At 59.6% G+C, this 51,534-nt stretch carries 56 protein-coding genes and 2 tRNA genes (1 of these 58 only partly in view); 37 read left to right on the top strand and 21 right to left on the bottom strand.

Annotated elements, in window-relative coordinates:
• Window positions 1–291, top strand: a 291-nt coding sequence (locus HMPREF3044_RS06545; RefSeq protein ID WP_141759650.1) for an excalibur calcium-binding domain-containing protein, incomplete at its 5' end; no start/stop codon positions are given.
• A 64-nt stretch (window positions 292–355) separates the two neighbouring features.
• Here the strand turns inward: HMPREF3044_RS06545 and HMPREF3044_RS06540 are convergent.
• Together HMPREF3044_RS06540 and HMPREF3044_RS06535 are read right to left on the bottom strand one after the other, a co-directional pair.
• On the bottom strand, window positions 356–1,144 hold the full coding sequence (locus HMPREF3044_RS06540; protein WP_070740167.1) for a DUF5067 domain-containing protein: 789 nt from the start codon (window positions 1,142–1,144) through the stop codon (window positions 356–358).
• Window positions 1,145–1,451: 307 nt separating this feature from the next.
• Window positions 1,452–1,673: an IS3 family transposase gene (locus HMPREF3044_RS06535; RefSeq protein WP_371326116.1), complete on the bottom strand. Its 222-nt coding sequence runs from the start codon at window positions 1,671–1,673 to the stop codon at window positions 1,452–1,454.
• 63 nt (window positions 1,674–1,736) lie between these two features.
• Between HMPREF3044_RS06535 and HMPREF3044_RS06530 the strand changes: the two genes are divergently transcribed.
• The gene (locus tag HMPREF3044_RS06530) at window positions 1,737–3,080 is read left to right on the top strand and encodes an IS256 family transposase (protein WP_070740164.1); all 1,344 of its coding nucleotides are present in this window, start codon (window positions 1,737–1,739) and stop codon (window positions 3,078–3,080) included.
• On the opposite strand, the gene HMPREF3044_RS12910 is transcribed toward HMPREF3044_RS06530, so the two are convergent.
• From HMPREF3044_RS12910 to HMPREF3044_RS13630, 3 genes are all read right to left on the bottom strand, one after another.
• Window positions 3,050–3,484, bottom strand: a complete 435-nt coding sequence (locus HMPREF3044_RS12910; protein WP_141759649.1) for a DDE-type integrase/transposase/recombinase — start codon at window positions 3,482–3,484, stop codon at window positions 3,050–3,052. The genes HMPREF3044_RS06530 and HMPREF3044_RS12910 overlap by 31 nt on opposite strands.
• A gap of 37 nt (window positions 3,485–3,521) precedes the next feature.
• Complete coding sequence (locus HMPREF3044_RS12600) at window positions 3,522–3,767, bottom strand: IS3 family transposase (protein ID WP_005389138.1); 246 nt, start codon at window positions 3,765–3,767, stop codon at window positions 3,522–3,524.
• Between the two features lie 122 nt (window positions 3,768–3,889).
• Window positions 3,890–4,093, bottom strand: coding sequence for a transposase (locus tag HMPREF3044_RS13630; protein ID WP_371326118.1), 204 nt, complete (start codon window positions 4,091–4,093; stop codon window positions 3,890–3,892).
• Window positions 4,094–4,897: 804 nt separating this feature from the next.
• Between HMPREF3044_RS13630 and HMPREF3044_RS06515 the strand changes: the two genes are divergently transcribed.
• Together HMPREF3044_RS06515 and HMPREF3044_RS06510 are read left to right on the top strand one after the other, a co-directional pair.
• Window positions 4,898–5,452, top strand: coding sequence for a nucleotidyltransferase family protein (locus HMPREF3044_RS06515; protein WP_005389144.1), 555 nt, complete (start codon window positions 4,898–4,900; stop codon window positions 5,450–5,452).
• A gap of 4 nt (window positions 5,453–5,456) precedes the next feature.
• Window positions 5,457–5,714, top strand: coding sequence for a hypothetical protein (locus tag HMPREF3044_RS06510; RefSeq protein WP_005389145.1), 258 nt, complete (start codon window positions 5,457–5,459; stop codon window positions 5,712–5,714).
• A 6-nt stretch (window positions 5,715–5,720) separates the two neighbouring features.
• On the opposite strand, the gene HMPREF3044_RS06505 is transcribed toward HMPREF3044_RS06510, so the two are convergent.
• Window positions 5,721–7,397 carry an SWIM zinc finger family protein gene (locus HMPREF3044_RS06505; RefSeq protein ID WP_246820930.1) on the bottom strand — a complete coding sequence of 559 codons (1,677 nt, stop codon included), beginning with the start codon at window positions 7,395–7,397 and terminating at the stop codon, window positions 5,721–5,723.
• A gap of 72 nt (window positions 7,398–7,469) precedes the next feature.
• Between HMPREF3044_RS06505 and HMPREF3044_RS06500 the strand changes: the two genes are divergently transcribed.
• On the top strand, window positions 7,470–8,399 hold the full coding sequence (locus tag HMPREF3044_RS06500; RefSeq protein WP_070740158.1) for a mechanosensitive ion channel family protein: 930 nt from the start codon (window positions 7,470–7,472) through the stop codon (window positions 8,397–8,399).
• Here the strand turns inward: HMPREF3044_RS06500 and HMPREF3044_RS06495 are convergent.
• The 3 genes from HMPREF3044_RS06495 to HMPREF3044_RS06485 all read right to left on the bottom strand — a co-directional run bounded on the left by HMPREF3044_RS06495 (window position 8,396) and on the right by HMPREF3044_RS06485 (window position 11,055).
• Window positions 8,396–8,980: a hypothetical protein gene (locus HMPREF3044_RS06495; protein ID WP_070740155.1), complete on the bottom strand. Its 585-nt coding sequence runs from the start codon at window positions 8,978–8,980 to the stop codon at window positions 8,396–8,398. The genes HMPREF3044_RS06500 and HMPREF3044_RS06495 overlap by 4 nt on opposite strands.
• A 10-nt stretch (window positions 8,981–8,990) precedes the next feature.
• Window positions 8,991–9,761 (bottom strand): HAD family hydrolase, encoded by a 771-nt coding sequence (locus HMPREF3044_RS06490; RefSeq protein ID WP_246820928.1) that lies wholly within the window; start codon window positions 9,759–9,761, stop codon window positions 8,991–8,993.
• A gap of 61 nt (window positions 9,762–9,822) precedes the next feature.
• Window positions 9,823–11,055, bottom strand: a complete 1,233-nt coding sequence (locus HMPREF3044_RS06485) for a lipase family protein (RefSeq protein ID WP_005389150.1) — start codon at window positions 11,053–11,055, stop codon at window positions 9,823–9,825.
• Between the two features lie 70 nt (window positions 11,056–11,125).
• Here HMPREF3044_RS06485 and HMPREF3044_RS06480 point away from each other — a divergent pair, with 70 nt between their 5' ends.
• Both HMPREF3044_RS06480 and HMPREF3044_RS06475 read left to right on the top strand, forming a co-directional pair.
• Window positions 11,126–11,749 carry a DUF4230 domain-containing protein gene (locus HMPREF3044_RS06480; RefSeq protein ID WP_070740144.1) on the top strand — a complete coding sequence of 208 codons (624 nt, stop codon included), beginning with the start codon at window positions 11,126–11,128 and terminating at the stop codon, window positions 11,747–11,749.
• Between the two features lie 82 nt (window positions 11,750–11,831).
• Complete coding sequence (locus HMPREF3044_RS06475) at window positions 11,832–12,455, top strand: mycothiol-dependent nitroreductase Rv2466c family protein (protein ID WP_005389152.1); 624 nt, start codon at window positions 11,832–11,834, stop codon at window positions 12,453–12,455.
• 54 nt (window positions 12,456–12,509) lie between these two features.
• On the opposite strand, the gene HMPREF3044_RS06470 is transcribed toward HMPREF3044_RS06475, so the two are convergent.
• Window positions 12,510–13,751, bottom strand: coding sequence for a TIGR04053 family radical SAM/SPASM domain-containing protein (locus HMPREF3044_RS06470; RefSeq protein WP_070740140.1), 1,242 nt, complete (start codon window positions 13,749–13,751; stop codon window positions 12,510–12,512).
• 24 nt (window positions 13,752–13,775) lie between these two features.
• On the opposite strand from HMPREF3044_RS06470, the gene HMPREF3044_RS06465 reads away from it, so the two are divergent.
• Window positions 13,776–14,243 (top strand): ribose-5-phosphate isomerase, encoded by a 468-nt coding sequence (locus tag HMPREF3044_RS06465; protein ID WP_070740137.1) that lies wholly within the window; start codon window positions 13,776–13,778, stop codon window positions 14,241–14,243.
• A 79-nt stretch (window positions 14,244–14,322) separates the two neighbouring features.
• Here HMPREF3044_RS06465 and HMPREF3044_RS06460 read toward each other — a convergent pair whose 3' ends face one another.
• The gene (locus HMPREF3044_RS06460; RefSeq protein WP_070740134.1) at window positions 14,323–15,126 is read right to left on the bottom strand and encodes a hypothetical protein; all 804 of its coding nucleotides are present in this window, start codon (window positions 15,124–15,126) and stop codon (window positions 14,323–14,325) included.
• 147 nt (window positions 15,127–15,273) lie between these two features.
• The gene (locus tag HMPREF3044_RS06455; RefSeq protein WP_005389174.1) at window positions 15,274–15,498 is read right to left on the bottom strand and encodes a hypothetical protein; all 225 of its coding nucleotides are present in this window, start codon (window positions 15,496–15,498) and stop codon (window positions 15,274–15,276) included.
• A gap of 411 nt (window positions 15,499–15,909) precedes the next feature.
• On the opposite strand from HMPREF3044_RS06455, the gene HMPREF3044_RS06450 reads away from it, so the two are divergent.
• The 5 genes from HMPREF3044_RS06450 to HMPREF3044_RS06430 all read left to right on the top strand — a co-directional run bounded on the left by HMPREF3044_RS06450 (window position 15,910) and on the right by HMPREF3044_RS06430 (window position 19,106).
• A tRNA-Gly gene (locus HMPREF3044_RS06450) sits at window positions 15,910–15,981 on the top strand.
• Between the two features lie 287 nt (window positions 15,982–16,268).
• A tRNA-Pro gene (locus HMPREF3044_RS06445) sits at window positions 16,269–16,342 on the top strand.
• Between the two features lie 66 nt (window positions 16,343–16,408).
• Entirely contained in the window at window positions 16,409–17,749 is a 1,341-nt protein-coding gene (gene tig, locus HMPREF3044_RS06440; RefSeq protein ID WP_005389176.1) for a trigger factor, read from the top strand.
• Window positions 17,750–17,886: 137 nt separating this feature from the next.
• Entirely contained in the window at window positions 17,887–18,471 is a 585-nt protein-coding gene (locus HMPREF3044_RS06435) for an ATP-dependent Clp protease proteolytic subunit (protein WP_034989413.1), read from the top strand.
• A gap of 11 nt (window positions 18,472–18,482) precedes the next feature.
• Complete coding sequence (locus HMPREF3044_RS06430; RefSeq protein ID WP_005389178.1) at window positions 18,483–19,106, top strand: ATP-dependent Clp protease proteolytic subunit; 624 nt, start codon at window positions 18,483–18,485, stop codon at window positions 19,104–19,106.
• Between the two features lie 49 nt (window positions 19,107–19,155).
• On the opposite strand, the gene HMPREF3044_RS06425 is transcribed toward HMPREF3044_RS06430, so the two are convergent.
• Window positions 19,156–20,007, bottom strand: coding sequence for an alpha/beta fold hydrolase (locus tag HMPREF3044_RS06425; RefSeq protein ID WP_070740131.1), 852 nt, complete (start codon window positions 20,005–20,007; stop codon window positions 19,156–19,158).
• A gap of 190 nt (window positions 20,008–20,197) precedes the next feature.
• Here HMPREF3044_RS06425 and clpX point away from each other — a divergent pair, with 190 nt between their 5' ends.
• On the top strand, window positions 20,198–21,454 hold the full coding sequence (clpX, locus tag HMPREF3044_RS06420; RefSeq protein ID WP_005389183.1) for an ATP-dependent Clp protease ATP-binding subunit ClpX: 1,257 nt from the start codon (window positions 20,198–20,200) through the stop codon (window positions 21,452–21,454).
• Between the two features lie 69 nt (window positions 21,455–21,523).
• On the opposite strand, the gene HMPREF3044_RS06415 is transcribed toward clpX, so the two are convergent.
• Complete coding sequence (locus HMPREF3044_RS06415) at window positions 21,524–22,273, bottom strand: TetR/AcrR family transcriptional regulator (RefSeq protein ID WP_070740128.1); 750 nt, start codon at window positions 22,271–22,273, stop codon at window positions 21,524–21,526.
• A gap of 435 nt (window positions 22,274–22,708) precedes the next feature.
• On the opposite strand from HMPREF3044_RS06415, the gene HMPREF3044_RS06410 reads away from it, so the two are divergent.
• Window positions 22,709–23,698 (top strand): malate dehydrogenase, encoded by a 990-nt coding sequence (locus HMPREF3044_RS06410; protein WP_070740125.1) that lies wholly within the window; start codon window positions 22,709–22,711, stop codon window positions 23,696–23,698.
• 86 nt (window positions 23,699–23,784) lie between these two features.
• Here HMPREF3044_RS06410 and HMPREF3044_RS06405 read toward each other — a convergent pair whose 3' ends face one another.
• Both HMPREF3044_RS06405 and HMPREF3044_RS06400 read right to left on the bottom strand, forming a co-directional pair.
• Window positions 23,785–24,144: a hypothetical protein gene (locus tag HMPREF3044_RS06405; RefSeq protein ID WP_246820926.1), complete on the bottom strand. Its 360-nt coding sequence runs from the start codon at window positions 24,142–24,144 to the stop codon at window positions 23,785–23,787.
• A 223-nt stretch (window positions 24,145–24,367) separates the two neighbouring features.
• Complete coding sequence (locus HMPREF3044_RS06400) at window positions 24,368–26,581, bottom strand: fibronectin type III domain-containing protein (RefSeq protein WP_070740118.1); 2,214 nt, start codon at window positions 26,579–26,581, stop codon at window positions 24,368–24,370.
• Between the two features lie 246 nt (window positions 26,582–26,827).
• Here HMPREF3044_RS06400 and HMPREF3044_RS06395 point away from each other — a divergent pair, with 246 nt between their 5' ends.
• From HMPREF3044_RS06395 to ndk, 6 genes are all read left to right on the top strand, one after another.
• Window positions 26,828–29,488: a valine--tRNA ligase gene (locus HMPREF3044_RS06395; protein ID WP_070740193.1), complete on the top strand. Its 2,661-nt coding sequence runs from the start codon at window positions 26,828–26,830 to the stop codon at window positions 29,486–29,488.
• Window positions 29,485–30,945, top strand: a complete 1,461-nt coding sequence (locus HMPREF3044_RS06390) for a bifunctional tetrahydrofolate synthase/dihydrofolate synthase (RefSeq protein ID WP_070740115.1) — start codon at window positions 29,485–29,487, stop codon at window positions 30,943–30,945. The genes HMPREF3044_RS06395 and HMPREF3044_RS06390 overlap by 4 nt, the downstream gene beginning before the upstream one ends.
• Entirely contained in the window at window positions 30,942–31,352 is a 411-nt protein-coding gene (locus HMPREF3044_RS06385) for a DUF4233 domain-containing protein (protein WP_005389195.1), read from the top strand. Before HMPREF3044_RS06390 ends, HMPREF3044_RS06385 begins: the two co-directional genes overlap by 4 nt.
• The gene (locus HMPREF3044_RS06380; RefSeq protein WP_005389196.1) at window positions 31,352–31,672 is read left to right on the top strand and encodes a hypothetical protein; all 321 of its coding nucleotides are present in this window, start codon (window positions 31,352–31,354) and stop codon (window positions 31,670–31,672) included. The genes HMPREF3044_RS06385 and HMPREF3044_RS06380 overlap by 1 nt, the downstream gene beginning before the upstream one ends.
• A gap of 527 nt (window positions 31,673–32,199) precedes the next feature.
• Entirely contained in the window at window positions 32,200–32,595 is a 396-nt protein-coding gene (locus HMPREF3044_RS06370) for a hypothetical protein (protein ID WP_070740109.1), read from the top strand.
• Window positions 32,596–32,609: 14 nt separating this feature from the next.
• Complete coding sequence (gene ndk, locus HMPREF3044_RS06365) at window positions 32,610–33,020, top strand: nucleoside-diphosphate kinase (RefSeq protein WP_005389202.1); 411 nt, start codon at window positions 32,610–32,612, stop codon at window positions 33,018–33,020.
• Window positions 33,021–33,092: 72 nt separating this feature from the next.
• Here ndk and HMPREF3044_RS06360 read toward each other — a convergent pair whose 3' ends face one another.
• A complete protein-coding gene (locus HMPREF3044_RS06360) occupies window positions 33,093–33,848 on the bottom strand; it encodes a hypothetical protein (protein ID WP_070740106.1) in 756 nt (251 codons plus the stop codon).
• 174 nt (window positions 33,849–34,022) lie between these two features.
• Between HMPREF3044_RS06360 and HMPREF3044_RS06355 the strand changes: the two genes are divergently transcribed.
• The 4 genes from HMPREF3044_RS06355 (at window position 34,023) to HMPREF3044_RS06340 (ending at window position 38,445) form a co-directional block, all read left to right on the top strand.
• Window positions 34,023–36,716 carry a translation initiation factor IF-2 N-terminal domain-containing protein gene (locus HMPREF3044_RS06355; RefSeq protein ID WP_371326115.1) on the top strand — a complete coding sequence of 898 codons (2,694 nt, stop codon included), beginning with the start codon at window positions 34,023–34,025 and terminating at the stop codon, window positions 36,714–36,716.
• A gap of 155 nt (window positions 36,717–36,871) precedes the next feature.
• On the top strand, window positions 36,872–37,177 hold the full coding sequence (gene rplU / locus HMPREF3044_RS06350) for a 50S ribosomal protein L21 (RefSeq protein ID WP_005389206.1): 306 nt from the start codon (window positions 36,872–36,874) through the stop codon (window positions 37,175–37,177).
• Window positions 37,178–37,194: 17 nt separating this feature from the next.
• A complete protein-coding gene (gene rpmA, locus HMPREF3044_RS06345) occupies window positions 37,195–37,461 on the top strand; it encodes a 50S ribosomal protein L27 (RefSeq protein ID WP_005395302.1) in 267 nt (88 codons plus the stop codon).
• A gap of 60 nt (window positions 37,462–37,521) precedes the next feature.
• A complete protein-coding gene (locus tag HMPREF3044_RS06340; protein WP_070740104.1) occupies window positions 37,522–38,445 on the top strand; it encodes a D-isomer specific 2-hydroxyacid dehydrogenase family protein in 924 nt (307 codons plus the stop codon).
• On the opposite strand, the gene HMPREF3044_RS06335 is transcribed toward HMPREF3044_RS06340, so the two are convergent.
• Window positions 38,439–38,645, bottom strand: a complete 207-nt coding sequence (locus HMPREF3044_RS06335) for a hypothetical protein (RefSeq protein WP_005389209.1) — start codon at window positions 38,643–38,645, stop codon at window positions 38,439–38,441. The two genes, HMPREF3044_RS06340 and HMPREF3044_RS06335, sit on opposite strands and share 7 nt — an antisense overlap.
• Before the next feature lie 71 nt (window positions 38,646–38,716).
• Between HMPREF3044_RS06335 and obgE the strand changes: the two genes are divergently transcribed.
• The 3 genes from obgE to HMPREF3044_RS06320 are packed head-to-tail and all read left to right on the top strand — an operon-like array spanning window position 38,717 to window position 42,488.
• Window positions 38,717–40,192, top strand: a complete 1,476-nt coding sequence (gene obgE / locus HMPREF3044_RS06330) for a GTPase ObgE (RefSeq protein ID WP_040428854.1) — start codon at window positions 38,717–38,719, stop codon at window positions 40,190–40,192.
• Window positions 40,192–41,280 (top strand): glutamate 5-kinase, encoded by a 1,089-nt coding sequence (gene proB, locus HMPREF3044_RS06325; RefSeq protein WP_005389211.1) that lies wholly within the window; start codon window positions 40,192–40,194, stop codon window positions 41,278–41,280. Before obgE ends, proB begins: the two co-directional genes overlap by 1 nt.
• Window positions 41,277–42,488 (top strand): glutamate-5-semialdehyde dehydrogenase, encoded by a 1,212-nt coding sequence (locus HMPREF3044_RS06320; protein ID WP_070740100.1) that lies wholly within the window; start codon window positions 41,277–41,279, stop codon window positions 42,486–42,488. The genes proB and HMPREF3044_RS06320 overlap by 4 nt, the downstream gene beginning before the upstream one ends.
• Here the strand turns inward: HMPREF3044_RS06320 and HMPREF3044_RS06315 are convergent.
• A complete protein-coding gene (locus tag HMPREF3044_RS06315) occupies window positions 42,485–43,648 on the bottom strand; it encodes an HNH endonuclease signature motif containing protein (RefSeq protein WP_070740097.1) in 1,164 nt (387 codons plus the stop codon). The two genes, HMPREF3044_RS06320 and HMPREF3044_RS06315, sit on opposite strands and share 4 nt — an antisense overlap.
• Window positions 43,649–43,780: 132 nt before the next feature.
• On the opposite strand from HMPREF3044_RS06315, the gene HMPREF3044_RS06310 reads away from it, so the two are divergent.
• The 8 genes from HMPREF3044_RS06310 to holA all read left to right on the top strand — a co-directional run bounded on the left by HMPREF3044_RS06310 (window position 43,781) and on the right by holA (window position 50,398).
• Entirely contained in the window at window positions 43,781–44,716 is a 936-nt protein-coding gene (locus tag HMPREF3044_RS06310) for a cutinase family protein (RefSeq protein ID WP_005395320.1), read from the top strand.
• Between the two features lie 10 nt (window positions 44,717–44,726).
• Window positions 44,727–45,344: a nicotinate-nucleotide adenylyltransferase gene (gene nadD / locus HMPREF3044_RS06305; RefSeq protein WP_005389215.1), complete on the top strand. Its 618-nt coding sequence runs from the start codon at window positions 44,727–44,729 to the stop codon at window positions 45,342–45,344.
• A 24-nt stretch (window positions 45,345–45,368) separates the two neighbouring features.
• Window positions 45,369–45,830, top strand: coding sequence for a ribosome silencing factor (gene rsfS / locus HMPREF3044_RS06300; protein WP_231286025.1), 462 nt, complete (start codon window positions 45,369–45,371; stop codon window positions 45,828–45,830).
• Window positions 45,827–46,393: a histidine phosphatase family protein gene (locus HMPREF3044_RS06295; RefSeq protein WP_005389217.1), complete on the top strand. Its 567-nt coding sequence runs from the start codon at window positions 45,827–45,829 to the stop codon at window positions 46,391–46,393. Before rsfS ends, HMPREF3044_RS06295 begins: the two co-directional genes overlap by 4 nt.
• The gene (locus HMPREF3044_RS06290) at window positions 46,390–47,175 is read left to right on the top strand and encodes a DegV family protein (RefSeq protein ID WP_070740095.1); all 786 of its coding nucleotides are present in this window, start codon (window positions 46,390–46,392) and stop codon (window positions 47,173–47,175) included. Before HMPREF3044_RS06295 ends, HMPREF3044_RS06290 begins: the two co-directional genes overlap by 4 nt.
• Window positions 47,176–47,242: 67 nt before the next feature.
• Entirely contained in the window at window positions 47,243–47,890 is a 648-nt protein-coding gene (locus HMPREF3044_RS06285) for a ComEA family DNA-binding protein (protein WP_070740091.1), read from the top strand.
• Window positions 47,887–49,470, top strand: a complete 1,584-nt coding sequence (locus HMPREF3044_RS06280; protein ID WP_070740088.1) for a ComEC/Rec2 family competence protein — start codon at window positions 47,887–47,889, stop codon at window positions 49,468–49,470. The genes HMPREF3044_RS06285 and HMPREF3044_RS06280 overlap by 4 nt, the downstream gene beginning before the upstream one ends.
• Window positions 49,471–49,489: 19 nt before the next feature.
• Window positions 49,490–50,398, top strand: a complete 909-nt coding sequence (gene holA / locus HMPREF3044_RS06275) for a DNA polymerase III subunit delta (protein WP_070740081.1) — start codon at window positions 49,490–49,492, stop codon at window positions 50,396–50,398.
• Window positions 50,399–50,471: 73 nt separating this feature from the next.
• Here the strand turns inward: holA and rpsT are convergent, their stop codons facing one another.
• Window positions 50,472–50,735 (bottom strand): 30S ribosomal protein S20, encoded by a 264-nt coding sequence (rpsT, locus tag HMPREF3044_RS06270; RefSeq protein WP_005389224.1) that lies wholly within the window; start codon window positions 50,733–50,735, stop codon window positions 50,472–50,474.
• Window positions 50,736–50,865: 130 nt separating this feature from the next.
• Window positions 50,866–51,387, bottom strand: coding sequence for a type II toxin-antitoxin system PemK/MazF family toxin (locus HMPREF3044_RS06265; RefSeq protein ID WP_232621997.1), 522 nt, complete (start codon window positions 51,385–51,387; stop codon window positions 50,866–50,868).
• Window positions 51,388–51,472: 85 nt separating this feature from the next.
• Between HMPREF3044_RS06265 and lepA the strand changes: the two genes are divergently transcribed.
• On the top strand, window positions 51,473–51,534 hold the beginning of the coding sequence (gene lepA, locus HMPREF3044_RS06260) for a translation elongation factor 4 (RefSeq protein ID WP_070740078.1). Its footprint extends 1,792 nt past the window's final position; 62 of the gene's 1,854 nt are visible here — the first part of the coding sequence; the start codon lies at window positions 51,473–51,475; its stop codon lies beyond the right edge, outside the window.

Genomic DNA, 51,534 nt, shown 5'->3' with positions numbered 1-51,534 from the left:
ACAGTGGAACCTACCGAGGCGGAGGTGCAGCCAGCTGCGGTCTTGCCGCCACCACCCGCACCGGTGGAGGAAGCGCCGACTTTGACCGTTGATGCCTCGCCTGCGCCCCAGCAAGCCAACGGGTTCATGGGGACGGCTGACACCGGAGGGAAGTCCTCATACGCCAACTGCAAAGACGTGTGGAATACCCTCGGTCGCCCGATTCACGCGGGGGAGCCGGGGTACGTCGCCGGGCACGGCAAGCTCGATGGCAACAGCGACGGTGTGGGGTGCGAGAAGGATCCGAGGTAGGGGGGAAATAACAAAGCGCCACCGCTCTATCCATTAGGTAGAGAGGTGGCGTTGGAGAAAGGAGTTAGGAGAGCTGGAAGGTCTTGGTTACCTTTTGATCATTGAAGTCGAAGGTGGACTCCACCTGAATAGTGACGGGGTTGGTCTCATCTTGGAGGACAAAGCCATGAACCTGTGACTGGGTACCACCCGGCTGGATTTCCTTAAAGGAGTCTCCGGGGGTATAACCCTCCGGCTCGGCATCAAAATAGATGGCAGTTTCGAGTTCCACTCCGTTTTGGAAAGCTTGAACGTGAACATCGAAGGGGTTGAGGTTCTTGTCCGTTTGGATGTTCGAGATCTCCACGGTGGTGGCGAAGGTGGATGCACCCTCGTAATCGGGCACGGAAACAGCACCCTCTGTGATCTTTGCATGGAAGATCTTATCTAGGTCAGCCTCTTCACCCAGGTCGCCCTTGGGTGCTGCAGATGAATCGCCCTTGGCCGCTGCCACGGAGGATGTCTCAGAGGAGGTGCTGTCAGTGTCGAAAGCATCGTCCACGACCTTGCCAAAAAATGCCTGGGTACCAATGGTGGCGATGACGCTGAGGATTCCGATAACTAGGCCTGCGATGGCGATGCCTCGCCCACGTGTATTGCCTGCGGGGCGAGTGGAGTAGATACCGATTCCCGCAAGAATGATGCCACCGAGTGCAAAGATAGGGGCGATGTTATTGATGATGGGAATCCAGCACAAGAGGAGAGCAATGATTGCGAGAACAAGGCCGATGATGCTTGTTGCGCTTATACCTTTTGCTGCGGCTGGCTGAGAAAACTGGTCTACCTGATGATTAGGCGGGGGGGGGGTTGTCATTTGTAAACCCTCTAACTAGTAATGGGCGAGACGCCCGAACTGATATTTACGCAATTATTATACCCTCGAAAATCAATCTCGAAAACAAGGGGTTCGCCATTCCCTTTTTCTCAGCAGTGGTAGAGGAGGAAATCTATGAAGGGGGCTTATTGTTGGGGGTATTCCTATCTAGTTCTTGCCTGGTGGGGGTGTGGTGCGGGGGTTGAGTCTGGGCGTTGTGAGTTCTTTTTGTGTTGGGCGTGGGTGGGCAGCCGTGCGGGTTTTCTCGTTCGGGTGGTGGGGTTGCCCGCAAGTTGTGGACGGTGGTTTAGGCGGCTTCGGGGGTAACCGCCGGTTTCTTGGTGGGTGGGTCGGTGATCTGGTTTTCGAATTCGACGGGGCTTATCATGCCGATACTGGAGTGGCGACGCCGCCGGTTGTGGACTATTTCAATCCACCGGGCAACCGCTTTTTTGGCTTCGCTTCTGGTGGCCCATGTCCTCCGGTCGTAGAATTTCATTTTCTGGGTGGACCAAAGCGTTTCACTCATCGCAGAGAGTGTCTAATGGTTTGTGTGTGAGGGATTCCCCTTCATGATTGGAGTTAGGCCATTATGACTACTGTGGCGAAAAGAGATCCGGCTGATAAGGCGAAGATTGATGCGATTGAGAAGAAGCTTCTTGCTAATCCAGAGATCGCAAAGCTGATTGATGAGCTTGGCACATCCACCCACGATGCCAATGATTTGGTGCGTGGCATGCTGCAAGCCTCGATCACCCGTGGGTTGAACGCGGAGATGGATACGCACTTGGGCTATGTCCATGGCGATAGGAAGAAGAAATCGGAGGTAGGTGAATCAAATCATCGCAATGGTAGTTACACCAAAACCGTGGAATCCAACTACGGGCCGTTAACCATCAGTGTTCCTAGGGATCGCAATGGGTCGTTTGTTCCACTGATGGTGCCCAAAGGTACTCGCAGGCTAACCGATGTCGATGACATGATCATCAGCTTGTACGCCGGAGGAATGACTGTAAGGGACATCCAACATCATATGGCCCAAGCGATGCGGGTGGATGTGTCCCATGAGACGATTTCTGCTGTTACTGATGCTGTGTTGGACGAGGTGATGGTGTGGCAGCAGCGTCAGTTGGAGGAGTTTTACCCGGTCATCTTCCTTGATGCGTTACGGATCAACGTACGTGACGGCGGACGGGTGGTAAAGAAATCCGCATATATGGCTATCGGTGTGGATATGGAGGGAATTAAGCACGTCCTCGGCTTGTGGATCGCAAAAGAAGAAGGGGCTGCCTTTTGGGCACATGTCTGCGCGGAACTGTCCAACCGTGGTGTCAAAGATGTCTTCATTGTCTGCTGCGATGGTCTGAAGGGCCTTCCTGCCGCTGTGGAAGCCACCTGGCCTGGCTCCATGGTGCAAACCTGTATTGTGCACCTGATTCGCGCTGCTAACAGGTGGGTTGCCTACGGCGACAGGAAAAACGTGTCTGCCGCGCTACGCCGGGGATACACTGCGGTGGATGAGACGGGGGCGAAACAGGCCCTGGATGAATTTGCAGAATCCGAACTTGGCCAGAAGTATCCGCAATCGGTTCGCGTGTTTAGGGATGCGTGGGATAGGTTCATCCCGTTTTTGCAGTTCCCGCCCATGGCACGGAAGGTGATTTACACCACGAATTCGATTGAGTCGTTCAATAATGAGCTGCGGAACGCGACCCGTAACCGGGTGCAATTTACCAATGATGAGTCCGCTTTGAAGACACTGTGGCTGATGATCTGCAACATTGAAGACAAACGAGCACTACGCCGCGCCAAGGAAGGAAAGAGAGCCTCGGCGTCTGCCGGACGGCTCGTGGAAGGAGCCAGAGTCAGTAACTGGAAGCAAGCAATCAACCAAATGGCGGTCGCCTACCCAGACCGCTTCGACAAGTACATGTAACACCCCCACACACAAACAACTTGACACGCTCTCATCGCATTATCGAAGCACACGCCGGTGCGTCCCACTGATTGGGCGACACCGAGTTCGTGGCACACCTCCCACAACTGGTCACTGGTGAACTGGGTACCACGATCAGCATGAAACACCACACCGTCTGCTACTTCGCCACGCAGTGTGTGGGCCATCCGCAGGGCGCGTTCCACCAGGTCAGTGGTTTGAATACTGTCCATCGCCCAGCCCACAACCCGGCGGGAGTGACCGTCCCTGACCGCACACAGGTACAACCAGCCCTCACCAGTTATCAAATATGTAATATCCGACATCCACACCTTGTTTAGGTAGCCGGCATCAAACATGCGCTTGACCAGATCAGGAATCTGCGTCCCACGAACAGAGTGCACGGTCGTGATAGGCACAAACCGTCGAGGGGATATCCCCTTAAATACCTAACAATCGCATTCTTTTAGCCACGGTTTTCCGGTTGATTTTCACACCCTGAGCATGCAGCTCAGCAGTGATACGGGGGGCACCATATACCTCATCTGAGTCACGCCAGATCGTTCGAATCCTAGTATCTAAGTCGGTGTAATACTTCTCCTTCGGATCGCCGCCACATACTTTGTTTTGCTGCTTGTTTAACAAGGCGTAATACCCTAACCGGGAGACCTCCAACAGTCTCGCCATGCGGCTGATGCTGAAGTTCGCCTTGCTCTGGCTGCATTAGTGGGAATTTTTCCTCTCGCGTTGCTTCGCAGCGAAGAAGGCGGTTGCTTGTGACAAGAACTCATTATCCAACCGGGCTTTGGTTAACTCACGGTGTAGCCTGGCGCTTTCTGCACGCAAATCCGCCTCACTTTTCCCATCTGCGTTCCCATCGCGTTGCTTTTGGGCTTTCCCCACTTGCCTAACAAGCCCGAACTCACGCCGAGCTCCTCTCCAACATGGGCAATCGGGCGTCCCGTCTCGATGACAAGCTTGGCTGCCTCTGACCGAAACTCAGGACTAAACATCCTGCGCTGCCCCATACTGAACATCCTCTCCTACGGACACACGATCCGTACAACTAGGGTGTCCACTAAACGAGGGTAACCTCAGTTTATAAATATTGGGAGTTGCTTGGGTGAGGGGTAAAGCGTCCATTTAAACGCGATCAGGGGACGTGCTCTTCGCCTTTTGATTATTCACTTTAACCTATTTTTGGGACCTACTTAACCACTGGTCCCGAAGATTTAAGAGATCGCAGATTGGGGGACTGTCTAAGCCGTATAAGGCCAGATCCCGAGTACCGTCCATTTCCTCGTGTGAGTTTGAAGCCAATTCTTAAGTGGCTCCTTCCATTGGAGCAAAGATAAGTCCGGATATTTCTCGGAGGAGAAAATTTTACGCATCTAAATTACGATATTGATGAGTCCTGAATTTTACGGGCCTTTTGTCCTGGTGAAGTGTGGGAAGAGTGTATGCGGATGGACGTTAAAGACGACTACTAAGGCTTCTTGCTGAAGAAGCCACCTTTTAGTAAGAAAGCCGTTGATAGACTTGGAAAGTTTTATGCAGGGAAACAAACGGAGGCTCCGCAACAACGCCAGCAAATTCTGAGTTGGTACAGCACTCTAGGGGAAAAGACACTTTTTACTCTTCAAGATCTGCTAGTAAATCAGTTTCCCTATTGCCAACTATTGACCGCAAATACACGAGTGAAGACTGAGAAGACCGCCTCCGAGAAAATTCTTCATACCAACGTGCAGCTGTCAAAAATGTTCGACTTCGTCGGGGTGAGATTGGAGTGAGACTGTTTCTTAGGCGATTTGATCGAGATGGCATACTCGATCGAAGAATTTCTTGGGGCGGAAGATGTAGAGGTGCTGATTCGGGACTATAGGGAGGACGCGCAGCACGGCTATCGTGCGGTGCATACAATCATTAGATCTCCCGCAGGGATCGTGGAAGTCCAACTGAGGACGCTGTTACAGGCGAGATGGGCAAATGCCTACGAGATGCTTGCTGACGTTATGGGTAGAAAAATTAGGTATCAAGAAATTGAGCTCAGTGAGGATGAGCCTCTGGGAGTGGTGTATTCAAACCTTCAACGCATATCTACAGACATTGCAGAGATTGAGAAGGCTATCGAATCACGATCGGAGAATACAAACACAGCCCTCATGAATTTGGTCAACTCTCGGCATTTTCTCCCGTTGTCAGTAGAAACACAAGTACTTAGGGCAAACACCTTAGCAAGTTTGGTACAAGCCGAAACGTACGCAACCCTTTCTGCCCTCCAGAATGCTAGACTCGTCAAACATCTGGAGGAATTAGCTGAAATTCTGCAGGAAATGAAAAAGATGGCCAGTCCACAACCCAAAGTGAGGTGACAAAATGAAATACTTCGTTCTCGTGTACAACAGCAAAACCGGGGAGCTGCGTATGTCAGAATTCGCGGATCGTGACGCGGCGCTGGCTCTGCGGATCGAAAGGGAAGATCGGTACCGTGGCGAGCCTGACGTGGAGGTTGTGGTCATCGCTGCCCATAGCCTGGACGAGATTAAGCAATCGCATTCCCGTTATTTCATGAACGTAGCCAAGAACTTTTCATTGTCCGGCGACTACGAGCTTGAAGAAATTCCGGCAGCGTAGTGCTGCCTAGGTGTCCAGGCTTGTGATGAGGTTTTTGCAGTTGAACTCGCAGCGCAGGTCCTGGTCGCCGGGGTGCTCCTTGATGATCGCGATGACGGCGTCGCGGGCGGCGCGGGAGGCTTCCGGGGAGGCGGCGATGACGCGCTGCAGCGTGACAAGGTAGGTGGCGGCAGCGGCGTACTTCTCCTGCCATACGAGCCGGTCGGCGCAGTCCCGGACCATCTCCACGCAGGTGAGAGGGTGGGTTTTGGGGAGCTGGTCGATGGCGAAATCGGCGATGTAGTCGGGCTGAATCAGGGGGCCCCAGGTGTAGAAAAGCTGCAGGGCCTCATCAATGCGCTTGTGGTGTGCGGCGGTGAGAAACCGGAGGGTTGCCCGGGTGTCATACGCATAGGGGATACCAGGTTTGTGGTGTTTCATCACTTCGATGAGCGCCATGGCGTCGTCGTAGCTGACGAGTGGGTGCTGGACATACTCTATGGCGTAACCCCAGTAGCTTGTTTTTGCGCGTTCCTTGAGCCAGTGGAGGTAGTCCTCCACGGGGAGGTAGTAGCGGATGAGGATGCCGAGATCGTCGTCGTCGATCCAGGCACTGGAGTCCGGGTCCCACGCGTCGCGGATGACGGCGCGCGCCTCGTCGAGGCGGTCGTGGTCGGCGAAATACCTCACGAGGAGCAACGTGTTCTCGCCGGTGAGGTAGGTGATAAGTGGTGCGTCGTCGCCGGTGAGGAGGCAGAAGTGGGCGTGGATCTGGTCGTCGCCACGCGCCTTGGCTGCCTCCGCTGCGGCGAGGAGGTCTTTCTTTTCCGTCAGGAGGGAGTAGGGGGTGAAATCAAAGAATGGCAGGTATTCGTTGATGCTTGTCAGGGTGTGCGCAAGCCAGGTGACAAGGTGCGTGGATCCAGCATCGACGGCCTGGCAGTGGCGCAGGTGCAGCGCGAGGGCCTTAAGCAACAGGGAAATAAAGTCGCAGATCCGCAGGTCCGGCTCGCACAGGAGCAGGAGCGACTCGATGAGCTTCTCGATAACGGGGAGGAGGTACTTGCCGCGCCCGGCTTCCTCGAGGGAGTTCAGTGTTTCGATGGTGCCCTCGAAATCGTCGCGGATATCCATCAGGTCATCCGTGTAGCCGTAGGTAGATTTCGACTTTTTGATCGTCACAACCCTGTGCCGTGCCGTCTCCGCCAGGCTCTTCATCGCCATCCGCATGAGCGCTGCGACCTCCTGCGGTGTCCCCACGGTGAGCACCGCGGGCGTGAGCAGAGGGTGGGGATCGGCGTGGTTTTCCACAGGGTAGTCGCGCAGCACCTGGACGAGCGTCTCGCGCGGGGCCTGGTCAAAAAAGCGCTCCTCCACCGCGGCGCAGTCGAGGCCCCAGGGGCCTTCGCCGGCGTTGCCGTCTTCCGGGGAGAGTGCCAGCCCCACGGCGATGGCATGCTTGCACCAGTTCCATTCCACCGGGCACGTGCACGTGGGCAACACGATATCCCCGTAGGCGGTGAGCGTCACCCGGTAGGGCTCATCGGCGGTGCCTTGGACATCCGCCTCCACCACTCGATCAGACTGGGAGACGATGGTGATGTCGTGGATATCGAGTGCGCGCTCGAAGCTGCCGTCGTCGGAAACCCAGGCGAGGTAGTCGTAGCTGAGGATATCGGTGAGTGCCGGAGAGGTGCTATCCATGGGCCCATCGTAAACCGAACCGGTCACGATCGCAGCGGTCTTCTCGAACACAGCTGCGGTACCCTAATAACCATGTGGGACAAGATAGTCATCATTTTTAATAACTGGTGGAGTGACCCGGACACGCAGATGTGGCTCATCCAGCGCCCGTTTAGGATATTGATCACCATCATCGCCGCCTTCATCGGGCAATGGGTGATCACCTTGGCGATCAGGAAGTTCGCCACGTACCAGAAGGAAAAGCCACTGCACTCCTTCTTGCCTGTGCTCAGCCCCAAGGAGGCGGAGATCGCCGATTACGAGGCGAAGGCCCGCCAGGAGCGCAAGCAGGGGCGCATCGACACGCTTGCCTCCGTAGCCAGGTCGACGGCCCTCATCGTCATCTGGGCGTGGGCGGCGCTGGAGATCCTCCGCAACCTCGGAGTAAACGTTGCCCCCATCATTGCCTCCGCCGGTGTTGTCGGCTTGGCAGTCGGCTTTGGCGCGCAATCCCTCGTCAAAGACTTCCTCGCCGGCATCTTCATGCTCATGGAGGACCAGTACGGTGTCGGTGACACGATCGACGTGGGCGAGGTTGTCGGCGATGTGGAGGAGGTCACCCTCCGCTTGACCACCCTGCGCGATATTGACGGCACGGTGTGGTTTGTCCGCAACGGCCAGATCGAGCGCGTGGGTAACTTCTCCCAGGGCTACGCGCTGGCGCGCATCGATTTCCCCATCGGCCTGCAAAACGATTTCCACTCGGCGCGGGAGGCGATCGAGGAGGCCGCCAAGCAGGCGGTGCAGGCCGAGGACATCAAGAAGATGGTTCTGGAAAAGCCGTCTGTGCAGGGCATCGTGAGCGTGAAACCGGATCACGCCAATATTCGTATTACGGTGAAGACGCTGCCTGGCCGCCAGTGGGCCGTGCAGCGGCGCATCTACGCGGAGATCTTCCCCAAGATCCAGGAGTACGGCATCACCCCGCCGAACCCCTTCCTGTACAAGGGTAGCTCCGACTAGCGGAAGAATTTGCGGATCGTCTTGTACAGCGCCATGAGGAAGAGGACAACGAAGGCGACCATGAGGGCGAGCAGGATGCAGCCCATCACCGCAGCTGCCGTTTCGTTGTTCGAATCCACAGTCCCGGCACCGACGATGGCGATGGCGAAGAACGCGACGGTCACTCCCAGAACGGGTTTCCACGGGTTCTTTTCGTCTGTGGGCACGACGGCGGAGCTCGTCGAGCCGACCTCTGCGGGCAGGGGCGTCGGTGTCGTGCTGGGGAAGCTCGGGTAGGAGGGCGCCGTCACCGGGGGAGCGGTGGCCGCCTGCGGGGTCTGCTGCCACTGGGGTGCGGTGTCCCGCGCGTCCAGCATGCCGTCAGCCCAGGCGGAAAACTCGGCGTGGGTGGCGGTGCCGCAGCCGGGGATGGGGGTATCGGACACCACGAGGTCTACGCCGTGTGAGGGGTCGGTGACGTGGGTGAGCCCCAACTGCGTGCAGAGCACCGTCAGTGGCACACCGTCCGGGACACGCTGCCCTCGCACATGGACCGGGCCATAAAAAGCGACGCGCGCGCCGGGGGAGAAGTGAGCGTTCATGGTGCCCAGTCTATCGGAGTTGTTCCAGTGGCTTTTCGACGCTCGTTACCACGTGAGTTGTCTTCTCCTGCACCTCTTGGGGAGACCAAGTAAAGCTGAAGCTCTCGTCGGCGACTGCGTGCATGGAGAGGTCGTTGAAGCTGTCGCCGAAGGTGTAGAGCTCCACCTCGTGCTGCGGCACACCCAGGTGGCCGGCAAGCCAGGCAAGTCCCGCGCCCTTCGTGCACCCGGTGGGGATGATGTCGATGAAGTCCTGGTTGGTGACGCACTCAACGGGGACTGTGTCCTGGATCCACGCGACGAGCCGCTTTTGCAGGGTGTCGTTTCCAGGAACCCTGATGGGTAAGCCGATGAAATGATACTGGGGGATCTCGCTGGGATCCATTTCCTCGTACTCTAACTGGATTGCGCTGACCGCGTCCTTTGCACACCGGTCAGAAAAAAGGGCATCGAGCTTACCTAGGCGCGTGCCGTAGACGGCGATTCCTTCTTGCGTGGAAAGTTCGGCTACCACGCGTTGGACAGTCGGCGTGTCGAGGTAGGTTTCGTGCAGGACAGCGCCAGCACGGTCGGTGACGACCGCACCGGTGTAGAGCACTGAGTAGTCGAACCGGATATCGTAGCCCCGGAGTACGTACTCAGCAGCAGTAAGCGACCTGCCTGTTGCAGCCACGGCCAGATGGCCTGCCTCCTGCCAGCGGTGGATCGCCTCTCCGATGGTGTCAGGGATGCGGCCGTCAAAGAAAATGGTGCCATCAAAGTCGAACGCAGCGATTTTCATGGCACCCATACTATCCAGTTGTGGCAACAGTTTGTTGCTTGTGGCTTGCTTCTTGACGCGACTAGATTTGCCCGCAGTCGCTTGGCGCGGGGAGCCCCTTGAACCTGTCGATGAGCCAGTTGATGGACAGCGGTGCATCGCCGAAAGTGGGGCCGATGTGGTTGAGGACGAGCTTGCCGGGCACGAGCGGGGTGAGGTTGGCGTTGAAGTCCACGGTGGCGCCGAGGTCGCAGTAGTCGCGGGCCATCTGGCGTACCTGTTCGTTGGGGATCGCGTCGTCAGTGTTGCCGGAATTCACAAGGATCGGGGCGGTGGGCTTCATCTGGCCCAGGCGCTGCTGCTGCAGGGCGTTGCGGAACTCCGGTGAGCCCCAGGCGAGCTCGGGGAAGGATTCGCCAGTTGTGGTCAGTGTCCGGGTGTCTGTGAACGCCCAGCGCAGGGAGAGATCTGCAACGCAGGAGGTCTTTGCCTCGCGCAGGAGCTGCTTGCCGCGTTCGTTGAACTTCTCGTCCACGACCTTCCGGATCTCAGGGTAGCGGTCCATGTACCCGTTGGTGGACATGCCCAGTACCCCGGCGATGGCAGACGTGTCGATGGCGGGCATAACCGCGAGAAGGTTCGCAGGGGCCGCGCCGGAGTAGGTGCCCTTGACGTTGAGCTCGGGCGCGTACGTGCTCACTCGCTCGGCGGCGGCTGCTGCGGCACCTCCGCCTTGGGAATACCCATGGAAGCCGAGGGGCGAGTCAGCCGGCAGGCCACGGAGGCGGAAAGCCGCCCGGGCCGCGTCGATAAGCGCGTTGCCCTCCTCGTCAGTGACCGTGTAGCCGGGAACCCCCGGAGTGCCCACGCCGATGTAGTCCGTGACTACCACCCGGATGCCCGACAGTGATGCCGCGATGTGAATAGGGGACTCGTAGTTCGTGCCCAGCGCCCCCGTCAGCGGATCAAACGTGCCGATGAGCGAGTTGGAATTCGCACACGCATCGCCATCGCCGCGGGTACCGGGCGCGAACGCGATCGTCGGAACAGGGCCGGGGCCCGGCCAGGGGGCTGACGGTTCGAGCACCATGCCACCGGAGTAAGCTGTGCGCCCGTTGTGATCCGTCGTTGTGTACACGAAGCGGAAGCCGTTGCCGTAGCGAAGCGGAGTGGAGGAGACCACCGTCCCGGGAGCCACCTTCTCAGAGGCGACGGGCGGGGCGATGGCCTCGGCAGACGCGCAGGTGGGGACAAAAACACAGGCGAGGGCGGCGAGTACAGCCGCGCCTTTCTTCAGCTGCAGACGAAGGTTCATACCAGCTAACTTATACTTATTACTGGTTGGGTGAAAACCCAGGGAACGAAATAGTGAAAAGGAATACCCCATGTTGAAAGCAGTCTCTCGGATCATCGCGGCTCTCCTCGTCGTAGTTCTCATCCTTGCAGCAGGCTTCTGGGTTGGCACGCGTGGAGGACTCATCCACAACGCCAAGCCGATTGTCAGCTCCACCCAGCTGGGTGCCAGCTACAAGGACATCGCGGAGCTTTCCGTTGAGGAGTACGTGTTCACCAATGTGGCTAAGCGTGAAGATCCCGGCAAGATCATTGCCGGGTGGGGCATCCCGTTCACCGGCAACAACATCATGTTCACCTACGACGGCACCGTCAAAGCAGGCATCAAGGACGCCTCCAAGATTGACGTGAAGGTCAACGACGGCTCCAAGAAAGTGACCATCAACAGCCCCAAGGTGGAGATCACTGAATCAAAGATCGACCCGGCCACCATCACTGTCTACGACCAGTCTATGAATCCCTTCAACCAGATCAAGGTGCAGGAGACCATGGAGTTCGTGGCACAGGAGGAGGATGCCGCCCGCCAGAAGGCAATTGACAGTGGCCTGCTCGACCGCGCGGAAAAGCGCTCCGCAGAGCTTCTCGAGTCCCACACAAAGGCGCTGCTCGCCGGTACTGACGCAGCCGACTACACCGTAGAGGTGAACTGGAAATAAGGGGGGTACCGTACCAGCGAACCCGGACAATATCAGTGCAATCTCGGTAGAATTAACCCACGTTTGAGCTAAGGAGGAAAACGTGAAGGTTGAAGATACCGTTCAGTTTTGGTTCGATGTGAGCTGCCCGTTCTGCTGGATCACGTCCCGCTGGATTAAAGAGGTCCAGGATGTCCGCAATATCAAGGTGGACTTCATTCCCATGAGCCTGTCCGTCCTCAACGAGGGACGCGACGAACTCCCCGAGGACTACAAGGAAAAGATGAAGGCCAACTGGGGGCCCGCCCGCGTCTTCGCGGCGGTGAAAACCAATTACCCCGAGAAGATCGACCAGCTCTACACCACGATGGGCAATAAGGTGCACATCGGCCAACGCGTCGCCTCCGGTTACGGCGGATACGATGCCGTGATCAAGGAATCCCTCGAAGAGGTCGGCCTCCCCGCGAGCCTTGCCGAGGTAGCAAACACCGAGGAATACGACTACAAACTTCGCAAGTACCACCGTGGTGCAATGAAGGCCGTGGGCAACGATGTGGGAACCCCCGTCATCAGCCTGGGCAAGACCGCATTCTTCGGCCCCGTCCTCACGCGCATCCCCACGAAGGAAGAAGCCGGCGAGCTTTTCGATGCCGCCGTCCGTCTCGCGCAGTACCCGCATTTCTTCGAGCTGAAGCGCTCCCGCACCGAAAAGCCTGAGTTCGACTAACTCATCGCACACAAAAAGCGCCTTCACCACAAAGGTGAGGGCGCTTTATGCGTCTTAGTAGCTTTCGGGGACGGTGACGATCTCACCTGTGCGAGAAATCTGAATCCCCGTGCCGTGCTCCGGGTGGACACGGGTGCCACCGGCATCGAGCCACGCCTGCGGGACGTAGCAGCACTGGTCATCCGATGCGCGGACATCTCCGGTCAGGGCGTAGGCAGTGGAGCGGGAGCCACCGCAGACATCGTGGAAATCGCAGTACGCGCACTTGCCGCGCCAACCCTCCGGGTGGCGAAGCGAGACGAACACGGGGGACTCAGCGTAGATCTCGTTGATGGTCTGCTGCTTGACGTTGCCACAATGGAAGGGCAGGAATCCGTTGGGGTACACATCCCCGATGTGGTCGATGAAAGCAAAACCAGAGCCGGAGTTGACGGCCATCGGGGCGCGAGGCTTCCGCTTCTTGTAGGGGGCATCGCCGAAGATACGCTCGGTCTCCTCGGTGAGGTAGCGGTAAAGCTCGCCTCCTTCGTACGGCGCTAGACCATGTTCACGGCGCAGCTTCTGCTGGATAACAACGCGCCGGTATTGGGGCGCCTCGGTGGTCTTGATGGCAATGCGATCAGAAATGTCATCGAGCCAGACGAGGGTGTCCTCGCGCTCCTTGGGGCTGAGCGCGTTGAGGTCCGCGCCACGGCCAGTGGGCACGAGGAAGAAGACATACCACATCTTTGCCTGCATCTCGATGACGCGCTTAAGTAGCGCAGGCGCCTCGTGGATATTGCCCTTAGTCAGCGTCGAGTTGATTTGTAGACGGTACCCCTCGGCGTTGATGAGCGGGGCTTTCTCTAGTGTGGCATCAAAGGTGCCACTGAAACCGCGGAATGCGTCGTGGGTTTCGGGGGTTGCACCGTCAAGCGACATGCTCATCGCCTTGCCGCCTGCTTCGCGGAGTTCGTGCAGCCGTTCGGGGGTCACCTTGGGGGTGACCGAAGGTGAGAGGCTGATAGACAAGCCAAGGTTCGTGCCGTACTGGCAGAGCTCTGCTAGGTCGGAGCGCTCGAAGGGGTCGCCACCGGTGAAGACGACGAGGGGGTAGGGCTTCTCATAGCTGGCCAGCTGGTCTAGCAGGCGCTTTCCCTCTTCCGTCGTGAGCTGATCCGGGTGGGGCTCGTGTTGTGCGTCTGCCCGGCAGTGCTTACATACGAGGGCACAGGCGCGCGTTACCTCCCAGATAACGATGAACGGCTTGGTCTCAACATTATGGCGTACCTTGCGTACAACTGGAGCATGGGACATAGGTACCAGTGTACATTTAGGGGTATGCATATTTATTTGGGTGCTGACCACGCAGGATACGAGGCTAAAGAAGCTATCAAGGCCCACCTGATCGAGGCCGGCTATGAGGTGACGGATTGCGGCGCGCACGAATACGACGCGCAGGATGATTACCCGGCTTTCTGCATCGCCGCGGCTGAGGCTGTGGCCAAGGATCCGGGTTCGCTCGGTTTCGTGCTCGGCGGTTCCGGCAACGGCGAGCAAATGGCTGCCAACAAGGTCAAGGGCATCCGGTGTGCCCTCGGCTGGAATGAGGACACCGCCCGTCTTGCCCGCGCACACAACAATGCGCAGGTTCTGTCCATCGGTGGGCGCCAGCATTCCGAGGAAGAGGTGCTCAAGCTTGTCGACGCTTTCCTCGACGAGTCCTGGAGCGAAGAGGAGCGCCACCAGCGGCGCATCGATATTCTCGCCGAGTACGAGAAGACCGGCGTCGCTCCCGAGGTCAAGTAATCGCCTTTTTATAAAGAAAAATCCCGGTTGTGGTTGACTCTTCCACAGCCGGGATTTTTGTGCGCTTATCAGCGCTTATTTAGAAGTCGAAATCAAAGTCGAATCCGCCGCCGTCGCCACCGAAGAGGCCACCGTCGAAGAATCCTCCGCCGTCGCCCATGTCGCCCATATCTCCCATGTCTCCACCGACATCGCCCATGTCGCCCATATCTCCGCCTGCGGCTTCGAAGCCATCGGCGTACCCGTCGCCGTAGCCCTGCTCAAACCCGGCTGCGCCGTAGCCAACACCGGCCATTCCGTTGAACATCGCGGAGAACATCATCACTGAACCTGCTGTCCACATGCCACTAACGAGGGCGGGTGCCCACCACGGCTCGGAGTACCAGCCAGCGGGGACCGGCCTGCCAGCCACGCGACCACCGGGGTAGTAGTTCGGTGTCTGTGCAGAGGAGTGTGGCGAGGCGGTGATTTGGCGCCCGTCGTAGTTAATGGTGCGCTCTTCGGTCACCTTACCTGCAGCCTTCTGCCCCTCGAGCGGGGGAAGTTCGGGGCCTTCAGGGAGTCCCATAATCTCTCGGGCGGCCTTAATATAGTGCAGACCTTCGAGAGCTGACTCGCGGGCGAGCTGTGCCTGGCGCACGGACTGGGCCTGTGAAATCTGAGAATTCGCAGCTGTATAGCGCTCGGAGGCATCGGCAATCGCCTGAGAACTAGCAGTATCTGTGCCTGTGAGGTTGAGTACCTGCCCGCCGAGGCGTTCGATCCATCGCCGCGCATCAGCCTGAGCATCTTCGAAGCTCAACTGATTTACCTGTCGTTGGCCACGCGATGTAGCCGCGACTAGCCCGATGACGATGAGGGCAATGAGCAGCATTCCGAGCATAGAGAGGGGACCTTTCTTAGCAGTAATTCTATACGTATCAACGTACAAGCGGTCTGGAATGTTCCATGTCTGTCTGGGGCGATCCAGAATGACAAAAGCGCCGTCCATCAATCGTGACGGCGCTATACCGAAGTGCCTCGTAGCCGCTTAGTAGTTTACTCCGCGGTTCCCCTTGGATCGCTCCTCGGTCCACTCAATAATATCCTTTGAGTTCCACAGGGTCAGTCCGTGGAGCTTCGCTACGGGCTTGGGTGCCCTGCCGCGGCCAGCGTAGCTAGTGAATGTGCCACGCGCGGTGTTCGAGTATTCCGCGCATTCCACAGCAGTCCAGAGGGGCACCTGGGTGTCTGCATCAATAATTACTGGTTTCATGGTGTTGTAGTCTAACCATCCCCGCTCTCATTAATTCACACACGCACCTGCAATTTTCCTGCTTACTGCCCCATTTTTTCCCTCTTAACTGCTGTTTTACGCCCTAAAACCTGGAAAGAACCTGAAAGTCTACACGGGTGGGAAAGATTGATTATCAAAGGTGGATCTATTGTGAAAGCTATTTGCCGTGGTCGACCGGGTTTTCTCTGAGTGTAACGCAAAGACAAGTGGATGCACGGAGGTTGGGATAGTCACACTGCTGCTACCCCGTATTGTCATTAAATTAACAGCCGGGGAATTGTGTTGACCACTCGTTGCACTACACCTTTAGGGGGAGAATGGTTCGACGGGTGCGGGGAGTGAACTGGCAATTTGTCTACCTGGTTATCGGAATGTAACCTAGAACGCACTGGGAATGTCGTATAGTGGCTATTACCCCAGCCTTCCAAGCTGGTGACGCGGGTTCGATTCCCGTCATTCCCTCTCTTAGGTTCAGGCCGGTCTCCGATTCTCGGTGGCCGGCCTCATTTTGTTTATCTACTCCGAATTGGGCGTGTGGAGGGTTAATTAGGGGTGAACGAGAGTGCGTGATTGTGGCGGACTACAATCTTCTCCAGCGCGAAACCGAGTGTGTGAAAGGCGATATCCGTCATTCCTCTTGTTGGCGAGTAAAGCCAGGTTAAGTGCATTTAAATGAATAAAGAGACCCCATGTAAGCGCAAGTTTACAGAGGTTTAGTACAATTCCCTTCTAGCAAATCGAATTGCACACGGGACATGGCGCAGCTTGGTAGCGCACCTGCTTTGGGAGCAGGGGGTCGCAGGTTCAAATCCTGTTGTCCCGACGAAAGGGAAGGTCTAACCTTCCCTTTTTGTACCTAATCAACGTTTACAGATCAGGAGAATGACTCGTGAAGAGTTCCGTCGACAAGTTGAACGACACTCGCGTCAAAATCACGGTTGAGGTTCCCTTCGAGGAGCTCACCCCTGAGATTGACCAGGCCTACAAGGCCCTCGCCCAGCAGGTGACCTTCAAGGGCTTCCGCAAGGGCAAGGCACCCCGCAAGCTTATTGACGCTCGCTTCGGCCGCGGTCCGGTTCTGGAGCAGGTTGTTAACGACATGCTTCCGTCCCGCTACGGCAAGGCAGTAGAGGACAACGACCTCCGCCCGCTCGGCCAGCCCGCCATCGACATCACCAAGCTCGAGGACGGCAAGCTCGTAGAGTTCACCGCCGAGGTTGATGTCCGCCCGGAGATCACCATCCCGGACTTCTCCACTTACGAGATCGAGGTCCCGGAGCTTAAGGTCACTGACGAGGACGTGGACAAGGCCATCGATTCTCTTCGCGAGCGCTTCGCCGAGCTGAAGGCCGTCAAGCGTAAGGCCAAGAAGGATGACTTCGTCACCCTCGACCTCAAGGCCACCGTTGATGGCGAGGAGATTGAGGAAGCCGCTACCGAGGGCCTCAACCACCGCATCGGCTCCGATGAGCTTATCGACGGCCTGGACAAGGCCGTCAAGGGCCTCAAGGCCGGCGAGGAAGCCACCTTCACCTCTTCCGACCTTAACGGTGTTGAGGACGGCAAGGAGGCCGAGGTCACCGTTACCGTGAAGGATGTCAAGGAGCGCAAGCTTCCGAAGGTTGACGAGGACTTTGTCCAGATGGTCTCCGAGTTCGACACCGTCGAGGAGCTCCGCGAGGACACCGAGAAGAACCTCACCGAGCAGAAGAAGGTCGAGCAGGCCTCTGCCATCCGCGACGAGGTTCTGAAGAAGGCTCTCGACGAGGCTGACTTCCCGCTGCCGGAGGCAGTCGTGGAGGAGCAGGTGCAGGGTCAGCTGCAGCAGCTCATCGCCCAGTTTGGTGGCGACGAGTCGATGCTCGACCGCGTCCTGGACATGCAGGGCACCACCCGCGAGGAGTTCGACAAGGAGTCCCGCGAGAACGCCGAGAACGCCGTTCGCACCCAGCTGTTCCTCGATGTCCTGGCTGAGCAGGAAAAGCCGGATGTTACCCAGCAGGAGATCCACGAGCACATCATGTTCACGGCTCAGCGCTACGGCATGAACCCGCAGCAGTTCCTGCAGCAGATCCAGCAGACCGGCCAGACCTATAACCTGGTCGCCGATGTCCGCCGCGGTAAGGCACTGGCAACCGCTATCTGCCGCGTTTCCGTCAAGGATGACGCCGGCAACAAGGTTGATCCGGAAGACTACTTCGGTGAAGAGGAAGTCGAAGGCGAGGAGTAATCCCCCTACTGACGAGGCCGCCCGCTCTGCGCGGGCGGCTTTTTCGTCGCGATAACGCTATGAGCGAACAACCTTTATCCGGCGGGCTCGGTAAAGGTAGGGTGGTGGAGTAAATGAAACGAAAGGATGTTTAGACAATGGCTGATTCCGCACCAGGAATGAACCTGGGGGATTCCGTGTATGAGCGCCTGCTGCGCGAGCGGATTATCTTCCTTGGCTCCGAGGTCAACGACGAGATCGCAAACAAACTGTGCGCACAGATCCTCCTCCTGTCCGCCGAGGATCCCACGAGGGACATCTCGCTGTACATCAACTCGCCCGGTGGCTCTGTCACTGCCGGTATGGCCATCTACGACACGATGAAGTACGCGCCGTGCGATGTGGCAACCTACGCCATGGGCCTCGCGGCCTCGATGGGGCAGTTCCTGCTCACCGCGGGCACGAAGGGCAAGCGTTACGCCCTGCCACATGCACGCATCCTCATGCACCAGCCGTCGGCCGGTGTGGGTGGTACCGCATCCGATATCGCCATCCAGGCGCAACAGTTCGCGCTGACGAAGAAGGAGATGGCCGAGCTCATCGCCGAGCACTCGGGCCAGACCTTCGAGCAGATCAGCAAGGACAGCGACCGTGACCGTTGGTTCACCGCCGAAGAGGCCCGTGATTACGGCCTGTGCGATCACGTTATTTCCCACGCCACCAACGATCAGGTTGGATCCTAAGGAGAGTAGATATGGATATGCAAAACATGCCTCAGGCGCGATACATTCTCCCGAGCTTCGTGGAGCACTCCTCCTACGGTGCCAAGGAATCCAACCCGTATAACAAGCTCTTCGAAGAGCGCATCATCTTCCTCGGCGCGCAGGTGGATGACACCTCCGCCAACGACATCATGGCGCAGCTCCTCGTCCTCGAGGGACTCGACCCGGACCGTGACATCACGATGTACATTAACTCCCCGGGCGGCTCCTTCACCTCGCTTATGGCGATCTATGACACGATGCAGTACGTCCGCCCGGATGTGCGCACCGTCTGCCTCGGCCAGGCGGCCTCCGCAGCGGCAGTGCTCCTTGCCGCTGGTGCGAAGGGCAAGCGTGCGGCGCTGCCGAACGCTCGCGTCCTCATCCACCAGCCGGCTACGCAGGGTACGCAGGGTCAGGTTTCTGACCTGGAGATCCAGGCGCGCGAGATCGAGCGGATGCGTAAGCTCATGGAGGACACGCTGGCGCACCACACGGGCCAGACCTCGGAGCAGGTCCGCATCGATACGGACCGCGATAAGATCCTCACGGCCCAGGAGGCCGTGGAGTACGGGCTTATCGACGAAGTCTTCGATTACCGCAAGCTCAACAAGTAAGTAGACAGAGAAAAACCGCCGGCCACGCCGGCGGTTTTTTGGCTTTCTGTTACTTCTCTGAGTCGTTGACCTCGCCGAAGACCTCGGTGGGGTACTGCTCGTGGTAGGTCTCGGAGGAATCCTTGAGCAGACTATCGTCGTCGATTCCGAAGTGGCGGGCGAGGAGCGTGGTGACCTCTTCAGCGGCCTCGACGTTGGACAGGTGCGCAGCCGACTCGATCACCGTGTAGGTGGAATTCGGAATGGACTCGGCCATTGTGCTCATGACCTCGGGGGTGCAGCCGCCGTCGTGGCCGCCGGGAACGACGAGGGTGGGGACGGAAATATCCTTCAGGTCCTCCCAGTTGTCCCACGCGGCGAGTGCCTCGCAGGCGCGGGCGTAGCCCTCGCTGGGGGTGCAGTCCATGAGGTGAAGGACATAAGCGAGGCTTGCGGGATGCTCCTCGCGCCAGTCGGCGGTGAACCAGTTGGTGATGGTGGCCGCGTTTGCCTCGTGGAGGCCGCCGTCGCGGACGGAGGCCGCCTTACTTGTCCACGCCTCCGGGGTGCCGAACTTGGCATTCGTGGAGAGGAGCGCGATGCTCGTCACGCGCTCGGAGTGTGCGCCGAGATACTGCGCCACGGCCCCGCCGAGCGAGAGACCGACGAGCTGGAAGCGGTCGACACCGAGCGTGTCCAGCGTGGAAAGAACGAGATCGCCGAACTCGGGGATCGAGTGGACGTCGAAAAGCTCAGAGGCGCCATGCCCCGGATGGTCGATCGCGATGACGCGACGGTGGTGGGAAAATGCGTCGAGCTGCGGGGACCAGAACCACGCGTTGGCGCCAAGTGAACCGAGGAAGACGATGGGGTCGCCCTCGTTGGACGATCCGAATTCTATGCTGTGCAAAACGTTAGTCATACCATCCAATGTACGTGCGAATTGCTCATCGTGCGAGGGCCTCCGCCGTGCTGTGGTTCCGGTGTGCGATACTGGAACTGGCCCTTCCCCTGCGGAAATATAAGGCGGTATAACCGCGTTGACAGTGTGGGGTAGGCTAAAGCCTCACGTCCAGAAAACCAACGAACTCAAGGAGTGGTGAAAGCACCATATGTCGCGCATGCAAGAGACCGCTGACCTGCTTAAGTGTTCCTTCTGTGGGAAGAGCCAGAAGCAGGTAAAGAAGCTAATTGCCGGGGGCGGCGTGTACATCTGCAACGAGTGCATCGACCTGTGCAACGAGATCATCGCCGAGGAGCTCTCCGTCGAACGCGCCACCAAGATGGACAAGGAATCGCTCCCCACGCCGAAGGAGATCAAGGAATTTCTGGACGAGTACGTCATCGGGCAGGACGAGGCCAAGAAGGTCCTGTCCGTCGCCGTGTACAACCACTACAAGCGCGTGAAGCTGCAGAACGTTTTCGGCTCCGATGACGGGGTAGAGCTGCAGAAGTCCAACATTTTGCTGCTGGGACCCACCGGCTGTGGCAAGACGTACCTGGCGCAGACGTTGGCCAAGAAACTGGACGTGCCGTTTACCATCGCCGATGCGACGAGCCTGACCGAGGCCGGCTACGTGGGAGAGGACGTGGAGAACATCCTGCTCCGCCTGCTCCAGGCCGCCGACTTCGACGTGAAGAAGGCTGAGCACGGCATCGTGTACATCGATGAGATTGACAAGATCACCCGCAAGGGGGAGAACGTCTCCATCACACGCGACGTTTCCGGCGAGGGGGTGCAGCAGGCTCTGCTGAAGATCCTCGAGGGCACCGTCGCGTCGATTCCGCCGCAGGGCGGCAGAAAGCATCCCAACCAGGAACTCATCCAGGTGGATACGTCCAATATCCTGTTCATCGCCTCCGGCGCGTTCGCGGGCCTGGAAAAGGTGATCCAGGAGCGCGTGGGCAAGAAGAGCCTGGGCTTCGGTGCGGATATCCGCTCCAACGAAGAGCTGGAGAATGCGAATATTCTCCAGAAGGTGCAGCCGGAGGACCTGGTTAAGTTTGGCCTCATTCCCGAGTTCATTGGTCGCCTCCCCGTCACGGCGACGGTGAACCAACTGGACAAGAAAGCCCTCGTGTCCGTCCTGACGGAGCCGAAGAACTCCCTGGTCAAGCAGTACCAGAAGATGTTTAGCTACGACGACACGGAGCTCGTCTTCACCGACGGCGCGCTGGGCGCGATCGCGGAGAAGGCGCTCGCCCGCAAGACCGGTGCCCGTGGCCTGCGCGCCATCATGGAGGAGATCCTCGTGCCGGTCATGTACGACATCCCCTCTAGGGAGGTGTCCAAGGTGACTATTGATGCCGGCGTGGTCAACGGCACCGGCCGACCGAAGCTCGTGGGTAACAAGAAAAAGGCCTCGTAACAACTACCGAAAAGCCTCCCCACTGTGAACTGGGGAGGCTTTTGTCGTAGTTAACTGGGTGGGAGCTAGCTATTCGTAGACGTCGCCGAAACCCTCCTCGGCGGCGTAGAGATCGCTCTCCGCGGACCCGTTCTCGCGTGCCTCGTTGCGCTCGGATTGGAGGTACGTCTCCCCGCTCGTGGGCGGAAGCTGCGCGGTGAGGAACGAGATGACTTGATCCTGGGCTTGGTTCCGCAGCGCCTCCGTGTTGATGGCGGAGGAGAGGTCCGTGTTGTACAGGTTCCGGAAGACGAGGTTCCAGGAGTAGGGGAGCAGGCAGAGGCCAACGATGGAGGCGTACATGTCCAGTGCGGAGATTCCGGGGCGGAACGCGCCGGCATCCTGGCCGAGCATGAGGAGCTTGTTCAGCTGGAGGAACAAGTCGGAGTGGTCTGCCAGCGGGGGCAGCTCTTCTGCATCCACGTGGTGGTAGATGGACTCGGTGAGGACCAGTTTCACTGCGTCGGGGTGCTGCTCGAAATGGTCGAAGACAACAGAAACAATCTTTTTAGCCGATTCTACAGGGACGACCGACTCGAGCTCGAGCTCTTCCTGGCTCGGGCGGAGCTGTGTGACGGCAAGTGTGAGGGCGGCGATATACAGCCCCTTCTTGTCTGTGAAGTGGTAGTGGATCATGCGCTTGCTGATCCCGGACTTGGTGGCTACCTGCTCGAGTTTTGTCTGCTTAAACCCCTGATTGGCAAACAGCGTCAGCGCGAGCTCGACCACGCCGTCTTTCGGTGACTCTGTGGAGGGGAAAGAATCGTGTGACGAAGTCATCTTCTCTCTATTCTGGGAAGAAAATTCTAATGGTTTCTAGGACAATTAAACGCCTAAATTCCCGTTTTGACGCGCGTGCTCCCCCTGTATGGGTGGTGCTAACGCCGTTTTTGTCCTACGTTGACCCATATATGTGAGAATTATCACAAGGCGAACCCTTTAATAGCCCCCGGAATAGGGGAGATTTTTCGGTGGTCTGCTGTCTTTTTTCGGATTTTGGGGGGAGGGCGGGCGTAGTTACATGAACAAACGCACTCGATTGCGGTCATTGTGTAACAAGAAAAAGTCCGGATGGAGCATTTTCGTGCCAAAAATCCGCTCGTCGCCGTGCGGTTTTGTCGAGTACGCTCTCTGTTAGTGCGGAAAAGTTAGTCCGTTCAGATTATCGTAGACTTCACATTCCGTTAGAACCGACGTTTTACTGAGAGGATTGTCATGTCGACCAATGAGACCAAAAAAGTAGTTGTCACCGGCGCCGCAGGTCAGATCGCGTACTCCCTGCTGTTCCGCATCGCTAACGGCGATGTCTACGGCAAGGACACTCCCGTCGAGCTGAAGCTCCTGGAGATCCCCCAGGCTGTGAAGGCAACCGAGGGCGTTGCTATGGAGCTTCTGGACTCCGCCTTCCCGCTCCTCACGGACATCGAAATCACCGACGATTCCAACAAGGCGTTCGACGGTGCAAACATGGGCTTCCTCGTCGGCGCAAAGCCGCGTGGCAAGGGTATGGAGCGCGCAGACCTGCTTGCTGAGAACGGCAAGATCTTCGGCCCGCAGGGCAAGGCCATTAACGACAATGCGGCCGACGATGTGCGCATCCTCGTCGTGGGTAACCCCGCGAACACGAACGCCCTCATCGCCCAGCAGCACGCGCCGGACGTTCCCGCTTCCCGCTTCACCGCGATGGTCCGCCTCGACCACAACCGCGCGATGAGCCAGCTGGCCACCAAGCTCGGCTGCAGCTCCACCGCCCTGGAGAACATCGTGGTGTGGGGTAACCACTCCGGCACCCAGTTCCCGGATCTCACCAACGCCACCGTGAACGGCGAGTCCGTCATGGACAAGATTGACCAGGATTGGTACACCGGCGAATTCATTCCGAAGGTTGCCGGCCGTGGTGGTGCCATCATCGAGGCGCGCGGTTCCTCCTCCGCTGCTTCCGCTGCTTCCGCCGCTGTGGATCACATGCACGACTGGGTCAACGGCACCAACGGCAAGTGGGTTTCCGCCGCTCTCCCGTCTGACGGTTCCTACGGCATCCACGAGGGCATCGTCTCCGGCTTCCCGGTCACTTCCAATGGTGGCGAGTGGGAGATCGTCCGCGGCCTGGATCTCACGGACTTCCAGAAGGAGCGCATCGCCAAGACCGTGGAAGAGCTCGACAGCGAGCGCGCCACCGTCCGCGAAAACGGCCTCATCGACTAGTTAGCTCACGAGCCTAAAAGAGCTAGGTAAAAAGAGCCTGCCCCCGTCCCATAACAGGTCGTTGGGGCAGGTTTTTGTATGTGGAGTTACGTGGTTGGGTCTCCGTGGTACCTCCTGCGAAACTCCAGGATGAAACGGACAATGACGGGGATGACGATGGCGAAATAGCCGGGCCAGCCGGGTGTACAGAACCCAACGGCAAGGAGCGCCAGCGCGAAAGCGAGTTCGCGGTAACCGGTCCAGTGCGCGGCAACGGGATTGTTGCGCCTGCAAAATTCCGACATACACAGCGCTGCGGTGGATAAGACGATAAGCACGACCGCAGCGGTCACCGTATCGACGCGGTCGGAGGCGTAGTACACGAGGTGTTGGGCTTCTCGCGCGGCGATTCCCGGTGTAAGGAAGTACCAGGGGGACATCGCCCATCTACGTAAAAACTCTGGCAAACCAGGACTACCTTTCGTTCGGTGACACCTAAAGCGTTGACGGGGAAGCACTTCACCTGCTTCTCAGGAGGGCGTGTTGAAAATACCTGAGGCGAATGCGGTGAGAATCCTTTTTCAGTCATCTCCGCCCCACATCTCAGTCGGTTCACAGCAGTTTGTAGCTCCGCAGTAGCGCAAAAACGGCCCGCACCATGTGTGATGGTGCGGGCCGGGTCGATGAACGTTAGATGTAAATCCCTGCCTGGGCAAGGTAGGGGCGTGCATGGCCAAGCACGTTGCCGATGAGCCAGCCCAACAGGCCAGCAACGGCAATCATGCCGAAGAATCCGCCGACGCCGACCCATACCATGTTCTCGGCAGAAGATCCGTCGGAGCTTCCGTCTGTGTCATTTCCTGGCTTAGGCTTCGGTGTGGTCTTTTCGACGGTGATGGTGATCGGGTTGCCGATGTTGGTGCCGCCGTCGGTCAGCTGCACGGTGTAGTCTCCGGCCTTCGCGTCCTTGGGGAGGGTGACGGTCACCTTTCCTTGCTTATCGACGTTCACCGTTGCGCCAGTGACCTTGGTGCCTGCGGCGTCGAGGACCTCGCCGGTAATGCTGTCGGTGGGGTTTACGACCGTGTCATCGAGAACGGTGGCCTTACCGGGGGTGATCTTCTCCACCGTCGTGCCCGGCCTCATGCTAGGTTCTGGGGCATTGACGGTGACGATGATCGGGTCGCCGACGTTGGCACCGCCGTCGGTCAGCTGCACGGTGTAGTCTCCGGCCTTCGCGTCCTTGGGGAGGGTGACGGTCACCTTTCCTTGCTTATCGACGCTCACCGTTGCGCCAGTGACCTTGGTGCCTGCAGCGTCGAGGACCTCCCCGGTGATGGTGCCGGTGGGGTCTACGACCGCGTCATCGAGGACGGTGGCATTCCCAGGAATGACCGTCTCCACCGTCGTGCCCGGTTTCAGACTCGGGGTGGGGGCCGGCTCCTCAGTAGTAGGTGTGGGCTTCTTCGAGGTGGTCGGTGCGGGTTCCTTTGTAGAGGTCGGCTTGGCCGTTGTCGGTGTGGGCTTCTTCGAGGTGGTCGGTGCCGGTTCCTTTGTAGAGGTCGGCTTGGCCGTTGTCGGCGTGGGCTTTTTCGAGGTGGTCGGCTTAGCCGTTGTCGGCGTGGGCTGCTTCGAGGTGGTTGGTGCCGGTTCCTTGGTGGGGGTCGGCTTGGTCGTTGTCGGTGCAGGGTTCTGTGTCGTCGTGGTGGCTGTTTCTGAAGCGATCGGGGCGGGCTTAATCGGATCCTTCTGTGAGAGCGTCACCTTGTCGATGACAGCACCCGTAGCCACATCGCGAGTAGTGATGGTGAGCTCCTCAGGGCTGACCTTCACCGTGGTGTAGTCCGGCGTGCCATCCTGGGACGTTTTCGCTAGGTCCTCGGACGCGCCCGCAGGTTGTGCGAAATTGCTGTTCGAGGCTGAGTTGAGGGAAACAAACAGAGTTCCCTGATCCTTCTTGTACAGGACATTGTCCTCGGCCTTTGTCGCAGCATCCGCCGTCAGCAGGTGAGAACGGCTGTAGTAGTAATCGCCACCGGTCAAGACCAGGTCAATACCGGCCTCACTGGCAGCTTGACGGAGCTCCTTACTCATAGAATTCATGCCGTAGAGCACCAGCCAATCCGTGCTTGGCTTCAGGCGGGCAGCCTCGTTGCGGATCAGCGTGGCTGCGCCGGCGGCATCTGTATCAGAAACGTTGATGAAGCCGACGTTATTGAAGATGAAAGCAGCATGATTCTTGAGGCCACCGGGGAGCTGGAAGTGCCAGCCGGTTTCGCCGCCTTTGTCGCCACTGTGAATGCCGATGGCGGTAGGGACATTCTGTAGAGCAGGAGAAGCAGTGAACGTGTCGCGCTCAAGGTTCGAAGACATATCGGAGGTGGCGTTTCCGGTCACCACCAGGAGCTCAGGGTGACCCGCTGTGGCCGCCGTGGCCGCCGTGGCGGTGGAAGCCCAGGTCGCGTCGTCGACTAGCGTATTCGGCGCGCCGGTGGCAGCAAAAGACCAGGACGTGCTGCCGCTGCCTGCGGTAAACGTCATCGGCTCGGACCAGCCAGCCACATTACTGCCAATGCGGTAGGTGTACGTCTTACCAGGAACGAGGTTGCGAACAACCGCCTTGCGGTGCTGGTACGTCTGCAACGAGCGGTTCGACGGCATATTTGGCGTGGTGAAAATTCCCTCGTAAGTCGAAGAGGCATCGGCGGTATCGTCGGAGGTGATGTCAACTCCGGTTACCACACCCGACTTTTGATCCCACGTGAGGGTAACGGAGGTTTCGTCGCTGCCCGGTCCGAGCGCGACGTTATAGAAGCCATTACCGTTATCGCCAGCGTGGGCCATCGGAGCAACAATGAGAGAAGCTGCCAAAGACACGGCTGTAAGCAGTGCTGTTTTACGCATGATGTCTGGTCCTTACTATATGGTAAAACACTGTGTGAAGTTCTAAGAAACATTCACCATTTTCTGAGTAAATCTTAGGATAGTCCATTTTCTTCCGTATGGGATAATTGCGTATCAAAAAATCTACAAAATCTCGTTGAGCTGTTATGGTGCGAGGTAACGCCGTTGCGGTCAGGGGTAGTACGGGGGTAGTAACGGCTTAAGGGAATCATCAGGAATGCCCTCAGGTGGAAGAGGGTGCTGGAGATGTTACCCGCAGGTTATAAGATGGCTACCGTGACTGATAACCGGGAAATGCGCGAGCTCCCCAGCAAATGGGAGCCGAAGGAACACGAAGAGAAACTGTACGAGACATGGGTGGAGAAAGGCTACTTTACGCCCGATGCTCACTCGCCCAAGCCGGCGTTCTCGGTGGTGCTGCCGCCCCCGAACGTTACCGGTCAGCTCCACATGGGGCACGCATTAGACCACACCCTCATTGATTCCATCGTGCGCCGCAAGCGCATGCAGGGCTACGAGGTACTGTGGCTGCCGGGCATGGACCACGCCGGCATCGCCACCCAGACCAAGGTGGAGGCCAAGCTCCAGGAGGAGGAAGGCAAGCGCCGCTGGGATTACGAGCGTGACGAGTTCGTGGATAAGGTCTGGGAATGGAAGGAAGAATACGGCGGACGTATTCTCTCCCAGATGCGCGCCATCGGCGACTCCGTGGACTGGACTCGTGAGCGGTTCACCATGGACGAGGGGCTGTCTCGCGCCGTGCAGACCATCTTTAAGCAGATGTACGACGAGGGCATGATTTACCGGGATTACCGCCTGGTCAACTGGTCCCCGGTTCTCGAGACCGCCGTATCCGACATCGAGGTTGTGTACAAGGATGTCGAAGGTGAGCTCGTCAGCTTCCGCTACGGCTCGATGAACGACGATGAACCGCACATCGTCGTTGCTACCACCCGTATGGAAACGATGCTCGGCGACGTGGCCGTGGCCGTTCACCCCGACGACGAGCGCTACACGGACCTCGTCGGACAGGAGTTCCCGCACCCATTCCGCGACGACCTTACTATTAAGGTCATCGCCGACGACTACGTCGACATGGAATTCGGCACCGGCGCTGTGAAGATCACCCCGGCGCACGACCCGAACGACTATGCCATGGGCCAGCGCCACAACCTGGATATGCCCATCATTCTCGATTCCACCGCGCACATTTGCAGCACGGGCACGCGTTTCGACGGCATGACCCGCGAGGAAGCCCGCCACGAGATCTGCGAGGCGCTGCGTGAGCAGGGCCGCATAGTCAAGGAGATTCGCCCCTACGTCCACTCCGTCGGCCACTCCGAGCGCTCCGGCGAGCCGATTGAGCCCCGCCTGTCGCTGCAGTGGTTTGTGAAGGTGGACAAGCTGGCAAAGATGGCTGGGGATGCGATCCGCGACGGCAAGACCACCATCCACCCGGCAGCGCTCGAACCCCGGTACTTCGACTGGGTGGACAACATGCATGACTGGACCATTTCCCGTCAGCTGTGGTGGGGCCACCGGATCCCGATCTGGTACGGCCCGAACGACGAGGTTGTCTGCTGCGGCCCGGACGATACACCACCGGAAGGCTACACGCAGGACCCGGACGTACTGGATACGTGGTTCAGCTCCGCGCTGTTCCCGTTCTCCACGATGGGGTGGCCGGATTCCACCGACGATCTGAAGAAGTTCTACCCCACGAGCGTCCTCGTCACCGCCTACGACATTCTCTTCTTCTGGGTTGCCCGCATGATGATGTTCGGCACCTACGCAGGCCAGATGACGGAGGGCCTCGGCGAGGTTCCGTTCACCGACCTGTTCCTCCACGGCCTCGTCCGCGATGAACGCGGCCGCAAGATGAGTAAGTCCCTGGGCAACGGCATTAACCCGATGGACTGGGTGGAAGACTACGGTGCGGACGCACTGCGCTTCGCCCTGGCTCGCGGTGCCAACCCCGGTGTTGACCTGCCACTTGGCTCCGATGCCGGTTCCTCTGCCCGCAACTTTGTGACCAAGCTCTTCAACGCCGCCCGCTTCGCGCTGTCCCGTGGTGCCGACGCTTCTGCCGAGCTGCCTGCGGAGCTTTCCGATGCCGATCGGTGGATCCTCGACCGCCTGAACGAGGTCACCCGCGACGTCAATGAGCTTCTCGACGACTACCAGTTTGCCAAGGCTAACGAGGAAATGTTCCACTTCGTGTGGGACGAGCTGTGCGACTGGTACCTCGAGCTGTCCAAGACGAACTTCCAGCCCGCTGTCATGGGGCACGTCCTCGACCAGGTACTTCGCCTCCTGCACCCGACGATGCCGTTCGTCACCGAAACCCTGTGGACGGCCCTGACCGGCGAGGAGACCATCACGTTCGCCCAGTGGCCTGAAGCGGCTCCTTATGACGGTGCGGAAGCGGAGCGACGCACCGCTTCGCGCCGCATCGCTGACGTGCAGAAGCTTGTCACCGAGGTTCGCCGCTTCCGTTCTGACCAGGGTGTCAAGCCCTCTCAGAAGGTGCCGGCACGCATCGACTTCGCTGCAGCTGACCTCGCTGGGCTGGAGGATGCCGTCCGCGATATCGTCCGCCTGACACCGCCGGAGGAGGACTTCACCCCGACGGCCTCCATCGAGATCCGCCTGGCTGAAAAGACTGTCCTTGTCGAGGTCGATACCTCCGGCACCATCGACGTCGCTGCCGAGATTAAGCGCTGCGAGAAAGACATTGCCAAGCAGGACAAGGAATTGGAGACCACCGGCAAGAAGCTCAGCAATGAGGCCTTCTTGTCCAAGGCACCCGAGGCCGTAGTGGAGAAGATCAAGACCCGCCGCGAGGTTGCACAGGCTGAAAAGGAACGCCTAACCGCACGCCTTGCACAGCTGGAGAAAATGCAATGAGCCTAGAGTTCAACGAGTCCGGTCTCACCCTCAACCTATCTGAAAAGGAAGAGCATGTTGAGCACCGGCCTGTGACCAAGGACGATCTCGCGCGCCTTGCCGAGGTTGACGCCGAGCACAACGAGCGCTGGAGCGAGATCCACATCGATCCCACGCTGTCGCGCATCGCAAAGCTCATGGATCTTCTGGGGCACCCCGAGCAGGCGAGCCCCATGATCCACGTGGCTGGCACCAACGGCAAGACGTCGACCGTGCGGATGATCGAATCCCTGCTGCGGGCATTCTCCCGCCGCACGGGACGCACGACGAGTCCCCACCTGCAGCTCGTGACCGAGCGCATTGCCATCGACGGTGAGCCGATGCACCCCGCCGACTACGTCCGCATCTGGGAAGAGATCAAGCCCTACGTGGAAATGGTGGATGCAGAATCGGAATACCCGATGAGCAAGTTCGAGGTACTCACCGCCATGGCCTTTGCAGCCTTCGCCGATGCGCCCGTCGACGTGGGAGTCGTCGAAGTAGGCATGGGTGGTCGCTGGGATGCCACCAACGTGTTGCACGCAGACGTGTCCGTCATCACCCCGGTTGGCCTTGACCACCAGGGGATGCTGGGTGACACCATCGGTGAGATTGCTGGCGAGAAAGCGGGCATCATCAAGCCGAAGTGGGACAGCGGTGACCTTCTGCGCCCAGGGCCGGTCACGGTCGTCGGCAAGCAAGATCCCGAAGCCATGCGCGTCATCCTGGAGAAGGCCGTGGAGGCGGACAACTCCGTTGCACGACTGGGACAGGAGTTCGGTGTTACCGAGTCGACCGTTGCCGTCGGTGGACAGCAACTGACTATCCAAGGACTTGGCGGAACATACGAGGGCATCTTCCTTCCGCTTTCCGGCGCGCACCAGGCGGAAAACGCCGCCGTGGCGCTCGCCGCCGTCGAGGTATTTTTCGGCGCAGGTTCTGGTCATCAGCTGGACATCGACACGGTTCGCCGCGGCTTCGCACAGGTGCAGTCGCCCGGCCGCCTCGAACGCGTCCGCGCGACACCGACCACCTTTATCGACGCGGCCCACAACCCGCACGGCGCGAAGGCGCTGGCCGGTGCGATGTCCCGTGATTTCGACTTCCGCCGCCTCATCGGCGTTATGGCCTGCCTCGGTGACAAGGATGTCGACGGCGTTCTCACACAGCTCGAGCCAGTTATGGACGAAGTCGTGTGCACCGTCAACAATTCACCTCGGTGCCTGCCCGCAGAAGAGCTGGCCGACAAGGCCCGCGCCATCTTTGGCGAGGAACGCGTCCACCTGGCGGAGAATCTTCCCGCCGCCGTTGAGCTAGCGGTGGAGCTTGCCGAGGACCCCACGGAGGGCGATACGGTCTCCGGTGGTGGCATTCTCATCACCGGTTCGGTTGTCACCGCCGGCGAGGCACGTACGCTGTTTGGAAAGGACCCCGCATGACAGACACCCCCGAATACGGCCCACTAGGACCTGGACAGGAGCCGGTTAAGGATCCGATCAAGGGCCTGCGCGGCGTGATGAGCAGTGTTCTCATCACCGAAGCGATCACCCTGGGGTTGGTTCTCACCGTGATCTCCAAGTTCGGCGACCTGTGGCAGCCGGCCAACATCTGGTTCGTTTCCCTCGTCGCCGTGGCGCACGTGGTGGCCGCGTTCCTCCAGCGATTCAGCTGGTCCATCTGGCTCAACATTGCCCTGCAGGTGGTGGCCCTCGGAGGGTTTTTCATTCACTGGTCAATGGGTGCCGTGGTGATCATGTTCATCCTCTTGTGGATCTTCGTGTTCTACCTGCGCAACGTGATTATTGAAAGGAAGAAGCGTGGGTTGCTCACCACGCAGCACACATAATGAAGTTTATTTATGGTTTTGCCACGATCTGCTTCCTGCTCACCGCCGTCACCTACTTCATGGGTGGTCGTTGGGGCTGGGGCGCAGCAATCCTCATCCTGGGGATTGGGCTAGCAGTCCTCACGTTCATTGAGTTCAAGAAGCCTCCCCGGGTGGAGTTCACGGCCTCGGTGGCAGCATCCATCCCGGATGAGACGAAGGTGGATATCGTGCGGCTCAAGCGCGACGGTGACTCAGTTTCCGCAGTCAGGGCCCTCCGCGAGGCCGTCCCCGGCTTATCTCTCCCGGATGCGAAGGATGCCGTAGATAGATTCTTCTAGTCCCCGGGTGCCCCCAATTGGTATGACCGCTGATTGGGGGCACATCCGTCATTACCATAAAAGACGCGGACAGTCAGCACTCGATAGAGACCTCGTTGTGAACACCACGGCCAGTAGTGGGGCTCAACGCACACTCGCATCACCGCCGACCCATCCTGAGGAACATACCTATGACAGAAAGAGACGGAACTCCGCACTTTTTGTGGAATAGCTCGCACCCCATTGATTACTGTTACAGTGTTTTTCCTGTCCGCTGGGATTCGGTGCGTGGGAGTTTTCCACATGCGCGGAGGCGTTACCACCATTACCACCTCGAACCTTAGAAGGGTGGGGGACTATAAAGAAAAAACAGCACCGAGTAGCCGTATGCGGCAACCCCCGTCAGGATAGCCCCGTGCATAACGCGAAACAGAGCGGTAATGGTTGGGATATCGAAATGAGGGGGAAAACCCTGCACCTCGAAGAGACGCATTTTGCGGGGGCAGAAGGGCAGTGGGATGCCCTGGATCAGGAAGGGTGGGATCGCCATGCCACGATTTATTGGCAGCTCCGCTGATGTGGGAAGTGAGATCGCACGGCGGATGGTGAGCGGGCATGTTCCCCGGCAGGCGTTTAGTTTCCCCGGAAGCGTGGGGGAGGTTGCCTTCAGCTTCGAGGAACCGATCTTTCCTGTGCAGGCGGAGAATGCGACAAAGCATCAGCTTGGTGCCACGGGATGGATTTCGGTGATTCGGTTCCGCTTACAGCATCCGGACGTTCCTGTACGCGGGTGCCTGTGGGCGGATCCCGCGTGGGTTGTTCATCTCTCACTCACCCCAGATATCGAGGTAACGGTGCGGATGGGGGACGGCGACCCGCATGCCGGTGAAGAGGGTGTGGAGAAAACGTACTACGGCTGGCATGCCGTCACCGCAACTATCTAGTAAAGTTGACCACCATGACTGAACGTACACTCATTCTTATCAAGCCCGACGGTGTCAAGAACGGCCACGTGGGCGAGATCATTTCGCGCATCGAGCGCAAGGGCCTGAAACTCGTCGCTCTGGATCTGCGCGTTGCTGACAAGGCCACCGCCGAGAAGCACTACGCAGAGCACGAGGGCAAGCCCTTCTACGGTGAGCTCGTTGACTTCATCACCTCCGCACCGCTCATCGCCGGTGTCGTCGAGGGCGAGCGCGCCATCGAGGCATGGCGTCAGCTGGCCGGTGGCACCGATCCGGTGTCCAAGGCAGCTCCCGGCTCCATCCGTGGCGACTTCGCCCTCACTGTTGGTGAGAACGTTGTGCACGGCTCCGATTCCCCCGAGTCCGCCGAGCGCGAGATTAAGATCTGGTTCCCGAACCTGTAACGGCTGTTTTCGCCCACTGCCTGGTAGCCCTACGTCACGTGGGGCTTTTGCAATTGTGTGACGGGGCAGCGATCATTCCGCGTGGCGTGCCTGAAATTCTCGGGCCTGAGTGGAGTACTTGATTGTCTCCGCTCTAATGACCTGATCAAGGCCGCTCGACGTAAGCTCCACGTTCCAATGGTGGGGCTTATTTTGATAGCCGATGGTGCTGATGGTGACGGCACCGTTTTTCTGCAGGTTTTCGCAGGCCGTGATCACATCGTCGGGGTCGGCATTAATCCTTTTTGCGAGAGTTTTTATCTTCATCCGCCAGCCACCGGTGACTCCATGGTTGCGAAGTGCCTCCAGGGCGTCACGCTCTATGTCGGAGGTGGGGGCGGGGAGCTCTCGTGATGGTTCTTTCAACACTCTTCTGATCCGTTTCTTGATGGATAGGTATTTTCTGCGCGCATCGGCGATCATGCCAAGCGAAAGCGTGACAGACCACAACGCGAAGAGGCCGTACATCCGGGCCTGGGGTGAAAGATCAAAGTGGGGCACCGCCGAATCGCCGATGATATCCATAAAGATGGTCGCCGCGAACGCTGCGGCCAGTGCGGAAGGCTTCCTTTCGACGCGATCCTCGGCGCGCGCCTTCACCGGGAACACCCCTGATTCAAACGAATGTCTAAAAGTGAAGCCTCCGACAAGCACGGTGAGGATGCCGAAGATAGCAATCCACAGGAAGTTTTCCATTTCCAGCGCTACGCGGCAGGCCGCAAGGGCAACGGCGGGGGCGACGTACGTTAACGGTTGAAAAGGTGGGAAGGGTACAGGGTTTTGGGACATGTCAAAAGTCTACATTATTGCCGAAGGCTCTCACGCTGTGCAACAATAGGTTAACGGTGCGTTCGCCCGGTCAGCCGGAACGCTGAACCACCCCACAAGACTTTTCGATATCCCGAGAGGCGGCGGCAGGAGAACCTGTCAGCGCCCGGGTACAAACAAATAAAAGGAGAACCCGTGGCACTCACCACCGGTGAACTAACACCCGTGAACCCAGATGACCTGGGTGACAAGGTGCGAGTCTATGACCTCGCACGCATGCTCAATACCGATTCAAAAACGGTTCTTGCTGGTCTAGAAGAGATCGGAGTCGAGGGGAAGAAGGCGCAGAGCTCCATCCATAAGGAGGAAGCAGAAAAGCTGCTCGCCCACCTATTCCCTTCTGCCAAGAAGTCGGCTAAGAAAACCTCCAAAAAGTCTGCCAAGAAGACCGCCAAGAAGTCGGCACCGAAAAAGCAGGAAAAACAGGAGGAGAAGGTTAAGCCCACCAACAAGAAGGGCAAGACCGATGAGGAAAAGCTCCGCTACCGCGTAACCAAGAACGTGGAGAACGAGATCCACCAGATCGAAGAGAAGGTGGAGAAGGCGTTGGAAGAGCGCCTGGAGGACGGTGCCGATGAGGCGGAAGCACCCGTTGCCGTCACCCCCGCCCCCGAGCCGTGGGAGGAAGACGTGACAATGACTCCGATGTTCGTTGCGCCGACGTTCATTGCCCCGGAGCCGATCGTCGAGGAACCGGAGGATACCTCCGCCGATGAGGAAGACGATGAGCCGGCACCGCAGCCCGAGCAGTCGACGCGGAAGCGTCGCCGTGGCCGCCGGGGGACCGGTCGCGGGCGCAAGGAGGAGCCGAAGGACAAGCCGGTTGAGCAGATCACCGAGCCGAAGGCGATCAAGGGGTCGACGCGTCTCGAGGCGCAGCGTCGCCGCCGGCACGAGCGCCGCGTGGAGGATCGCAACAACCGCCACATTGTGACGGAGTCGGAGTTCCTCGCCCGCCGCGAATCCGTGGAGCGCACCATGGTCGTGCGCGAGCGTGAGCGTACGGACCACGAAGGCCTCGTCACGCAGATCGGTGTCCTTGAGGACGAGATGCTCGTCGAGCACTTTGTCACCTCCAACACCGCCGCATCCCAGGTGGGCAACATCTACCTCGGCCGCGTGCAAAACGTGTTGGACTCCATGGAGGCCGCCTTCATCGATATCGGAACCGGACGCAACGGTGTCCTGTACTCCGCCGACATTGACTGGCGCCAGATGGGACTCGGTGGCCGCAAGCGTCGTATCGACCAGGCCCTGAAGTCCGGCGATCAGGTACTGGTGCAGGTATCTAAGGACATTGTCGGGCACAAGGGTGCCCGTCTCACGATGCAGATTTCCCTCGCCGGCCGCTACCTCGTGTACGTGCCACGGGGACGCAATGCGGGCATTTCCCGCAAGCTCCCCGAGCCGGAGCGTAAGCGCCTGAAAGCCATCCTCAACGATGTCATCCCCAACGAGGGTGGCGCGATCGTGCGCACCGCCGCCGAGGGGGTGTCCGAGAAGGAGATCGCCGCCGACGTGGAGCGCCTGCACTCCCTGTGGGAGGACATTGCGCAGCGGACGGAAGAAGAGAAGGCCTCCAAGGGGGCCAAGCCGGTCACCATGTACGAGGAGCCGGATGTGCTCGTTCGCGTTGTGCGTGACCTGTTCAACGAGGACTTCTCCACCCTCGTGGTGGAGGGCGACAGGGCCTACAACACCGTGTCTGACTACGTGAATACGGTCGCTCCTGACCTCGCCGAGCGCGTGGTCAAGTACGAGGCGGAGAACAACGACGGCAAGGACGTGTTTGAGAAGTACCGCATCGATGAGCAGCTGCAGAAGGCGCTGGGCCGCAAGGTGTGGTTGCCTTCGGGCGGCACGCTCATCATCGACCGCACGGAGGCCATGACCGTCATCGATGTGAACACCGGAAAGTTCACCGGCTCCGGCGGCAACCTCGAGGAGACGGTGACGAAGAACAACCTCGAGGCCGCCGAAGAGATCGTTCGCCAGATGCGTCTGCGCGACCTCGGCGGGATGATCGTGGTGGACTTCATCGACATGGTCCTGCCGGAAAACCGGGACCTGGTGCTGCGTCGCCTGAAGGAGGCCCTCGGCCGGGATCGCACCCGCCACCAGGTTTCTGAGGTTACGTCCCTCGGCCTCGTCCAGATGACGCGCAAGAAGTTGGGCACCGGGCTGCTGGAGACCTTTGCCACCACGTGCGAGGCCTGCGATGGACGTGGCATTATTCTGCATGAGGATCCGGTGGAGCAGCAGGAGAAGCGACCGGTGTACGGGCGCAATAAGAAGCGCCGTTCGAAGCCCGAGCACGATCCGCGCCAGCACCCGACGGCTCTTGCCATGCATCATGAAGACGACGAACATGATGAGGACGAGCACCACGAGCATCACGAAGCAGCTCCGGCGAAGGAAGAAAAGCCGCAGCGGGAGCGTCGTCGCTCGCACAAGAAGCACGAAGAGCCTCAGGAAGAGGAGCGCACCGAAACCTACGAGGAGGCGAAGGAGCGGTTTGAGAAGTCGCCGCGCCGCCGCCGTCGCACCCGTGGTAACTCGGTGAGCGACCACGCGCCGGATCCGGCCGACTTCGCCGAAAAGAAGCCGGAACCAGAACCGGAGCCGGAACCTCAGCCCGAGGAGAAGCCCGCTCCGAAGAAGGCCTCCGGTCGCCGTCGCCGTGCGGTGCGCAGGGCGGCGTCGAAAAGCGTGAGCAAGCCGAAGGCGGTGGCCAAAACCGAGCGGCAGCCCGAGCCTGAAACGGATAAACCGCAGCCGCAGACGAAGTCGAGGCGTCGCCGCGTGGCGCGTCGACAAGCGAAATCCTAGGGAATTTGGTAAAACGGCGACTGTCGGGGTAGTCTTGGGCAGTCGCTGTTTTAGGCGCGCAATTTGGTGCGCGACTAGCAGGAAAGTAACTGTAAGCATTCGCGGGTGCCGTAGTGTGCCCGCCACGAGTTTTGAGAAATGGGGTAACCCTCATTATGTACGCGATCGTCAAGACCGGCGGGAAGCAGTACAAGGTTGCCGAAGGCGACCTCGTCAAGGTCGAGAAGATCGAGGGTGAGCCGGGGACGTCCGTGGCTCTCACCCCCGTTCTGCTCGTCGACGGTGCTAACGTCACTACCAAGGCTGATGACCTCGCTAAGGTGAAGGTTGATGCCGAGATCGTCGAGCACGTTAAGGGCCCGAAGATCAAGATTTTGAAGTACAAGAACAAGACTGGCTACAAGAAGCGTCAGGGCCACCGCCAGAAGCTTACCGTGGTCAAGATCAACGGAATTAAGTAAAAGGAGGCGAATCCCACATGGCACATAAGAAGGGCGCATCTAGCTCCAGCAACGGTCGCGACTCACAGGCAAAACGCCTTGGTGTGAAGCGCTACGGTGGCCAGCAGGTGAAGGCAGGAGAGATCCTCGTTCGCCAGCGTGGCACCAAATTCCACCCCGGTGAGAACGTTGGACGCGGCGGCGACGACACTCTGTTCGCTCTCGCAGCTGGCGCAGTGGAGTTTTCCACCCGCAACAAGCGCACGCTCGTGAGCATCGTTCCGGCTGAGGCACAGTCCGCATAAGCGTTAAAGCTTTTATCCCCCGTGTAAACGGGGGATTTTTTTATCGGTACGCTGGTAGCCATGAAGTTCACAATGTTGCCCGATGTATGGAAAGAAACTATTGATCAGCTGACCGAACGGGGCCACGAGTACCTTCCGTTCGAGGGGGCGGTGCCGGACGGCTGCGAGTTCATTGTGTTTAATGGCACGGCCGCGGACTTCCCGGAGACGCTGCCGGAATCGGTAGGGTTCGTCCACACCCACTTCGCCGGTGTCGATGGCCTGGTGAAGGCCGGCTACCTCAAGCCGGGGAAGCTGCGTTGGTCGAACGCGCAGGGGCTGTACGCGGACACGGTGGCCGAGTCCACTCTGGGGCTGCTGCTCGGCGTCACTCAGATGCTGAGGACGGCCATCACCACTGGTTCCTGGGATGCTGCGGAGACCATGCACGAGAATAAGCGGTGGCTCTTCGAAAGCACCGTTGCCGTCATCGGTGCCGGCGGGATCGGCTCGGCGATTGTTCCCCTGGTGAAGGCCTTCGGGGCGAAGGTGATTGCCGTTACCCACTCGGGCAGGGAGATTGAGGGCGCAGATGAATCGCTGTCGATGGACGAGTTCGAATGGGACAGTGCCGACATTCTGATCACCGTCACCCCGCTGACGAAGGACACGTACCACACGGTGAACGAGGAGTCCCTGAAGAAGATGAAGGATAGCGCCATCGTCATCAACGTGGGGCGTGGCCCGCTCGTGGATACGGATGCGCTCACTGAGGCTTTGACCTCTGGCGAGATCGCCGCTGCCGGACTTGATGTGTTGGACCCCGAACCGCTTCCGGCGGACCACCCGCTGTGGAAGTTAGAGAATTGCATCGTCACGCCGCACGTGGCCAATACCAACCCGGTGATCCGTCACCGCACTGGTCTTGCTGCCGCTGCGAGTGCTGATGCGTTTGAAAAGGGCGAGAAGATGCCGACCGAGGTCGACGTTGCGAGGGGTTACTGATCGAGCCCTGCGGCGATGCGGTCTGCCTCCCCGGAGCCGATCTCCCCGTAGCTGGTACCCCATGTGATGAGGAAATCTCCGGAGGGGGCCGGCCGCCAGTAGCCGTCGCGCCGCTCGTCAACGCTGGCGGGAATGTAGCGCTCGTAGTACTCGCCATTGTGGCGGAGTAGGTTTTGTTTGCCGTCAGTGTAAAACTTCATACGACAACTCTAATGCTAATTTTGTGTGCTTGCTGGTAAACTATCGTCCTCATGCGATTAAAGGAGTGTTCGTGGCTAATCGATTTATAGATCGTGTCGTTTTGCACCTGTCTGCCGGGGACGGCGGCAACGGGTGTTCGTCCGTGCACCGCGAGAAGTTCAAGCCGCTGGGCGGTCCCGATGGAGGCAACGGCGGCCACGGCGGGGACATCATCCTGCGTGCCTCCACCCAGGTACACACTCTCCTTGACCTGCACTTCCGTCCGCACCTCACGGCCTCCCGTGGTGCCAATGGCGCCGGTGATCACCGCAATGGTGCCCGTGGTGAGGATCTGATCCTCGAGGTTCCCGCAGGTACTGTCGTTTCTACCACTGACGGCGAGGTCCTGGCTGATCTCACCGATCCCGGCATGTCCATCATTGCCGCTAACGGTGGTCACGGTGGCCTCGGCAACGCCGCGCTGGCGTCCCGCGCCCGCAAAGCCCCGGGCTTTGCTCTCAACGGCGAGCCGGGGGAGTCCCTCGACGTTGTGGTTGAGCTGAAATCGCTTGCCGACGTAGGTCTCCTCGGCTTCCCTTCTGCCGGCAAGTCCTCGCTGGTCTCTGTCTTGTCGGCGGCCAAACCGAAGATTGCCGATTACCCCTTCACCACGCTGCAGCCCAACCTGGGTGTCGTCAACGTGGGCCACGACGCGTTCACTATCGCCGATGTACCCGGCCTCATCCCCGGTGCCTCCGAAGGCAAGGGCCTCGGCCATGACTTCCTGCGCCACATTGAGCGCTGCGCCGTCCTCGTCCACGTTGTTGATACAGCCACCCTGGAGCCCGGCCGTGATCCAGTCAGCGATATTGAGGCCTTGGAGAAGGAGCTTGCCGCCTACAAGGAGCTGCTTCCCGAGGATTCCGACCTCCTTGAGCGTCCCCGTTTCATCGTCTTGAACAAAACCGATGTGCCGGAGGCCTTAGAGCTTGCGGAATTCGTCAGCGAGGACCTGAAAGAGAAGTTCGGGTGGCCGATCTTCATCATTTCCACCGTCGCACGAAAGGGGCTCGACCCACTGCGGTACGCGCTCATGGAGGTCGTAGCCGAGCGTCGAAAAGCAGAACCAAGGCGCAAGCGAGTAGATACCGTGCTGGTCAAGCCGAAGCGTCAGCAACTTGACGTGCGGAGAAGTGACGACGGCGAGGGCTGGATCGTCACCGGCGACAAGGTCGAGCGGTGGGTGCTCCAGACCGACTTCGAAAACGATGAAGCCGTCGGCTACCTCGGGGACCGCTTTGCCAAGGCGGGGGTAGAGGACATGCTGTTCAAGGCGGGTGCCCGCGCCGGGGATGCGGTCACCATCGGAGAGATTACCTTTGAATGGGATCCGCTCACCGCCGCCGGCGTAGACCCGCTGCTCACCGGGCGCGGAACCGACATCCGTCTGGAGCAGACCGGTCGTGCCTCTGCCGCCGAGCGCAAGCGTGCCTCGCAGGTGCGCCGTGGCCTCATTGAGGCCGAGGACTACGGCCAGGAAGCCGACACCGAGCGCTGGGAGGGATAATGGACCTCCGCGAGCAGCTCGCCACCGCGCGAAAAATCGTGGTCAAAGTCGGTTCCAGCTCCATTTCCACGCCCGAACACCGCGTGGACACCAAAGCAATCGACCGGATCGTCGATGCGATCACCGGCCGCGCCCAGGTCAGCGACATTATCCTCGTCACCTCCGGTGCCATCGCCGTCGGTATGGCCCCACTGCGACTGTCGTCGCGTCCTACGGACCTCGCGACCAAGCAGGCTGCGGCCTCCGTTGGGCAGGTTGAGCTTGCCTACGCCTGGGGGCAGAGCTTCGCCCGCCACGGCATCACCGTCGGTCAGGTCCTCCTCACCGCATCTGATGCTGGTCAGCGCGATCGCGCCCGCAACATCCAGAACACCATCGCCCGTCTACACCAGCTCGGTAGCATCCCCGTGGTGAACGAAAACGACACGGTTGCCACGACGGAGGTCCGGTTTGGTGATAATGATCGCCTCGCCGCAATCGTGGCGAACCTCGTCTCCGCAGACGCACTCGTTCTCCTTTCCGATGTCGACGGCCTCTACACCGCCAACCCATCCACCCCCGGTGCGCGGTTCATTCCTGAAGTTTCGGGACCAGAAGATCTCGCCGGCGTGGTCGCCGGTGGTGGCGGTGCCGTGGGAACCGGCGGCATGGCGACAAAGCTCAACGCCGCCCAACTCGCCACCCGGGCAGGCATTCCTGTCCTCCTCACCTCCGCCACCCGCATCGCCGACGCACTAGACGATGCCTCCGTGGGCACCGCCTTTGCCCCACGCAAGGGACTGAACGCCTGGAAAACCTGGGCCCTGTACGCCGCCGAGGTTTCCGGCAACCTGGTCGTGGACGAGGGCGCGATGGAAGCGCTTGCACAGCCCGGCACGTCACTCCTTGCCGTCGGTATCACAGCCATCGACGGGGATTTCCATGCCGGCGACATTGTGGAGGTACACGGCCCCGCCGGTGAAATCCTTGGCCGTGGCGAGGTGAATTACTCCTCCGGGGCGCTCCAGCGGATGCGCGGCAAACACACCTCAGACCTGCCTGATAAACGCCCCGTTGTCCACGCCGATTACTTTTCTCACCAGGAATGACACACACCATGAACGTAACAGAACTCGCCACGCGCACCGCCCGTGCTTCCCGCACCATCCGCACGCTGCCCCGGACCACAAAGGACGAGGTATTGCGGGCTGCCGCCGGAGCCATCCGTGAGCACACGGACGCGATCCTTGCCGCCAACAAGGTGGACCTCGTCGTCGACGATGACCGACTCCTGCTCACCCCCGAGCGCATCGAGGGGATCGCCTCCGGTCTGGAACAGGTGGCAGCACTTCCGGATCCGGTAGGAGAAGTCCTCGAAGGGCGCACGATGTACAACGGCATCCGCATGACTAAGCGGCGCGTCCCCATCGGTGTGATCGGCATCGTCTACGAGGCACGGCCCAATGTCACCGTTGATGCTTTTGGGCTCACCTTTAAGTCCGGCAACGTCGTCCTCCTCCGTGGCTCCAAGACCGCTCGCAACACCAACGAAACGCTTGTGGGCATCCTGAGGAAGGTGCTTGAGGATTTCGGCCTTCCTGCCGATGCCGTTTGCCTGCTCCCGAGCGATGACCATAGCTCGGTGACCGAACTCGTCACCGCTCGCGGGCTCGTCGATCTGGTCATCCCGCGTGGCGGGGCAGGCCTCATCAACGCCGTTGTCACGCAGGCAACCGTGCCCACGATCGAAACCGGCACAGGCAACTGCCATGTCTACGTTGACGGCACGGCCGATCCCGCCAAGGCTCGCGACATCGTCCTCAACGGGAAAACTCGCCGGGTGTCGGTGTGCAATGCCACAGAGACCGTGCTTATCGACGCTTCCTACCCGCAGGCTACGGAGCTCCTCCAGGCCCTCGTGGACGCAGGTGTCACCATCCATGGGGACGACCTGCCCGTTGAGTGCGTTCCTGCGACGGATGCCGATTGGGCAGACGAGTACCTCTCCATGGACATCGCCGCCAAAATTGTGTCCGGCGTAGATGAAGCCATCGATCACATCCAGCGCTACAGCTCCGGGCACACCGATGCGATTGTTGCCCAGGACGCAGATGTCATCGACACCTTCGTTGAGGGGCTCGACTCTGCGGTGGTGATGGTCAACGCCTCCACCGCTTTCACGGATGGAGAGCAATTCGGGATGGGGGCAGAGATCGGGATTTCCACCCAGAAGCTCCATGCCCGTGGCCCGATGGCCCTCCCGGAACTAACCGCCACGACCTGGACACTGCGCGGCGATGGCCAGACGCGGAGTTAGGCAGCGGGCCCGAACAACCATTCTCGCCGGGCGGTGAAGCTGTTGCGCAGCCCCGCCTTGCAGGCCAGCCCCGCGAGGGGCCCGGTGGGAATTGTCGTTGTCTTTTCCCCGTTGGCAAAGAACCATGTATTGATCCCCAGACCATCCATAATGACCTGGACGATGCCGAGGGTTTTCAACGTATGGTGCCGGTGGCACATGAGGTGCAGGTTATCGGGGCTGGTTGGTCCGCCACCCTTGTAATCCTGCACGTGGTCGATCTCGCAGTCCCGGGCGGGCACGTCGCAACCGGGGAAACAGCAGGTTCCGTCGCGGCCACGCACAAAGTCCTTGATCAGGGTGGAGGGTTTGTATCCGGTGGATACCTTTGTCTTGGCCTCATCCATGTCATGCGTGGTAGTCACTTTTCCTGTGAAGTAGTCGGAGAGGTTTGGCGTGAGATCCCCGACGTAGTCGGCGTACTCCGCCTTCCCATCCGCACCATAGGTGTTGAGCGTGACCTTCATCTGCACTTTGCTCATGATGATTTTCTTCAACGCCTCTATAGGGGAGAGTCCCCATTGCCGTGCGCACTCCATGATTCGCACCTCGATTTCGGTGCCGGCTGTTTCGTCGAAAGACGCGACCACAACAGTCTCATCAACATCAGGGCTGTGCCAGAAAGTGAGCGAGTCCTTGTGTTTCCGCTCCCTCTTCTTAAACTTCACCCCGTACAGTTTGATAAGGATTCGCTTCACCTTCTTCTTGATCTCCCCCGGCGACGGGAGACACTGGTCTTTCCGTATCGGCTGCATGGCCTCGACGATGTCCGCATCAAACGCCGAGAGGTCGTCGCCGATGAGTGCTTTCACCTCGCACAACGGATCCGAGATCGCGCGCAGACGCCGGGCATCGAAGAGGTTTTTCTCCTCTACCCACGCGCGGAGCCGTGGCAAGTGATTGAGGGCGGCGTAGGCACAGAGCTTGCCGGCGATACTCGTCGCGGTTGAGCCGCACTGGCTGGCGAGCTCCTCCGCCGTCGCTGTGATATTGACGATGTCTGTGGCGAATTGTGACCAAAATTGTCTATCGCTCTTATTTTCGAATATGTAGCGTCTGCTGACGAGGTTTGTCGGCTTTTCGACGGTGTAATAAGCGTTGTCTGTGGCTTTTAACTGCATTTTCTACCCTTAGGCTGGGATCGACATTGTGTTCGAATTTATCGTACAAAGTGGCACCCACATCACTCACCCCCGCGGGGGTAGGGGGTGAGTGACCGGGAGAAACAGTCCGCAGATGAGAGGCGATAGTGGATGTGGCAGAATACAACAACGAAAGATCCCTCCGAGAAACGTGAACAGGAGATGGCTCTCTACATGAAGAAGCTTCTTCGAGCAATCGCTGCAACCGCTGTGGCTGTAGCATCCACCTTGGTTGTGCCCGTCGCGGCACAAGCGCAAGAGCCGTGCCCGGCTGTAGCCGTCGTGGCTGCCCGTGGCAGTGGTGAAAACGGTGGTGGTGCGTGGGCACCACAGAACTACGGTGGCCCGTTCTGGTCCAATGGTCGTGAGGGTCCCACTCTGGCGGCCATGTTCCACTATTTTGAGTCCCGCTACAACTGGGATACCGGCGGATCGGTCATGAATTCGGTCAAGGTTCTCGGGCTCGACGAGTTCAAGTACCCGGCTGCTGCACCGGAGCGGGATATCACCCCACCGACGGATTTCGATTCCGCAGTGAACCTGTTCCGCGAGATGCTCCTTCCGCAGGCTGCGCTCTTCCGTGACTCGTTCATCAACGGCACCCACGGTGTCCTGTCCACCATCAACGACTATGAGGCTAGCAGTGGCTGCCACCCGCAGTACGTGTTGGCTGGTTATTCCCAGGGCTCCGTGGTCATGGGTGGTGTCGAGCGGACGCTTGACCGCCAGGGCAAGCTTGCCGGAGTGATCAACCTCGGCAGCCCGTACAACACGCAAGGCACTCCGGGGCGCATCGGAACGGGGCTCAGCGGCATCGGCGTGCTGGGCGGGACTCCCATGCGTGCTGGCGCGCTGTCGGGTGCTCCGCGCATCGAGTACTGCGTGGCTGATGACCCCTTCTGCGACCTGAACGTACGCAAGTACCTTAACGGCCAGTGGGTGGACAACTCCGCACACGGCTCCTACTTCCGCTGGAACTCCTCGCGCGCTGCGGATCGCGACGCAGCTGCCCGGATCTTTGCCTCGTGGGTAGACGCGCGACGGTAGCCTAGGGGGTATGGCGAACCGCATTGGAATCATGGGTGGAACGTTCGATCCCATCCACAACGGCCACCTCGTTGCGGGCAGCGAGGTGGCTTACCGTTTTGGTCTGGACATCGTGCTTTACGTCCCCACCGGGGAGCCATGGCAGAAGGCCGACCGGAAAGTAAGCGACAAAGAGGACCGGTATCTCATGACGGTCATCGCTACCGCGTCCAACCCACGGTTTACCGTGTCGAGGGTGGATATTGACCGGGAGGGGGCGACGTACACCATTGACACGCTGCGGGAGCTGAGGGAGCAGTTCCCGGATGCCGAGCTGTTCTTCATCACGGGGGCGGACTCGTTGCAGAACATCACAAGCTGGAAAGACTACGAGGAGATGTTCGAACTCGCGCACTTCGTGGGTGTAAATAGACCAGGCTACGAGGTCGACGAATCCGCTCTGCCGGAGGGGAAAGTGCAGTTCATCAACATCCCTGCGATGGCGATTTCGTCCACCGATTGTCGCGCACGAGCACGCAGTGGCCAGCCCGTGTGGTACCTCGTGCCCGACGGCGTGGTTCAATACATTGAAAAGCGCAAACTCTACCGGCGGGAGGGGCCACGGGAGATCCTTTCTCCCAGCACGTAGCTTGGTGCTAGTACCATATGCCCCATGAATGAAAGCTCAGTAAGAATGGCGACCGTCGCGGCTCGTGCTGCCGACGAAAAGCTCGCAACCAACATTGCTGTCCTCGACGTTACCCAGCCTCTGACCATCACCGACCTCTTTGTCATTGCCTCGGCGGAAACGGAACGCCAGGTGCAGGCAATCGTCGATGAGATCGAGTTCCAGATGAAGGAAGCCGGATACAAGCCGGCCAAGCGCGAAGGTGTGCGCGAATCTCGCTGGTCCTTGCTGGACTACACGGATATCGTCGTGCACGTCATGCGTGATGAGGAGCGGGAGTTCTACGGCCTGGACAAGCTGTACGCCGATTGCCCGATTGTCCCCATCGAGGGTATTGAGCCCTACGAACGCCCCGTGAAATGGGAAGACGAGGTCGATGTCCGCAGCGTGGATTCCATCGATGAGATCCCGCTCGCAGCCCCGGAGCCGGATCGCGACGAACTGTGAGACTCATTCTTCTCCGGCACGGAGAAACAGAGTGGAATCTCGAAAGGCGCGTCCAGGGTCACCTCGATTCGCCGTTGACGCAGAAAGGGCTCACCGGGGCATATGCGTCGGCAGCGGTGCTAGCCAATCGAGGTATCACAGAAATTTACGCTTCTGACCTGGGGCGCGCGTGGAGTACGGCGCAGATCGTCGGCAAGCATGTGGGGCTACCTGTACATGCGGACGTTCGGTTGCGTGAGACCAACCTCGGCGCATGGCAGGGTAAAACCTACGGTGACCTGCCGGAGGGGGAGCGTCTCGCAGAGTCAACTGATCCGAGTTGGGCCCCCGACGGTGGCGAATCGCGACTGCAGGTGGCGGAGCGGATGTCCGACTTTGCGCAGGAGATGTCCGGCAAAAAAGGCACAATTCTGGCGGTCACTCACGGTAATTCGAGCCGGATCCTTGTCACCAGCTGCCTGGGGATCGACGAATCCCTCCTTAACGTCATGACCAATACCGCGTGGGCGACACTGGATTCCACCGGCTGGTGGTCACTTGTTGAATGGAATATGCACCCATGACTGTTCGTGTTGTCACAGATTCTTCCTCAAACCTGCCAGCGTGGGTAGCTGAAGAGCTACACATCGAGGTGGTAGAGCTACATGCGATGGGGGATACGACAGCGGGACTCAGCGCGCTGGAGCTGGCCGCTACGTACGCCCGCCAGCTCGAGCGCGGCGGCGACGATGGGCTCGTGGCGCTACACATTGGTAAAGAGTTGTCGAGTACATGGTCTAATGCAGTGGCGGCGGCAGCCGTTTTTGATAATGTCCGTGTGATCGATACTGACACGGTGGGGATGGACCTTGGCGCGGCGGCGATGGCCGCGGCTAAGAGTGCCCAGATGGGGGCCGATGTGGAGGAATGCTACGCCGTTGCAGTGGATATTTTGCGGCGCAGCGATACGTGGTTCTACGTACATAAGCTCGATGCGCTGCGGAAGTCGGGGCGCTTGACCACGGGGGCATATGTTGCGGCGACGTTGGCAGCGAGACCGATCCTGCACGTGGGCGAAAACGGTCTCGACGTTGCTGCGAAGGGACGTACCCCATCGAAGGCGCTGGCCAAAATGGTGGAGCTGGTGGAGGAACACGCGCGTGGGGAGCGCGTGTTTGTGGCCATTCAACAGTATGAGGCACGCGAAACGGCCCGTCGACTCGAGCAGCACCTGCGCTCAGTGTTAGCGGAAGGGTCGAATGTCCTCGTTGTGGATATCTCCCCGGCAATCGCTATCCACGTTGGTCCCGGCGCCGTCGGAGCGACCCTTGTGAATACATGTGACCTGCCAGAACTACCAAAATAGGGACGTTATCCACAAGACAGTGTTCACGCGCTCGCGTCCGTGAGGTTTGCCTCTTAGCCTCGGGCGCATGAGCACTAATCGCAGAAAAATCGCAGATCGCATCGGTGAGCTCAGCCAGCCCACCGGTACCGAAACACATCTCAACGTCGCGTTTCCGCGCGTCAGCATCGACCCAAAACAAGCAGTGGCCGCCGTCGCAGTCATCGTCGTCGGGCTCTGTTTCTTTTTCCTCCATGGTGGGGCAGAGGAGGCCGACGAGTTCACGCCGATCCCGGCGGTGGAAACATCGGCACCGCCATCGGAGGTTGTGGTCAGCGTCGTCGGCGCCGTCGACCGTCCCGGCCTCATCACGCTCCCCGAGGGGGCTCGCGTCGCGGACGCGCTCGCGCAGGCGGGACCACAGCCCGAGGCGAACCTGGTGGCCGTTAACCAGGCGCAGAAGCTTGTCGACGGCACGCAGATCACTGTCCCCGTACAGGGTGCGGTCGGCGCGGTCGGCGCGGCGGAACCCGGTGGGGGTGCAGGTGGTGTCTCCCTGAACTCCGCCACTGCGGCGCAGCTGCAGGAGCTCGATGGAGTGGGGGAGAAGACGGCTGCGGCGATCATCGCCTACCGGGAGCAAAACGGTGGATTTTCCTCGCTGGAGCAGCTGCAGGACGTAAAGGGTATTGGGCCGGCGACCTTTGACAAGCTGAAGGATAAGGTCACGCTGTGACGGAACTGCGGCTCGTTCCGGCTGCGCTCACTGTGTGGGCTGTCGTTCTCGCGACCATTCTCAGCCGGGATTCCGCCCTGGGTATAGTGGTCATCGGCGTGGCAGTGCTGGCGTGCGTCTTGCTACGGCAGTGGGGGCAGGCGCTGTTCGTCGCCGGGGTCAGCTGCGCGGGCCTTGTCACCTGTTGGCTCAGGATCGTTCGCAGCCGTTGCCTTGCAGATCTTGCTGGCCGGGTCACCCTTCGCGTGCACGGGGTGCGCCAGACCAGCTCCGGCGGGTACCTCCTGGATACGGGAGGACTCCCCGTTCTCGTGAAAGAAAAGGTCGAGGCCGGTTCGGTGATTACGGCGAATATCCACACCATGCCCAGTGATCGGCCGAGCGTGGAGGGGGTGCTGGGGATCGGGAGGAACATTGAGGTGTTGCGCGGTGGCGGGTGGGCGCAGGGTATGCGCGCCGATTTCGCTGCGGCGGTAGCACGCATCGCGGGGAGCGACACGCGTGGTCTAATCCCCGGCATGGTGCTCGGGGACACGAGCCTGCAAACACCAGATGAACAGTCCGTATATATTTCCACGGGGTTGAGCCATCTCAGTGCGGTGAGCGGTTCGAACATCGCAATCGTCACCACTGTCGCCGTGCTTACATTGGGGTGGGCAGGCCCCTACATACGGACGGCGGGCGCTGCAGCTGTGCTACTTGGTTACGTGTTCTTGGTAGGACCGGAGCCGTCGGTTCTTCGCGCAGCGGTCACGGGTGTGGTGGGGCTCACCGCTGTCGTTGCTTCCCGACGCTCCGAACCCGTCCACGCCCTGTGTCTCGCCGTCATCGGGCTTGTCGTGTGGGACTCCAACCTCGCGGTGAATTACGGCTTCGCCCTGTCCGTCGCGGCGACAGCGGGCATCGTTGTCGTCAGTCCTCTCATTGCGCAGGCCCTGGGATTCCTTCCGGACCTGCTTGCCCGTGCCCTGGCGGTAGCGATCGCGGCAGACGTCGTCACCATGCCGATCATCGCACTCATGTCCGGCAGAGTCTCCCTCGTCAGTGTTGTAGCGAACCTGCTTGCGGGCATAGCGGTCGCGCCGGTGACGGTGCTGGGGCTGTGTGGCGCCGTGGCGATGCTTCTCCCCGGCGGGGGCGAAGGAGTCTTTATCCGGCTAGCGGAGCCCGGTACTTGGTGGATTCACGCGGTGGCCACATGGGCGAACAATCTCCCCCACGCGACGGTGGGGATCTCTGCCGCCTGGGCGGTCGTCGTCGCAGGGTGGATCGTGTACCTCATCCTGGATGGGCACCCGCGGCTCGTCGCCACAGTGGTGGCTCTCGTCGTGATCGGGGGCGGACATCTTCCGTGGCGCGCCGGGCCACCACAGGCGACGTTCGATGCGGTCGTGGGCGTGAACGACTACGATGGGAAGGATTACATCGACGCACAGGTCATCGTTGACTCGAGTCCCGGCCGGCCACATGAGCGAGCGACTGTCACGCGCTGGGGACAGCCGGTGATCTATCCGGAACGGGACGGCCGGGTCACCATCTACGCCGATAGAACCCAGCACGCCGAAAGCGGAGCGTTCTAGCTAGGATAGTGGCGTGGCTATGCATGTAATCGTGGGGGAGGATGACTTCCTCGTAGAACGCGTCCGAGACATTATCATCCAGAGGACCGAGGGAAATCCGACCGTGGAGTCACACCACTGCGCGGAGCTCACCGGCTCAATGGTCTACGGCCTCGTCACCCCCACTCTCATGCGGGAGGCCCGTGTCATCGTCTTCACCCACGGTGAACTCGCCCGAAAAGAGGTCATGGAGGCGTTCATCAGCGTCGCTGCGGACCCCGTGGACGAAATCACTGTCATTCTCATGCACTCCGGCGGGGGCAAGCAGAAGAAGCTGTTGACCCAGTTGAAAAAGACGGCGACGGTCAATGAGGTCAAGCCCGTTAAGCCGCGCGACCGGATGCGGTGGGTGATGGATGAATTCCGCAGCCACAATGCGCGCGTGACCCCTGATGTCGCGCAGGCGGTCCTCGAGGGAGTGGGCAGCGATCTGAGGGAACTCGCAGCGGCCATCGCGCAGCTCGTGTCCGATAACAACGGCACGGTGACGGTGGACAGCGTCCGCACCATGTATCAGGGAGTCGCCGAAGTATCGGGGTTCGAAATCGCGGACCTCATCGTCAGCGGGCAGACTGCTAAGGCAGTTGCATCCACCCGGCGGGCACTGCAGCTCGGGGAGCCACCCGTGCGCCTGACCAGCGCCATTGCCTCCAATATCACGGCTATCGCGTGTCTCTACTCCATGCGCGGAGCAGGAGCTCAGGTGCCGGGGATGCCACCGTGGAAGGCGGATAAGCTGGCAAAGGTTGCGCGCCGGTGGTCGGAGGATTCCATTTCCCGCGCTGTCGTCATCCTGGCGGAGCTTGAAGAGGCGACAAAAGGGTGGGGAAACCCCGAATACTCCGTGGAATTCGCGGTCCGGCGTTTGTCTGAGCTGGCGCTGCAGTAGGGGTAGAGATCCCGACATACGAAAACGCCCTTCACGGTCATTCACCGTGAAGGGCGTCCGTACTGATGGACTATTACGCCATCTTGTTAAAAGCCTTCGCCATGCGGGACTTCTTGTTAGCTGCGCTGTTGCGGTGGTACACACCCTTGGTCACAGCCTTGTCCAGCTTGCGGGAAGCGACACGGAGCTGCTCCTCAGCCTTGTCCTTCTCGCCAGCGGCGACGAGCTCGCGGAACTTGCGAATCTCGGTCTTGACGGCGGAACGGACGGCCATGTTGCGCACGCGACGCTTCTCGTTGGTCTTAACGCGCTTCTTCTGCTGCTTAATGTTAGCCATGGAAGTTTTCCTCTTTCTATCGTGTTCCCCTACGCAGACCCAAGGTCCTGCCTGCGATGATTGGAGCCGAGGAAGAAGAATACTCTACTTCCGTCCGTCGAGCAAGCTCAATGGACCTCGACGGACGGTGTTAGGACCAGCCGTACTTCGAGCGCAGGCGATGGGAAACCCGTTCGAAGCGGGCGCGGTTAATGAACGCTCCCTTGCGGGTGATCGTGCTTTCCGGAACGCGCACCATGCGGTCGAGTCGTACCCACGCCGGCTTCCCCGATTCATCCCACGGGCCCGAGCCGATCTCCAGCCAGCGGGGGTCATTCTGGTGCCCCGGGTCACAGCTGATGACTAAGCCGAGGAGATCGTTGCCTTCGTGGCCGACGACGATGACGGTGCGCTCCTGCACATCGCGATTGGTCCGTACCTGGATCCAGACGATCTCTCCGGGCTCGGCTTGGCCGTCCATGTCGGGTGCGTAGACGACTCCCCGGGCGAGATCTCTCGTCGGGACGACTAGCTGCTCGAAGTACTGAGGTGCAACGGGGCGGGGGATGTCTTCGTCAAGCCCGAGCCGCGAATTGAGCCGTGACATAGTGCGACTGAGGTCGGAGTCATCCTGCGGCCGGAAATGAGAGAAGAGCCGTTTGAGCCACTGCACAGTAAATACTGTAGTTGGCTAGGCAGTGAAAGAGAAGGTAAAGTTACCTGCTTGAAGAGTATCCAGTAATAGTAAGGGGATTTTCGTGGCGCAGAATTTCGCAGAGGGAACTTTTTCGAACCCGAAAAACATCAGAAACTTCTGCAT

It is taken from the genome of Corynebacterium sp. HMSC073D01, assembly GCF_001815555.1.
GTDB lineage: Bacteria > Actinomycetota > Actinomycetes > Mycobacteriales > Mycobacteriaceae > Corynebacterium > Corynebacterium glucuronolyticum.
The sequence above is the reverse complement of the archived record's forward strand: the minus strand, read 5'-3'. Positions and strand labels throughout refer to the sequence as shown.

Coding starts and splice junctions, on each gene's coding strand:
- HMPREF3044_RS06395 (WP_070740193.1), top strand. CDS start 26,828: ATGTTACCCGCAGGTTATAAGATGGCTACCGTGACTGATAACCGGGAA.
- HMPREF3044_RS06465 (WP_070740137.1), top strand. CDS start 13,776: ATGCATATTTATTTGGGTGCTGACCACGCAGGATACGAGGCTAAAGAA.
- HMPREF3044_RS06360 (WP_070740106.1), bottom strand. CDS start 33,848: ATGTCCCAAAACCCTGTACCCTTCCCACCTTTTCAACCGTTAACGTAC.
- clpX (WP_005389183.1), top strand. CDS start 20,198: ATGTCGCGCATGCAAGAGACCGCTGACCTGCTTAAGTGTTCCTTCTGT.
- rsfS (WP_231286025.1), top strand. CDS start 45,369: ATGAATGAAAGCTCAGTAAGAATGGCGACCGTCGCGGCTCGTGCTGCC.
- HMPREF3044_RS06515 (WP_005389144.1), top strand. CDS start 4,898: ATGGCATACTCGATCGAAGAATTTCTTGGGGCGGAAGATGTAGAGGTG.
- HMPREF3044_RS06490 (WP_246820928.1), bottom strand. CDS start 9,761: ATGAAAATCGCTGCGTTCGACTTTGATGGCACCATTTTCTTTGACGGC.
- HMPREF3044_RS06340 (WP_070740104.1), top strand. CDS start 37,522: ATGAAGTTCACAATGTTGCCCGATGTATGGAAAGAAACTATTGATCAG.
- HMPREF3044_RS06385 (WP_005389195.1), top strand. CDS start 30,942: ATGACAGACACCCCCGAATACGGCCCACTAGGACCTGGACAGGAGCCG.
- rpmA (WP_005395302.1), top strand. CDS start 37,195: ATGGCACATAAGAAGGGCGCATCTAGCTCCAGCAACGGTCGCGACTCA.
- HMPREF3044_RS06370 (WP_070740109.1), top strand. CDS start 32,200: ATGCCACGATTTATTGGCAGCTCCGCTGATGTGGGAAGTGAGATCGCA.
- HMPREF3044_RS06320 (WP_070740100.1), top strand. CDS start 41,277: ATGACACACACCATGAACGTAACAGAACTCGCCACGCGCACCGCCCGT.
- HMPREF3044_RS06285 (WP_070740091.1), top strand. CDS start 47,243: ATGAGCACTAATCGCAGAAAAATCGCAGATCGCATCGGTGAGCTCAGC.
- HMPREF3044_RS06540 (WP_070740167.1), bottom strand. CDS start 1,144: ATGACAACCCCCCCCCCGCCTAATCATCAGGTAGACCAGTTTTCTCAG.
- HMPREF3044_RS06315 (WP_070740097.1), bottom strand. CDS start 43,648: ATGCAGTTAAAAGCCACAGACAACGCTTATTACACCGTCGAAAAGCCG.
- HMPREF3044_RS06390 (WP_070740115.1), top strand. CDS start 29,485: ATGAGCCTAGAGTTCAACGAGTCCGGTCTCACCCTCAACCTATCTGAA.
- HMPREF3044_RS06380 (WP_005389196.1), top strand. CDS start 31,352: ATGAAGTTTATTTATGGTTTTGCCACGATCTGCTTCCTGCTCACCGCC.
- HMPREF3044_RS06310 (WP_005395320.1), top strand. CDS start 43,781: ATGTGGCAGAATACAACAACGAAAGATCCCTCCGAGAAACGTGAACAG.
- HMPREF3044_RS06470 (WP_070740140.1), bottom strand. CDS start 13,751: ATGTCCCATGCTCCAGTTGTACGCAAGGTACGCCATAATGTTGAGACC.
- nadD (WP_005389215.1), top strand. CDS start 44,727: ATGGCGAACCGCATTGGAATCATGGGTGGAACGTTCGATCCCATCCAC.
- HMPREF3044_RS06335 (WP_005389209.1), bottom strand. CDS start 38,645: ATGAAGTTTTACACTGACGGCAAACAAAACCTACTCCGCCACAATGGC.
- HMPREF3044_RS06530 (WP_070740164.1), top strand. CDS start 1,737: ATGACTACTGTGGCGAAAAGAGATCCGGCTGATAAGGCGAAGATTGAT.
- HMPREF3044_RS06480 (WP_070740144.1), top strand. CDS start 11,126: ATGTTGAAAGCAGTCTCTCGGATCATCGCGGCTCTCCTCGTCGTAGTT.
- HMPREF3044_RS06505 (WP_246820930.1), bottom strand. CDS start 7,397: ATGGATAGCACCTCTCCGGCACTCACCGATATCCTCAGCTACGACTAC.
- HMPREF3044_RS06415 (WP_070740128.1), bottom strand. CDS start 22,273: ATGACTTCGTCACACGATTCTTTCCCCTCCACAGAGTCACCGAAAGAC.
- HMPREF3044_RS06500 (WP_070740158.1), top strand. CDS start 7,470: ATGTGGGACAAGATAGTCATCATTTTTAATAACTGGTGGAGTGACCCG.
- HMPREF3044_RS06485 (WP_005389150.1), bottom strand. CDS start 11,055: ATGAACCTTCGTCTGCAGCTGAAGAAAGGCGCGGCTGTACTCGCCGCC.
- HMPREF3044_RS12600 (WP_005389138.1), bottom strand. CDS start 3,767: ATGGCGAGACTGTTGGAGGTCTCCCGGTTAGGGTATTACGCCTTGTTA.
- holA (WP_070740081.1), top strand. CDS start 49,490: ATGCATGTAATCGTGGGGGAGGATGACTTCCTCGTAGAACGCGTCCGA.
- HMPREF3044_RS06535 (WP_371326116.1), bottom strand. CDS start 1,673: ATGAGTGAAACGCTTTGGTCCACCCAGAAAATGAAATTCTACGACCGG.
- HMPREF3044_RS06290 (WP_070740095.1), top strand. CDS start 46,390: ATGACTGTTCGTGTTGTCACAGATTCTTCCTCAAACCTGCCAGCGTGG.
- rplU (WP_005389206.1), top strand. CDS start 36,872: ATGTACGCGATCGTCAAGACCGGCGGGAAGCAGTACAAGGTTGCCGAA.
- HMPREF3044_RS06410 (WP_070740125.1), top strand. CDS start 22,709: ATGTCGACCAATGAGACCAAAAAAGTAGTTGTCACCGGCGCCGCAGGT.
- HMPREF3044_RS06425 (WP_070740131.1), bottom strand. CDS start 20,007: ATGACTAACGTTTTGCACAGCATAGAATTCGGATCGTCCAACGAGGGC.
- HMPREF3044_RS13630 (WP_371326118.1), bottom strand. CDS start 4,093: ATGTTTAGTCCTGAGTTTCGGTCAGAGGCAGCCAAGCTTGTCATCGAG.
- HMPREF3044_RS06455 (WP_005389174.1), bottom strand. CDS start 15,498: ATGAAACCAGTAATTATTGATGCAGACACCCAGGTGCCCCTCTGGACT.
- rpsT (WP_005389224.1), bottom strand. CDS start 50,735: ATGGCTAACATTAAGCAGCAGAAGAAGCGCGTTAAGACCAACGAGAAG.
- proB (WP_005389211.1), top strand. CDS start 40,192: ATGGACCTCCGCGAGCAGCTCGCCACCGCGCGAAAAATCGTGGTCAAA.
- HMPREF3044_RS06400 (WP_070740118.1), bottom strand. CDS start 26,581: ATGCGTAAAACAGCACTGCTTACAGCCGTGTCTTTGGCAGCTTCTCTC.
- HMPREF3044_RS06435 (WP_034989413.1), top strand. CDS start 17,887: ATGGCTGATTCCGCACCAGGAATGAACCTGGGGGATTCCGTGTATGAG.
- HMPREF3044_RS06460 (WP_070740134.1), bottom strand. CDS start 15,126: ATGCTCGGAATGCTGCTCATTGCCCTCATCGTCATCGGGCTAGTCGCG.
- HMPREF3044_RS06430 (WP_005389178.1), top strand. CDS start 18,483: ATGGATATGCAAAACATGCCTCAGGCGCGATACATTCTCCCGAGCTTC.
- ndk (WP_005389202.1), top strand. CDS start 32,610: ATGACTGAACGTACACTCATTCTTATCAAGCCCGACGGTGTCAAGAAC.
- HMPREF3044_RS06495 (WP_070740155.1), bottom strand. CDS start 8,980: ATGAACGCTCACTTCTCCCCCGGCGCGCGCGTCGCTTTTTATGGCCCG.
- HMPREF3044_RS06510 (WP_005389145.1), top strand. CDS start 5,457: ATGAAATACTTCGTTCTCGTGTACAACAGCAAAACCGGGGAGCTGCGT.